Raw genomic sequence first — 57,671 nt, 5'->3', positions numbered from 1 at the left:
CGTTTCGACCTCCTCGGCCCCTTCAACGTCGTGCACGACGGACGTCCGGTCGTGTTGCGCGGGGCGACCCAGCGAGCCGTGCTCGCCTATCTGCTGTTGCGGCACAACGAGGTCATCGCCACCAGCACGTTGCTGCAGGCGATCTGGGCGGACGAGATCCCCGCCACCGCGCGCAAGATGGTGCAGAACGCCGTTTCGGGGCTGCGCTCGACGCTGGCCCAGCGCACCGGCGCCACCGAGCAGGCGATGCTGCTCACGCACGCGCCCGGTTACCTGCTGCGCGTCGACAGCGAGCAGGTCGACGCCGCCCGGTTCCGGCGGCTCGCCGCCGAAGGGCGGACGGCGCAGGCGGCCGGGAATGTCGAGCAGGCCGTGTCGGCTTATCGTGACGCGCTCTCGCTGTGGCGTGGCCCGGTGCTCGCCGACCTCACCGAGACCGGTGTGGTGTGGCCCGAGCTGGTCGCGCTGGAGGACCAGCGGATCGCCGTCCACGAGGACCTTTTCGGCTTGGAGCTGGACCGCGGACACCACCACGAGGTGCTCACCGATCTGCGCGGGCTGGCGGAGGCCAACCCGAACCGCGAGCGGCTCAACGCCCAGCTGATGACCGCGCTCTACCGCTGCGGCCGTCACGTGGACGCGCTCGAGGTCTACCGCGCGACGCGCGCCAGCCTCGCCGAAGGGCTCGGCCTGGAACCGGGCAAGGAGTTGCGCGAGCTGGAACGCGCGATCCTCCAGCACGACGAAACCCTGCTCACCCGGCGGCCGGATCCGGCGCCGCGTCCCGAACCCGAGCCCGCCCCGGTGGCCGAGCCACTGCCGTTCACGCCCGCACCGGTGATCGCCTTGCCCCGCACGGAGCCCGTCGAGAGCGAGCGGAAGCCGGTCGTCGCGGTCGGGGTCGCGCTCGCCACGCCGGACGACGATCCCGAAGAGGCCGTGGAGGCGCAGGCGCGGTTGCGGACCGTCGTCGAGGAGGAGGCCATCGTCGCGGGCGCGCATCTTCCCGGCGAGTCAGGGCCGGTGGTGCTGGCTCTGTTCGGTCTCCCCCGGACCGGTGACGACGACGCCGTCCACGCGACCCGGACGGCGTTGCGGATCCTCGACCGCCTGGCCACCGCCGGGATCGCGACCCAGATCGGTGTCGACAGCGGGGACGTTCTCGTCGAGTTCACCGCCGCCGGCCCCGGACAGGTGGCAGGCCCCGTCCTGGACCGCTGTGTCCGCTCGGCGCTACGCGCGCCCGAAGGCCGGATCCGCGTCTCGGACGCGGTCCGCGAAGCCTCCGAGCCCGCCGTGGTGCACGAAGCATCCGAAGACTCGCCTGGCTGGTGGCACGCCGTCTCGGCCCGTCAACATCCGATCGCCGAGCCCGCCGATCCCCGCGGCTTCGTCGGCCGTGACCACGACCGCGATCTGCTGAACCACCTTCTCGGTTTCGTCGAGCGCGGCGGGCGCCCGCATCGGGTGACCGTGTTCGGCGAGCCCGGGATCGGCAAGACACGGCTCCTCGCCGAGTTCGCCGAAACCCTCGCCGAGCAGCCCCGCATCCGCGTGCTGGACGCCGGGGCCGACGTCGCCGAGGCGTTCGCCGTCGTTCCCGGGCTGCTCCCCCAGACCGCGTCCCGGCTGCGCACCGAGGGCGGCGATGCCGCGCTTCGGGCCGCTGCCACCGAACTGACCTGCTACGGGCCGCTGGTGGTGCTGGCCGATGACCTGCACCGCGCCGACGCCGAGACCCGCGACTCCGTCGACCGGCTCGGTGAAGCGTGTGCGGGACTGCCGGTCCTGATCGTCGCCTCCGCACGGCCCGGGCTGCTGGAAGCCGAACACGGCGAGCGATGCGGCACGACGGTGACGCTGGCCCCGCTGGCCGACGACGCCGTCAGCCAGCTGCTCGACAAGCTCCTGCCCGGTACCGCCCGGCTCATCCGCGGCAGGCAGGAGCTGATCGCCAGGATCGGCGGCAACCCCAGGTTCGCGCACGCGTACGCCGAGGAGGTACACGGCCGCACCACCCCGTTTCCGGGACTCGGCCAGGCGATGACGCCGCCGTTGGTCCGCCGGACGCTCGCCGCGCAGCTCGACAACCTGCCCGCCGCCGAGAAGTCGCTGCTGAAGGCGGCCAGCCTCACCGGGGACGCCTTCACCGCCGAAGACGTCGCCGCGGTCTGCGGCCGCGACACCGCCGAGATCGAGGGGACGCTGTCCCGGCTCGCGAGCCTCGCGGTGTTGCGCCGGGAGGACGACGCCGGCTACACGTTCCGCCGTGCGACCCTGCGGGAGCTGGTCTACCAGCGGATCCCGCGCGCGACCCGTACCGCGCTGCTCCGGCGCCCGGTCCCGCGCCGCGTCGAAGCCCTCGCCTGACGGCTGGCCTGAACGTAGTGAAGGCCTCCTTGCCTACCCTGAAGGTAGGCAAGGAGGCCTTCACGGACCGGGGAATCAGCCGGTGGGGCGCTGCATGACGTCCGAGGTGTACTTGACCGAAGAAGGCTCGTGCCGCGAAGTGAACGGGCACTTCCAGTCCTCTTCGGTCATCCGTCCGGAGAAGTGCCGGGACGGCATCTGGTACTCGTAGGTGGTGAAGCTCGGGTTGACCGAGCCGTTGTTGGTCGTCTCTCGTTTGCGGATCGCGTCCTGCATCGAGAAGAACTTGTCGCCCAGCAACATGAACTGCATCAGCGAGTTGAACGCGATCGCAGGCCGGGAGAACCGGCGGCTCGCCCGTGACGAACCCGGGTGCATGCCGACGACGAAGAACGAGTGCCCGGCGACGTGGAACCCGAAGTTCGGTTCGTCGGGGTCCGAGGTGGCGCCTTCGTCGAGGCCGTAGGTGCGGCTGTCGATGTCATGGATGAGTTGGAGGTGGCGCCACAGCAGGCGTTCGTACTCCTCCTCGTCGAGGACACCGCCGGGAGCCTCGAAGGTGGCCACGAACGTGCGGAAGCTCTTGTCCGACAACGTGGGCCGGATGTCGCGGGCATAGCCGAGCATGTCGCGGTAGTGGGCACGCGCCGACTCCGGATCGCCCAGCGCCGGGTAGTGGCCGTGGACGATCGAGCCCTTCTTCAACGCCGCGCGAGCACCGAGACAGCTGAACTCCGTGGTCTGGATGAACGCTTCGAGCTCCGCTTTCGGGTCGCTCATTTCACTCCGCCTTTCCGGTGCTCCCCGGCCGTTCGCCGCCTGCCGGGAAACCAGTCGAAGGCACGCACGGTGACCGGGCGCGCCGGGACGGCCAGCGCGGCCGCGTTGCCGGCGCCGGCGTCCAGTTCCGTGATCGTCCATTCAGGACGGTCTTCGAGGGCGACGTCGCCGCCGGTGAGGGTGAAGGAAGGTCCCGGCAGTCCGGCCAGTCCGGTGCCGTCGACCTTGAGGTAGGCCTCCTTGCAGGTCCAGTACCGGAAGAAGGTCAGCGGCTCGCGGACGGCGGCGGCCTCTTCCGGGCGCAGTGTCCGCGCGGCCAGGCCGTCGTGGTCGACCTCCCGGACCTCCTCGACGTCCACGCCGACCCGGACCCCGGCCGCGACCGCGACCAGCGCCAGCGCGCCGGACCGGGACAGGCTGAACTCGATCCCCGTCACGCCCGCCAGCGCCGGGCGGTCGCCGTCGCGGGTGAACCGCAGCTCGGACGCCGGGATGCCCGTGTAGGACGCGAGGATGTCGCGCAGCGCGACATGCGCGGCCAGGAAACGGGCCCGTTCCTCGTCCACCGTGATGGCGGCGGCCCGGCGCAACTCGTCTTCGGAGAGCGCGCCGAGCAGACCGTAGGCCTCGGAAGAGCCCGGGGCGAGCACCCGCGCGAGGGCGATCCGCCACACGTGCGCGTCCCGGCCGGGGCGGAGCCGTTCACCCAGCGCGCCCGAGGGCTGCTTCCACGCCGAGAACCACTGCGTGGTCATCGGCCCAGCTTCCGGTGGATCACGTCCAGCAGTTCCGGCACGTGCTGCTCGAGGTAGAAGTGCCCGCCCGGGTAGGTCACCATCGTCGAGTCGGTGGCGAGTTCGAGCCACGCCGCCAGTTCGTCCAGATCGGCCCGCGGATCGCGATCGCCGCCGAACACGGTCAGCGGCACCGGCAACGGCTCCCCCGGGACATGGCGGTAGGTCTCGTTGACCGCCAGATCGGCCCGCATCAGCGGCAGGAACATCGCCAGCAGTTCGCGCTCGCGGCGCAGGACGTCCGGCAGGCCGCCGAGGGCGTGCAGTTCGGCGGCGAGCCGCTCGTCGGGCAAAGCCCGCAGCTGGAGCCGGGTGTCGGGCAGCTGCGGGGCCGCCCGCCCTGACACGAACAGATGCTTCGGCAGCGTGGCCCCGCGCTCCGCGAGCCTGCGGGTGAGCAGGTACGCGGTCAGGGCGCCGACACTGTGCCCGAAGAACGCGAAGTCACCGGTGAGCACATCCCCGAGCCCCTCGATCGCCGCCTCGACCAGGCTTTCGACGTCTTCGTGCGGTGTCTCGCGACCGCGTTCGGCACGGCCGGGCAGCTGGACCGGCAGGACGACCAGCCTTTCGCCCGCCGCGAGGACCCATTCCCGGTAGACCGCCGCGCTCGCTCCGGCGTGCGGGAAACAGAACAGCTTCGTCGCCTCGGCAGGCGGGATCCCGCCGGGCAGCCAGGGACATGCCGTGCTCGGAGCGGTCATCGCAGCTCCATCGTCAGATAGGGCGGCGGTGGCTGGATCGTGCTCAGATCGGACTCCAGGACGAGCCGGTCGCCGTCCCGCGAGATCTCGGTGAAGCCCGCGAACGCGTAGGTCACGTACATGACCCGGTTACGGCCGGTCTCGACGAAGTCCGCGCGCAGTTTCGCGCCGTCCTCCTTCGCCAGTCCCATGATGTGGTTGAGCAGCACGGTGCCGACCCCGCGCGACATCACGCGGCACGACATCAGCATCATCCGCAGATGCCAGGCCGGCGCGCCGCGTTCGGCCAGCGCCAGGCCGATCTTGCCGTAGCCGCCGTACTTGTCGGAAAGGGAGGCTACGAGCAGGACGTGGTCGGGCGAGGTGCGCAGCTCGTCCAGCTCGTCGTAGGAGTAGGTCCGGCCGGTGGAGTTGAGCTGGTTGGTGCGGACGGTCAGTTCCTCGGCCCGCTGCAGGTCCTCCCGCTGGGCACGCGCGATCGTGAACTTCATGTCCAAAGTGGACAAGAACTCCTCGCTGGTGCCCTCGTGATCCTGTTCGACCTGCTCCCGCACGGCGGCAGCGCGGTAGAGTTCGCGGCGCACCCGCGACTCGTCGGTGACGAACTTCGGCCGGAACTCCTCCGACGCCAGTGCCTCCCCCAGCTTCGCCACGTCGACGGTCTTGACCGAAGGCAGCGCGTGCGCGACCTCGGCCAATTCGAACGGCTGGTCGTCGACGAACGCGATCGCGTCGAGACCGATGTTCAGCGACTTCGCGATCCTTTCCACGGAACCGGATTTGGGGTTCCAGCTGATCTGCGGGTACAGGAAGTACTCGTCGAGCCCGGCCGCCTTCAGCCGCGTCATCGCCGCTTCGTGGTCGTTGCGGCTGGCCACCGAATGCAGGATGCCCAGTTCGTCGAGCCGCTTGATCTCCGCCACGACCTCCGGCCGTACGGTGACCTCGCCGTCTTCCAGCAGCGTGCCGTCCCACAGCGTGTTGTCGAGATCCCACACCACGCATTTGATCCGGCCCCGCTTGGGTTTCTCCAGCACTGTGCTGTCTCTGATCATCCCGGCACCTCCCGATACGCCTCGTCCGCGATGGTCAGCTCCTGGATCTGGGTGCTGCCCTCGATGATTTCCATGACCTTCGCGTCGCGGTACAGGCGCGCCACCGGGTAGTCGGGGCCGCAGCCGTTCGCGCCGTGGATCTGGACCGCGTCCGAAGCCGCCTTGGCCGCGGCCGTGGACGCGAAGTACTTGGCCACCCAGGTCGCCATGATGGTCGCCGGATCGCCCGCGTCCTTGAGCCGCCCGGCCTTCTCGCACAGCAGGCGCGCGGCGTCGCGCGCGGTGACCATCTCGCTGATCTTGGCGCGGATCTGCGGCAGCTCCCGCAGCAGCCCGCCGCCCGCTGAACGCGCCGACGTGTAGGCGGCCGACGCGGCGAGCGCCGCCCGCACGATCCCGACCGAACCGCACGCCACGCTGTAGCGCCCGAGGTCGAGCGCGCCGGTCATCACCGTGCCCGCGGCCCAGCCCGGCGGACCGACCAGCGCGGACGGGTCGAGCCGGACGTCGTCGAACTCGATGGTCGCCAGCATGCTCGCCGTGGTGCCGAGCATGTGCCGGACCGGGGTCACCCGGACCCCCGGATGATCCGAGGGCACCAGGAACGCGCTCATCCCGGTGGCCGTGCCGGCGAACACCAGCAACAGCCCGGCGACCTGGCCGCCGGTGATCCAGGTCTTGCGCCCCCGCAAAGTCCAGACGCCGTTCTCGGCGACGGCCACGGTGCCCGCGGCCGTCGAGTCGCTACCGCTGAAATCCGGCTCGGTCAGGCAGAACGCGCCCAGCGTCGCGCCGTCGGACAGGGCGGGCAGCCAGCGCTCGCGCTGCTCGTCGTCGCCCCAGCGTTGTACCGTCGCGGTCACCATCGTGTGCACGGTGAGCAGGCTCCGCAGCGAAGAACAGCCGCGGCCCGCCTCCTCGTGCAGCCGCCCGAGGGTGACCATGTCCAGCCCGGCGCCGCCGGCTTCGACGGGGAGGAACGGGGCCCACAGTCCCAGCTCCCCCACCCGCCTCAGCACCTCCGGGGGGATGTGCTCGGCCCGGTCCCACGCGTCCGCGTGCGGGCCGACCTCCTCGTCGACGAAACGCCCGATCACCTCGACCGCGGGCGTTTCGGGCCGTGTCCTCGCCCTCACGTCGTTCTCCCGTTCAGTGCGCGGCCGCGGCGGTACGCCGCTCGACCAGCTCGGTCATCCGCGTGACGGTGCGGAAGTTGTCCAGCTTCAGTTCCTCGTTGGGGATCCGGGTGGCGAACGCCTTTTCGATGAACATGACCAGCTCCATCGCGAACAGGGAGTTCACGAAACCCAGCGCGAAGATGTCCTGCTCGTCGGTGAACGACAGGCTGGGGAACTTCGCGCCGATGAAGCCGCGGATCTCGCCGCGGACGTCCTGCGACATGGTGGATGCCTTTCTCGCGTAGGTGGGTAAGGCGTGGGTGGCGTGATGACTCAAGGTGGTCGTGAGTGGCGATTCGGGTTCTAACCCGAATCGCCACTCACGACCAGCCGGGCCCACGTCAGCCGCCGCTCAGCCGCTGTAGTTGTAGAAACCCTTGCCGCTCTTGCGCCCGTGCAGCCCGGCCGCGGTCATCTGCTTGAGCAGCGGGCAGGGGCGGTACTTGCTGTCGTTGAACTCGTCGTAGAGGACCTCGACGCTGTAGAGGATCGTGTCGACGCCGATCAGGTCGGCGGTCTCCAGCGGGCCCATCGGGTGCCCGAAGCAGCCGCGGAACACCTCGTCGACCGTCTCCGCGTCCGCGACCCCTTCGTGCACCAGGAAAGCGGCCTCGTTGACGGTGAGCATCAGCACGCGGTTGGAGACGAACCCGGAGGCGTCGTTGACCGGGATCGGCTTCTTCCCCATCGACAGCAGCAGCTCGCGCACGATGTCCTTTGTGGACTCACTGGTGTGGTAGCCGGGGATGAACTCGCACGAAGGCTTCATCGGCACCGGGTTCATGAAGTGCACCCCCATCACCTTGTCCTGGCGCCGGGTGAGCGCCGCGACCTTGGTGATCGGGATGGCGGAGGTGTTGACGACGAACACGGTGTCGGCCTTGCAGGCCTCGTCGAGTTTCGGGTACAGGCGGGACTTGAGGTCCCAGTTCTCGGTGATGTTCTCGATCACCACTTCGGCCTCGGCGAGCAGGGTGAGCTCGGTGCCGAAGGTGATCCGGCCGAGTACGGCGGCCGCGTCGATCTCGGGGCCGCCGAGCATGCGGCTCATCCGGCATTCGAGTTCGATCCGGTCGCGGGCGTCGGCCAGTTTGCCCGGGTCGACGTCGATGAGCACGACCTCGTGCTCGCTGGTGGCGAGGTTCTGCGCGACCCCGGTGCCCATCACACCGGCGCCGACGACTCCGACGAGGGTCATCGTTCCTCCTTGGCTGCGTTGCTCGTGGTCAGGTCCAGCACGCCGTCGAGCCGGCCGTGGGCGGCCCGGACGGCGTCGGCGCCGCCGGGGTGCTGGTCGGCGAACACGACGGTCGCGCCCAGTTCGGCGCCCAGCCGGGTGGCCAGGTCGCGGGCGGTGACGTCCAGTTCGCCTTCGATCAGGTAGACCGGGGTCTCGGCGGACCGGGCGCCGAGCGCGACGTCGGTGGCGGCCCGGGTCGGCTCGATCCAGTAGCGGTCGCGCTGGAACGGATAACCCGGCAACGTGGTCTTCCGCGGGTCGCGGCCGTCGTGATAGGCCCGCCAGTCGATGTCCGCCCCGGAAAGCCAGGCGCGGCCGAGCGCTTCGGTGAGCACGGCCGTGTCCTGGCGGGGGTCGGCCTCGCCGGGCAGGGTCGGAACCAGCAGCGGCCACGAGGTCTGCGGGAAATCGGGGTGACCGCGGAACATCGAGCCGAGCGACTGCCCGGCTCCCAGTTCCAGCAACACGGTATCCGGGGAAACACTGGCAAGATGCTCGATCATCGCCGCGAACCGCACGGGACGGCACATGTGCTCGGCCCAGTAGCCGGGATCCTTCAGCTGTTTGAGCGTGATCGGCGCGCCGGTGACGTTCGACAGGTAGGGCACTTCCGGCTCGCGCGGCGTGAGGTTCTTCCGCGCCCACGCCGTCAGTTCGGCGGCGGCCGGGCGCAAGGCCCGCGAGTGGAAGGCGTGCGTGGTGCGCAGTGGCCGCGCCGGGACGCCGTGTCCGGCGAGCGCGGCGGCCAGCTTTTCGACGCCGTCGCCCGCGCCGGACACCACGATCATCCGCGGCCCGTTCACCGCGGCGACGTCGACGCCGAACGCCGTCACGTCGCCCACCAGCGCGGTGAGTTCGGCGACCCCCAGCGGGACCGCGGCCATCGCGCCTTCCGGCAGCTTCTCGATCAGCTTCGCGCGGGTGGCGACCAGCGCGGTGGCCTCTTCCAGGGTCAGCGCGCCCGCGAGGGTGGCGGCGGCGAACTCGCCGACGCTGTACCCGGCGAGCACGGACGGCTGGACTCCCCAGGCGCGCAGCAGGCGGCCGAGCGCGTAGCCGAGGGTGAACACTGCGGGCTGGGTGACCGACGGAACGGCGTCCTCGCTGTCGGTCGCGCGGCCCAGCAGACGGGCGAGGTCGCCGCCGTCGGAACCGCGAGAGCCGTGCAGGCTCGTCGTCGGGTCAGTGCCGAGATGCGCCTTGAACAACGCGGCGCATTCGTCGACAGCGGCTTTGAACTCCGGCTCGCTCTCGTAGAGCCCGCCCGCCATACCGCGGTACTGCTCGCCGACCCCGGCGAGCAGGAAGCCCGCCTTGCGCGGCTTCGAGTCCGCTTCGGCGACCACGCGGGTCTCGGACGCGAGTGCGCCAGTCGCCTCGTCCACAGAGGACACGACCGTCATCCGCCGGTGCTCGAAAGCCTTCCGTCCGTTGTGCAACGTGTAGGCGACGTCGGCCAAATCCGTCCACTCAGGACTGGAGGCGGCGAGCCTGCCGGTCATCGCGTCCGCCGCTTCGGAGGTCCGCGCGGACCACACGAGCAGCTGGTGCGGACGCGCGGGCGGACGCTCCGGGCAGTTCTCCGGCGCTTCCTCGATGACGACGTGGGCGTCGGTGCCGCCGAAGCCGTACGCACTGACGCCCGCCAGCCGGGGCCGCTCGCCGCGCGGCCAGTCGCCCAGTTCGTTCTGCACGACGAGTTTGTCACCGCTGCGGGCGAGCTGCGGGTTGGGCTTCTCGAAGTTGACCGCGGGCGGCAGCTTCTCGTGGTGCAACGCCAGCGCGGCCTTGATCAGCCGGGCGACACCGCCCGCCTGGTTGATGTGCCCGAGGTTCGCGTCGATCGAGCCGAGGGTGACCCGCTCGACGCCATCGACGTCGAAGATCTTCTGCAGTGCGGAGATCTCGGCGACGTCACCGAACGGGGTGCCCAAAGTGGACACTTCGATATGGTCGATCTCGTCGGGCTCGACGTCGGCGGCGGCCATCGCCTCCGCTACGACGGCGGCCTGGCCGGGAACGCCCGGCAGATTGAACCCCTGCCGCGCGCGGTTGCCCTCGTGGTGGATGGCCCAGCCCCGGATCACCGCGTAGACGCGGTCGCCGTCGGCCAGCGCGTCCTCCAGCCGCCGCAGCACGACGACGCCGAGACCGTTGCCGGGGACCTTGCCGTTGGCGCCCGCGTCGAGGATCCGGTTGATGCCGTCGGGCGCGAACCGGCTGCCCTCACGGTAGAGGTAGCCCGGTTCCTGAGGCACCACAACGGAAACCGAACCGGAGACGACCAGGTCGGATTCGCCGGTGAGCAGGCTGGAACAGCCCTGCGCGACGGCGGCGAGAGCGGTCGAACTACAGCTCTGCACGCTGACCGACGGGCCGGTCAGGTCGAGCGCGTACGACAGCCGGGACGCGAGCAGATCCTTCTCGTTCTGCAGGATCAGCTGATCCGGGCCGACGGTCAGCGCGGTGACGTCGTTGGACAACAGGTTCGACAGCAGGTACGTACTCGGGGCACCGCCGGCGAACACCCCGGCGAGGCCTTCGATCCGGTCCGGGTCGACACCCGCGTCCTCCAGCGCGTGCCACGCGCATTCGAGGAACAGCCGGTGCTGCGGGTCGAGGAGTTCGGCGTCGGCGCGGCTGTAGCCGAAGAAGTCGGCGTCGAAGCGGTCGATACCGGGCAGCAACCCGGCCGCGGGGACAAACGCGGGATCGTCGGCCACTTCGGCGGGAACACCCGCGGCCAGCAGCTCGGCGCGGGTCATCCGGGTGATGCCGTCGCGGCCGGCGCACAGATCGGCCCAGAACTTGCCGATGTCGGGCGCGCCGGGGAAGTTCCCGGCCATGCCGACGATCGCGATGTCGTCGCCGGTGTCCCGTTCTCGCGTGGTCATGGGGTGGTTCACCTTCCGGTCCGGCTCGGGCGCTTGCGGAGCTTCGCGGTGCGGGCGCGGCGGCGCTCACCGCGGGCGGAGACGTCTTCGGTGGGCTCGGCGGCCACCTGCGGCGCGCCGGGTTCGCCGAGGAGCGTGACGAACTCGGCGATGGTCGGTTTCTCGAACAGGCTCGCCGGGGCCAGTTCGACGCCGAACTCCTTGGCGACGCGGCCGATCAGCACCAGGCCGATCAGCGAAGTACCACCGAGGTCGAAGAAGGGGTCGTGCACGCCGACCTGTTCCAGGCCGAGGCAGTCGCACCAGGCGGCGGCGACCCGCTCTTCGGCCGGGGTGCGCGGGGCGACGTACGCGGTGCGCAGATCGGGCCGCGGATACCGCTCGCCGGTGGGGATCGCGGCGTCGGCGCCGACCATCGCGTCGACCGAACCCATACGGGCGAGCGCCGCCAGCACGTCGGCCAGCGGGAGCGGCAGCACGGTCACCAGCGGCTCGCCGGAGACGATGATCCGCGAGAGCAGTTCGGTGCCTTCTTCGGCGCCGATGCCGAACTCCTCTCGGAACTTGCGGGAGCCCTCCTGCGCTTCGGCGGAACCCGAGAGCCCGGACGCCGTCCAGGCGTCCAGCTGCCAGGGCCCCCACGCGACCGACACGACCTGCTTGGCCGGACCACGTCCTCCTGCCGAGGCCGAGGCGACCCCGTCGAGGAAGGCGTTGGCGGCGGAGTAGTCGATCTCCCCGACGCCGACGGTGAGCGTCACCGTCGAGGAGTACAGGACCAGCAGGTCGACCGGTTCGACGCGCAGCGCCTCGGTCAGGGCGAGGGTGCCGTCGACCTTCGGCGCCAGCACCGCGGCCGCCTGCTCACGCGTCTTGTTCTGCAGCAGGCCACCACCGGCGATCCCGGCCGCGTGCACCACACCGTCGAGGTACCCGAAGTAGCCGCGGACCTCCGCCAGCAACGCCGCGGCCTCGCCGGGGGCGCTGACGTCGGCGCGCAGGGTCAGGACGTCGGCGCCGAGGGCGCGCAGATCCCGGACCGCCAGCAGCACTTCGCTCGTGCGGTCGTCGACGCCGTGGTCGGAGATCCAGTCGTCCCAGGTCTCCTCCGGCGGCAGGTCGGACCGGCCGGCCAGCGCGAGGTTCACGCCCAGCGGCGCGAGCCGCCGCGCCAGCGCGAGGCCGAGGACACCGAGCCCGCCGGTGATCAGGTAGGTCCCACCGGGCTTCCAGGCCAGCGAGTCGTCGACCTCGGGCAGCTCGACGACGTCGAAGCCGCGCAGCCAGCGGCGCCCGCCGCGCCAGGCGGCGACCGCGACTCCGTCGACAGTGTCCACAGTGGACGCAGCCAGGAGGTCGAGCTCGTGGAGGGCCTGGGCGACCTTGTCCCCGGCGCGGTCGAAGTCCGCGTACTGCGCGTGGACCAGCGGGTACTCGGCGGCGATCGCGTCGGCCGTGGCGGCGATGGTCGGGGCGAAGGCGTCGGTGGCGTCGCCGCCGAGGACGTCGAACCCGTTGCGGCCCAGGGCGAGCAGGTCGACGCGGCGGCCCGCACATTCGGCACCGATCGCCTTGCCGAGCTCCAGGAGACTGTAGAAGCCGGACTCGAGATCGCTCGTGGTGAGGCCGTAGGCGTGCACGATCCGCAGCGGGCCGTCCCCGGCGAGCACCTGGCGGTCCATCTCGGAGGCGACCGTGACGCGGTGCCCGGCGGCTTCCGCGGCGGCCGCGAAGTCGTCGGCGAAGGCACCCGGCTCGGCGAACAGGACCAGGTCCCCCGGCGTCGCGGGGACTCGGCGAGTGGTGTCCCGGTGCCACGTCGGAGTGTGCGCGGCCAGACCGGCGCGAACGGGCGTCTCCGGCTCGGCGGCGGACATCTGGTTGAGCGACCAACCCGAGCCGCGCGAGGCGACCTCCGGCCAGTAGCGGGTGCGCTGGAAGCGGTAGCCGGGCAGCGAAACGAACCGGCGGTCCGGTCCCGCACCGTCCGCCCAGCCGATCTCGACGCCGTGCTCCCACAGCGCGCCGAGCGCGGTCAGCCAGGCACGCCGTCCGGCACCGGCCACCGGCTCCGGCAGCAGCGAGACCACCGGCGTCTGCGGCAGATAGCGTCCGGCCGCCTCGGCGCCGTCGTCGCCGAGACCCGCCTCGACGAGGACTCCGGCGTATTTCGCCAGTGCCAGCAGGCCGTCTTCGAAGCGGTCGTCCGCGATCCGCCAGTGGGCCGGGTCCGCGGCCTCGGCGGCGGTGAGCACCGTGCCGGTGCGGGGCGAGATCACCGGCGCCGTGGGCGTTCCCACTCGTGGGACCGGCCCGCCGAGCGCGAGTTCGAGGCCTTCGGCGAGCCCGAACAACCCGCCCGCGACGGCGGCGACGCATTCGCCGGTCCCGCGTCCGAGCACCACGGCCGGTTCGAGGCCCAATGCGGTCAGCAGCCGGCAGAAGGCGTACTCGACGGCGAAGACCACGGCTCGTTCGTCGGCCTCGGCCGTGCCGTAGAGCGCGCCGAGGAGGTCGGCCCGGCCGTCCAGCAGGGCGGCGCATTCGTCGATCGCGGCGCGGAACGCGAGTTCCGTGCGGTACAGCTCGTCGGTGGCGCCCTGCCAGGCGCGGCGGGTGCCGGGCAGCAGGAGACCGAAGCGCCGCTTGTCGGTGACGGCCGTGGCGCCGGTGACCGCGCGCAGTGCCGTGACGGCGTCGGCGTGGTCGCGCACCAGCACCGCCTTGCGGACCGGCAGTGCGCTACGCCCGGCCTGAGTCGTGAAGGCGACGTCGGCGAGTTCGAGGTCTTCGGTCAGGTGGTCGGCCAGAGCCTCGGCGTTCGCGCACAGCCCGGCTTCGCTCTGCCCGGACACCGTGAGCAGTTGCCATTCCGGGCCCGGCGCGGGCATCGGAGCGGGCGCCGCCTGATCGAGGACGAAGTGGACATTGGAGCCGGACCAGCCGAACGAGCTGACGCCCGCGCGCAGCACCCCGTCGGCGTTGGCCGGGAAGGGACGCGCCTCGGGAACCGGGCGGACCGTGCCGTCCACGGTGACCACCGAGTTCGGCGTGTTCAGGTGCAGGTTGCCCGGCAGGGTGCCGTGTTCCAGCGACAGCACGGTCTTGATCAGCCCGGCCATCCCCGCCGCGGCGAGCGTGTGGCCGACGTTCGTCTTGACGGCGCCGACGTAGAGCGGTTCGGGCGCGTTCCGCTCGCCGAAGATCTCACCGAGGGCGGTGAACTCGATCGCGTCGCCGAGTTGTGTGCCGGAGCCGTGTGCCTCGACGTAGCCGACCTCGTCGGGGGTGACCCCGGCGTCGGCGAGCGCCGCGCGGATGACCGCGTTCTGCGCCGCGCGGCTGGGCGCGGTGAGCCCGTTGCTGCGGCCGTCCTGGTTGGTCGCGGTGCCGCGGATGACCGCGCGGGTCCGCCTGCCCGGGCCGACCTCGCCCGCCCGGCGGAGCACCACGACGCCGCCGCCCTCACCGATGACGTAGCCGTCGGCGCTCTCGTCGAAGGTCTTGGTGCGGCCGTCGGCGGCCAGCATGCTCATCTTGCAGGACTGGATGAACACGTCCGGGTTGATCATCGCCGAGGCCGCGCCGACGATCGCGATGTCGCATTCGCCGCGGCGGAGGCTCTGCACGGCCAGGTGCGCCGCGCTCAGCGCCGACGAGCAGGCGGTGTCGACGGTCAGACAAGGCCCGCGAAGGTCGAGCAGATGCGCGATGCGGCCGGCGGCGGCGGAAAGCGAGCTGCCGAGCCCGAAGTAGGGGTCGTCGGCCGCGTCCATGCCGTCGGCTTCGAGCTGCCGCATGCTGTACTGCATGGTGTCGATCAGCCCGGCGAACACGCCGGTGCGGCTGCCGCGCAGTTCGTCGGCGGTGAGCCCGGCGTCTTCGATGCCTTCCCACACCAGTTCCATGAGCAGGCGGAAGGTCGGGTCGAGCCGCCGCGCTTCCTGCGGTGAGAGGCCGAAGAACGCCGCGTCCCAGCCAGCGATGTCGTCGACGAACGCACCCTGCTGCGTGTACGCCTTGCCCGGCGCGGTGCGGTCGGGGTCGTAGTAGTCGGCGGCATTCCAGCGATCCGGCGGCACCTCGCGGACCAGATCCTTGCCCTGGACGAGGTTCTCCCAGAACTTCTCCGGGGTGTCGCTGCCACCGGCGAAGCGGCAGGACAGACCGACGACGGCGACGTCCTGGCCTGCGGCGGCCGGTCCGGTCACGACGGTCCGCGACTCCTGGGCCACGGGGGTGAGCGCGGCCAGCAGATGCGCGGCGAGCGCGGCCGGGGTGGCGTGGTCGAACACCATCGTCGGCGGGAGCGCCAGCCCGGTCTCGGAGTTGATCCGGCCGCGCAACTCGATGGCGGTGAGCGAATCGATGCCCAGTTTCGTGAACTGCTGCCCGGCCGGGACACCGTCGGTGTGCCCGAGGACGGCGGCCGTGTGGGTCAGGACCAGTTCGGTGAGCGCGCGTTCGCGTTCGGCCTCGGGCAGTCCGGCGAGCCGGGCTCGCCACGCGTCGGCGGCTTCGGCGCCTTCCTCGGCGCGGGCGGCTTCGGCCTCGGCGATGGCGACGACCTCGGGCAGGTCGGCCAGCAGCGGGCTCGGCCGCAGCGCGGCGAACGGCGGGGCGAACTTCTCCCAGGTCAGTTCGGCGACGGTCAGCGCGGTCTCGTCCCGGTCCAATGCCTGCCCGAGCGCGACCAGGCCGATCTCCGGTGCCATGGCCGGGACGCCGAGACCACTGAGCAGTTCGTCGAGGTCCGCGCCGACACCCATGCCGACCTCGCCCCAGCGACCCCACGCGATCGACGTCGCGGGGAGCCCGTTCGCCCGGCGGCGCTGCGCGACCGCTTCGAGATACGCGTTCGCGGCACCGTAAGCACTTTGGACCGCGTTGCCGATGGAAGCGGCGATCGAAGAGAACAGCACGAAGGCGTCGAGATCGAGCCCGTCGGTGAGCTCTTCGAGGTTGCGCGTCCCGGCGACCTTCGGGCGGAGGACGTCGGCGTAGCGCGTGCGGTCCATCGACTCGATGAGGCCGAGTTCGAGCACGCCGGCGAGGTGGAAGACCGCGCGGAGATCGTCGCGGATCGGCTCGACGACGGCTGCGAGGGCGTCGCGGTCGGCGACGTCGCACGCGGCGATGGTGACGCGATCCCCGGCCAGTTCCGCCGCGCCGGGAGCGTCTTCTCCCTGGCGGGAAACGAGAACGACGCGGTCGGCACCGTGGTCGACCAGCCAGCGGGCGACGATGCCGCCGAGTCCGCCGGTTCCGCCCGTGACGAGCACGGTGCCGCGCGGCTGCCAGGACCGCTGGGGCTCGGCAGGCTCGGCGTGAGCGAGCCGCCTGCCGAAGGCGCCAGCGGCCCGGACGGCGACCTGGTCCTCACCGCGAGGGCCGCTGAGGACGCCGCGCAGGAGGGCTACGGTCCGCTCTCCCTGCTCGGCCGGGACGTCGACGAGACCGCCCCACGCCTGCGGGTTCTCCAGCGCGGCCGCCCGGCCGAAACCCCACAACTGGGCCTGGGCGGGCGAATCCGGCGCGTCGTGGGCGCCGGTCGAGACCGCGCCCCGGGTGAGCGTCCACAGTGGACCTTGCGGGTCGCGGGCGGTCAGCTCCCGCACCAGGGTCATCGTGGCCTCGGCGCCGAACGAGAGCCCGTCTGTCTCGGTCTCGTCGAAGGCCAGCAGGGACAGGATGCCGTCGAAGGTCTCGTCCGGCAGGTCCACGCGATCGGGCTGCTCGACGACGAGCCGCCGCACCTCGGCATCGGACAGGGCTTCGGCGGCGGTCTCGATCCACGGATGTTCCTGGGCCGAGGTGACGAGCAGCCAGCGGCCGGTGGCCGTGGTCGCCGCGGGGGTGAAGGGCTGCCAGCGGACGTGGTAGGCCAGCGAAGCCGCTTCGGCCGACAGCGACCGGGCGCGGCGGTAACGCGACAACGCGGGCAGGACCGTGCCGAGCGGCGCCTCGATGTCGGACAGCTTCAGCTCGGCGGCGAACTCGCCGACGTCGCCCGATTCGACGACCGACCAGAACCGGCCGTCCTCAGCGGCGGTGAGCAGCGTGCCCGGGTTCTCCAGCCAGAAACGCTTGCGCTGGAACGGATAAGTCGGCAGGGTGACGACCCGCGCGCCACTGCCGCCGAGGTAGGCGGCCCAGTCGACACGGGCGCCGTTGGCGTGGATCAGGCCCAGCGCGGTGACCAGCGTGGCGGCCTGGTCGCGGTCCTTGCGCTGGGCCGTGGCGAACACAACGCCTTCAGGGCGGACCGACCGGCCCATCGGGGTGAGCGCGGCGTCCGGGCCGAGTTCGAGAAAGGTCGTGACGCCTTCGCCGTGCAGGGTTTCCACCGCGTCGGCGAATCGGACGGTCCCGCGGACGTGCTCGGCCCAGTACGCCGGGTCCGTGAGCCGGTCGGCGAGGTCGCCGGTCAGTGTCGAGACGACCGGGATCGTGGGTTCGCGGAAGGTCAGGGTCCGTGCGACGGCGGCGAAGTCGGCGAGCATCGGCTCCATCAGCGCCGAGTGGAAGGCGTGGGACACCGAAAGCCGCGTCGTGCGGCGGCCGGGGAAGCGTTCCGCGACGGCGGTGGTCGCCGCCTCGGCGCCGGACAGGACGACCGCGCGCGGGCCGTTGACCGCCGCGAGGGCGACGTCGGCCGACAGGTACGGTCGGACCTCGTCCTCGGTCGCCTCCAGCGCGATCATCGCGCCGCCCTCGGGCAATGCCTGCATCAACCGGCCGCGAGCAGCGACCAGGCGAGCCGCGTCCTCCAGCGAGAACACGCCGGCGACATGGGCGGCCGCGATCTCCCCGACCGAGTGCCCGGCGAGGAAGTCGGGCGTGACACCCCAGGACGCGACGAGCCGGAAGAGTGCGACCTCGAACGCGAACAGGGCGGGCTGGGCGAATTCGGTGCGGTCCAGGCGCGCCGCGTCGGTGCCGAAAACGACGTCACGGACTCCGGGCAGGTGTGCGCAGGCCTCGTCGAAGGCCTCGGCGAACACCGGGAAACACTCGTGGAGACGGCGGCCCATGCCGAGCCGCTGTGAACCCTGGCCGGTGAACAGCACGGCCAGCCGTCCCGCGGTGTCGCTGCCGGTGACCGTGCCCGCTTCGCCGCCCGCGAGGGCGCGGAGACCGGCAGCCAGCTCGGCGCGGTCGGCACCGGTGACGACGGCGCGGTGCTCCATGGTGGCGCGGGTGGTGGCCAGCGAGAACGCGACGTCGACCGGTTCGGCGCCGGATTCGTCCACAGTGGACAACAGGGCGGCGGCCTGCGCACGGACGGCGGCGGGCGAGGCGCCGGACAGCACGTACGGAACCACCGGCGGCGCCACGATCTCGCGCTCCTCGGCGGCGTCTTCGGCCGGCTGCTCCAGGATGACGTGCGCGTTGGTGCCGCTGATGCCGAACGACGACACGCCCGCGCGGCGCGGCCGGTCCGTCGCGGTCCACGGCCGGGCCGTGTCGAGCAGTTCCACGGCACCGGCGGACCAGTCGACGTGCGGGGACGGCGCGTCGACGTGCAGGGTGGCGGGCAGCTTGGCGTGGCGCATCGCCTCGACCAGTTTGACGATGCCGGCGAGACCGGCGGCGGCCTGGGTGTGGCCGATGTTGGACTTCACCGAGCCCAGCCACAGCGGGGTTTCGCGGTCCTTGCCGTAGGTGGCCAGCAGCGCCTGTGCCTCGATCGGGTCACCCAGCGCGGTCCCGGTGCCGTGTGCCTCCACGACGTCCACAGTGGACGCTTCGATTCCGGCGTTCGCGAGCGCGGCGCGGATCACGCGTTGCTGCGACGGCCCGTTCGGAGCGGTCAGGCCGCTGGAGGCGCCGTCGGAGTTGACCGCGCTGCCGCGGACGAGCGCGAGGACCGGATGGCCGTTGCGGCGCGCGTCGGACAGCCGCTCCAGCACCAGCATCCCGGCGCCCTCGGCCCAGTTGGTGCCGTCGGCGGCGGCCGCGAACGGCTTGCAGCGGCCGTCCGGTGCGAGCCCCCGCTGCCGCGAGAACTCGACGAACGCCCCCGGCGTCGCCATCACCGTGACACCGCCGGCCAGCGCCAGCGTGCACTCCCCCGACCGCAGCGCGCGGGCCGCGAGGTGGACCGCGACCAGCGACGACGAGCATGCCGTGTCGATCGATACCGACGGCCCTTCGAGGCCGAGCGCGTAGGAGACGCGGCCCGACACGACGCTGCCGGAAGTGCCGATGCCGAGGTAGCCCTCGTGCTCTTCGGGTAACGCGGTCAGCCGTGACGCGTAGTCGGTGAACCCGACCCCGGCGAACACCCCGGTGGCGCTGCCCTTGAGCGAAAGCGGGTCGATCCCGGCCCGCTCGACGGCTTCCCACGCCGTCTCCAGCAGCAGACGCTGCTGCGGGTCGGTCGCCTCGGCCTCCCGCGGCGAGATGCCGAACAGCTCGTTGTCGAATTCCGCGGCGTCGTGCAGGAATCCGCCCTCACGGACGTAACTGGTGCCTGGCACGGACGGGTCGGGATCGTGGATCGCGTCGGTGTCCCAACCGCGGTCGGCCGGGAACGGCGAGATCGCGTCACCACCGCCGTCGACCAGCTCCCACAACTGTTCCGGGGTGCGGACACCGCCGGGGAACCGGCAGCTCATCGCGACGATCGCGATGGGCTCGGTCTCCTTCTCCCGCGCGTCCGCCAGCTCGCGGCGGCTCTCCCGCAGGTCGGCCGCCATCCGCTTGAGGTAGTCGACGTACTGCTCTTCCGAAGGCATGTCACGGCTCCTCAATGTCTGTAGTGAACTCGCTATCGCGGCGGCAGGGCGCCTTTCCCTCGCTCGTGACACGGACGACCGGACAGCGCCCTGCCGACGTCGATCGAGGTCGCGGGTTCACGCGTCTGGTCACCTTTCCGAGAGATGTGTCAGCTCCGCCGGCTGGCTCCTGAATGGATGGGGGCGGTCTCAGCGCGGGCCGAATTCGTCGTCGATCAGCGCGAGGAGGTCGTCCGGTGAAGCTGCGTCGAGGTCTGCGTGGGCGGGCTTCTTCGCCGCCCAGGCCGACAGCAGCCGCTTCAGCCGTCCGTCGATCTCCGTGTCGCCGGGGTCGGCGCCGTCGAGCAGGGCTTCGAGCCGGGTGATCTGTTCGGTCACCGCGGCGGCCGCGCCGGTCTCGGGGGCGAGTTCGGTCTGGAGGTACTTCGCCAGCGCGTCCGGCGCCGGGTAGTCGAAGACGACCGTCGTGGGCAGGGTGAGGCCGGTCGCGGCGGCCAGCGCGGTCCGGAACTCGACGGCGGTGAGCGAGTCGAACCCGAGGTCGAGGAAGCCGCGGCCGGGGGCGATCGCGGCCGCCCCGGCGTGCCCGAGCACGGCCGCGGCCTGCCCGCGCACCAGGTCGAGCAACGCGCGTTCCTGCTCCGCTTCGGCCAGCCCGGCGAGCTTGACCCGCAGGGCGCCGGCGTCGGCAGCCGCGGCGGTACGCCGGACCGCGGGCACCAGATCGCGCAGGACCGGCGGAAGCTGCCCGGCCGCGGCGGCGTCGGCGAGACCGGCCTTGTCGAGCTTCACCGGGACCGAGGCGACCACGTCCGCGGCCAGTGCGGCGTCGAACAACGCCAGCCCTTCCTCTGTGCCCAACGCGGGGAAACCGTTGCGGCTCAAGCGTTGCCCGGCCTGAGTGCCGAGGGCGCCGCCCATGCCGTCCGCCCAGCGGCCCCAGGCCAGCGAGCGGGCGGGCAGGCCGAGCGCCCGGCGGTGCACGGCGAGACCGTCGAGGAAGGCGTTGGCGGCGGCGTAGTTGCCCTGCCCCGCGTTCCCGAAGACCCCGGCGGCCGAGGAGAACAGGACGAACGCCGCGAGTTCGTGGCCCTTGGTCAGCTCGTGCAGGTGCCAAGCGGCGGCGGCCTTGGGACCGAGTACGCCGGCGAGCCGATCCGGGGTGAGCGCGCCGACGAGACCGTCGTCGAGGACGCCCGCCGCGTGCACGACCCCGTTCAGCCGGGGGATCCCGGCCAGGAGGCGTTCGACGGCGGCGCGGTCGGCGACGTCGCACGCTTCGACGCGGACCTCCGCGCCGAGAGCCGTCAACTCGCCGGACAACTCGGTCGCGCCCGGGGCGTCGGGACCGCGGCGGCTGGTGAGCACCAGTTCCGTGACGCCGTGCGCCCGCACCAGGTGCCGCGCGAGCTGGGCACCGAGCCCACCGGTGCCGCCGGTGACGAGCACCGCTCCCCCGGCCAACACCGGAGTCTCGGTGGTGTGAGCATGCACCAGCGAGAGCTTCGGCGCGTACAACTTGCCTTCTCGCACCAACAGTTGGTCTTCGCCGGTGGCAAGCGCCTTGCCGAGGAGCGTGGTGTCACCGTCGCCGTCGACGAGGACGAACCGGCCGGGGTTCTCCGACTGTGCCGCGCGCACCAGACCCCAGACCGCGGCGGCCGCCGGATCCGCACCGTCCTCTTCGGACAATGCGACGGCACCGGCGGTCAGGACGACCAGCCGGGTTCCGGTGTACGCCGGGTCCTGGAGCGCGGCGAGCACGGTCGCCGTGGCCGACCGTGCCGCGTCGGCCACATCACCCGCCGGTTCGGCGAGTTCCAGGACCACCGCGTCGGGCAGCTCGGCGCCGACGTCTTCGCGGCGGACCCAGGACACTTCGCCGTCGCCCGCCGGTACGGGCGACCAGACGATCCGGTGCAGCGACTCGCTCGGTGCGGTCACCACGGCCGGGCGCTCCCCGAAGGTCACCTCGGCGGACAGCACCGGGGCTCCCGCGAGGTCGAACACCGCCAGCTCCCCCGCCGGGCTCAGGTGCGCCCGGACGGTCGTGGCGCCGGTGGCGTGCAGGGTCACGTTCCGCCAGGCGATCGGCCAGCCGTGTCCGGCCAGGACCGGGTCGAGCAGGCTCGGGTGCAGGCCGTACAGCTGCGCGCCGTCGTCCGGCAGGGTCAGCTCGGTCGGCGGTCCGGCCGGGTCCGACGGGGCCGGAGCCGGTGTGGTGACCAGGAATCCGGTTCCGTGCCGCTGCCAGCCTTGCCCGGCGCGGGTGTGGATCGAGACCGGGCGGCGGCCGTCGCTCTCGGTACCGACGGCGACCTGGACCTCGCGGTCCCCGGTCAGCGGTGCCTCGACCGCGAACTCCGCCAGCGTGCCCGCGCCGGCCTCGTCACCGGCGCGGATCGCCAGTTCGACCAGCAGGGTGTCCGAGGCGTCGGCGGGGAGGAAGCCGGTGCACAGGACCGAGCCGTCGTCCGCCGACGTCACGGCGTTCGCCAGCACCGGGTGGCGCAGGCCGCCGGCGATGCGCGCCACGGCGGGTTCGCGCAGCCAGTACCGCTCGTGCTGGAAGGCGTAGGTCGGCAGGTCGACGACCCGCGGTTTCGCGGGGGCGAAGAACGTAGCCCAGTCGACGTCGATCCCCCGGACGTGCAGACTGGCCAGCGCGGTGACCGCCGTCGCCGGCTCGTCCTTGTCGTCGCGCAGGGCGGGGGTCGCCTCGCCGGATCCCGCGGCCAGTGCGGAAAGCACCGCCGCCGGACCGATTTCGAGGTAGGTGGTCACGTTCTCGGCCACGAGCGTGTTCAGCGCGTCGGCGAACCGGACCGGCTCCCGCACATGCCGCACCCAGTACGCGGGGTCGGTCAGCTCGGTGGCGACGGCGCCGGTGACCGCCGAGACGACCGGGATCGACGGCTCGGTATAGATCAGGCTCCGCGCGACTTCCGCGAAGTCGTCGAGCATCGGGTCCATGAGCGGCGAGTGGAACGCGTGGGAGACGTCGAGCCGCTTCACCTTGCGGCCGCGGGCCTCCAGCGCCGACGCGGCCGCCAGCACCGGCCCCTCCGCGCCCGAGAGCACGACGGCGTCCGGGCCGTTGACCGCCGCGACGGCCACGCCGAACTCGGCGACCTCGGCCTCGGTGGCCTGCACGGCGACCATCGCGCCGCCTTCGGGCAGCGCTTCCATCAGCCTGCCTCGCGCTTCGATCAGCTTCGCCGCGTCTTCCAGCGAGAACACGCCCGCGACGTGGGCGGCGGCGATCTCGCCGATCGAGTGCCCGGCGACGAAAGCCGGGCGCACGCCCCACGACTCGAAGAGCCGGTGGAGCGCGACCTCCAGGGCGAAGATCGCGGGCTGGGCGGTCCCGGTCCGGCTCAGATCACCGTCGAGCGGGAGCAACGCCGCGATCTCGTCGTAAGCCTCGGCGAAGGCGGGGAAGGCTTCGTAGAGTCCCTGCCCCATGCCCAGTCGCTGCGAGCCTTGACCGGTGAACAGGAAGGCCAGGCGGCCGGACGCGGGTTCGCCGGTGACGACGCCCTGAGCGGATCCGCCCGAAGCGAGCGCCCGCAGGCCCGCGCCCGGATCGCCGACGACGAACGCGCGGTACTGGTGATGGGTGCGAGTGGTGGCGAGCGAGTAGCCGACATCAACAGTAGCGTCCACTGTGGACAATCGGAAAGCCTGCGCCGCCAATGCCGCCGGAGTACGTCCGGAAAGCACCAACGGCAGAACGGGCAGCGTTCCCGAAGACTCGGGCTCGGGTTCGGCCGGGGCCTGTTCGAGGACGACGTGGGCGTTGGTGCCGCTGATGCCGAACGACGACACCCCGGCGCGACGCGGGCCGCCGGTCTCCGGCCACGGCGTCCGCTCGGTGAGCAGCGCGATGTCCCCGGCCGTCCAATCGACGTGCGGCGTCGGCTCGTCCACGTGCAGGCTCGCCGGGACGATCCCGTGGTTCATCGCCTCGACCATCTTGATGATCCCGGCGACCCCGGCGGCGGCCTGCGTGTGGCCGATGTTGGACTTGACCGAACCGAGCAGCAGCGGCCGCTCGCGGTCCCGGCCGTAGGTCGCCAGCAGCGCCTGCGCCTCGATCGGGTCGCCCAGCGGCGTACCGGTTCCGTGCGCTTCGACGACGTCCACAGTGGACGCTTCGATCCCGGCGTTCGCCAGCGCCGACCGGATCACGCGCTGCTGCGAAGGTCCGTTGGGGGCGGTGAGCCCGTTGGACGCGCCATCCTGGTTGACCGCGGAACCCTTGACGACCGCGAGGACGCGGTGCCCGTTGCGGCGGGCGTCGGAAAGGCGTTCCAGTACCAGGATCCCGACGCCTTCGGCCCAGTTGGTGCCGTCGGCGGCCCCGGCGAACGGCTTGCAGCGGCCGTCGGGCGCCAGCCCGCGCTGCCGCGAGAACTCGACGAACATGTCGGGCGAGGCCATCACGTTGACGCCGCCCGCCAGTGCCAGCGTGCACTCCCCCGACCGCAGCGACTGCGCGGCCAGGTGCACGGCGACCAGCGAAGACGAGCAAGCGGTGTCGACGGAGACGGCCGGGCCTTCCAGACCCAGCGAGTAGGCGACGCGTCCGGAGACGACACTGCTGAAGGAAGCGGTGCCCAGGAAACCCTCGACCTGCTCGGGAATCGCGCTCAGCCGCGAGATGTAGTCGTTGGACAGGGCACCCGCGAAGACACCGGTGCTGGTGCCGCGCAGGGAAGCCGGATCGATGCCCGCCCCCTCCAGCGCCTCCCACGCGGTCTCGAGTACCTGGCGCTGCTGCGGATCCATCGCCAGCGCTTCCCGCGGTGAGATCCCGAAGAACTCGGCGTCGAAATCGCCCGCGTTGTACAGAAAGGCGCCCTCGGACGCGTAGGTGGTGCCGCGGTGATCGGGGTCCGGATGGAACAGCGAGTCCAGCGGCCAGTCGCGGTCGGCCGGGAAGTCCCCGACACCGTCGCGGCCCTCGGCGACCAGCTGCCAGAGCTCGGCGGGTGAGGTGACCTCGCCCGGGTACCGGCAGCCCATGCCGACGATGACGACCGGATCGTCGTGGATACCGGCCCCGGTCGTGGCGGGGGTGACCACGACCCGGGCCGGCGTCTCGTCCCCGACGAGTTCGCCACGCAGGAAGATCTTCAGCGCGTCGGGCGTCGGGTGGTCGAAGACGAGCGTCGCGGGCAGCCGGAGACCGGTGGCGGCGCCGAGACGGTTGCGCAGTTCGACCGCGGTGAGCGAGTCGAAGCCGATTTCGTTGAACGCGCGGGTCGCGGCGATCCCGGCCGCGTCGGCGTGCCCGAGGACCAGCGCGACCTCACGGCGCACCAGGTCCAGCAGGAGTTCGTCCCGGTCCGGCGCGGACAGCCCGGCGAGCTTGCGCCGCAGTTCGCCCGCCTGCTCGGCGGTGGCGGTCTTCGCCTTGGCACGGCCGGAACCGCCGACGAGCGCGCGGATCAGCGGGGAGATCGGGGCGTCGCTGCCGCGGACGGTCGCTCGGTCGAACTTGAGGCCGAGCAGGACGGCGTGGTCGAGGCCGACCGCGCGGTCGAACATCGCCAAGCCCTCTTCGGGATCGATTGGCGGGAAACCGCTGCGGCGCATACGTTCTTCGCCCGCGTCGCCGAGTTCGCCTTTCATCCCGCCGGACCACAGGCCCCACGCGACGGACTGCGCGGCCAGGCCTTCGGCGCGACGGCGGGTGGCGAGGCCGTCGAGGAAGGCGTTGGCGGCGGCGTAGTTGCCCTGGCCGGGGTTGCCGAGCACACCGGCGGCGGAGGAGAACTGGACGAACCAGCGCAGCGGCAGATCCGCGGTCAGCTCGTGCAGATGCCAGGCCGCGTCGGCCTTCGGGGCGAGGACGCGGTCGAGGCGTTCGGGATTCAGCGCGTCGATCGGGGCGTCGTCGAGGACACCGGCCGCGTGGACGACGGCGGTCAGCGGGTGCTCCGCCGGGATCGAAGCGAGCAGCGCGGCGACGGCTTCGCGGTCCGCGCTGTCGCACGCGGCGATGGTGACGGTCGCGCCCAGCGCGGTCAGCTCTTCGGACAGCTCAGCCGCGCCTGGGGCGTCCGGGCCGCGGCGGCTGGTCAGGAGCAGATGCCGGACGCCGTACTCGGCGATCAGATGTTTGGCGAGCAGGGCGCCGAGACCGCCGGTGCCGCCGGTGATCAGGACAGTGCCGCCGGGCTCCGGCCCGCGCGGGATGGTCAGCACGACCTTGCCGATGTGCTTGGCCTGACTGAGCAGCCGGAACGCCTCCGGCGCCCGGCGGACGTCCCAAACGTGACACGGCAACGGCTTCAGCACACCACTCGCGAACAACTCCAGCACTTCGGCCCACATGCGGGAGAACTGCCCGGGGCCGGCTTCGATGAGGTCGTAGGGCCGGTAGTGCACACCGGGGTGCCGCGCGGCGACCTCGCCGGGGTCACGCAGTCCGGCCTTGCCCATCTCCAGGAACCGGCCGCCACGCGGCAGCAGCCGAAGGGAGGCGTCGACGAAGTCACCGGTGAGCGCGTCGAGGACGACGTCGACCCCGCGGCCTTCGCTGGTGGCGAGGAAGTGCTGTTCGAAGTCGAGGGTGCGGGAGTTCGCGATGTGGCCGTCGTCCAGCCCGGCTTCGCGCAGCACGTGCTGCTTAGCCGGGCTGGCGGTGCTGTAGACCTCGGCGCCGAGATGGCGGGCGATCTGGATCGCCGCCATACCGACGCCACCGGCGCCCGCGTGGACCAGGACGGACTCCCCCGCCTTCAGTCCGGCGAGTTCCTTGAGACCGAAGTAGGCGGTGAGGAACACCAGCGGCACGGACGCGGCTTCCTCGTCCGTCCAGTTCTCGGGAATGCGAGCGCACATCGAGCGCTGCGCGGTGGTGATGGAGCCGATGCCGCCGATCGCGACACCCATCACGCGGTCGCCGGGCACCAGATCGTCCACTTCGGACCCGACCTCGGTGACCACACCGGCGATCTCGTTGCCGAGCGGCCCGGGCTCGCCTTCGAACATGCCGAGGACGTTGAGCGCGTCGCGGAAGTTGAGACCCGCGGCGGCGACGGCGACCCGGATATGCCCGGGTTTCAGGGGTTCGAGGGCCTGAGGGCAGGGTTCGAGCCGCAGTTCCTCCAGCGTTCCGCGAGCCGCCATGCCGAGGCGCCAGGCGGGTTCGGCGGGCGGGCTGAGCTCGTCGGCGCCGGGGACCGAGCCGAGCCGAAGCGCGGCGAACACACCGTCGCGCAAGGTCAGCTGGGGTTCGCCGGTCGCCAGCGCGGCGGTGAGTTCGGTTTCGGTCAGATCGCCGGTCTCGGTGTCGACGAGGACGACCCGGCCGGGGAGTTCGCTCTGCGCCGAGCGGCCGAGGCCCCAGACCGCGGCGGCGGCCGGATCGACCCGGCCAGGGCCGATGGCGGCGCAGGTGATGAGGACGAGTTTCGCGTCGGCGAAGCGGTCTTCGGCGGAGAACTGCTGCAGGACGGCGAGGACCTCACGGGTGGCGATGCGGGCACCCGCCGGGTCGGTGAACACCGGGAGCACGACCACCGGCGGAACGGCGCCGCCGCCGACCCGCCCGTGATAGGCCCACTCGACCGGCGCCGGTTCGGCGGGGGTGGGCAGTGGCGTCCAGTCGAGGCGGAACAGCGAGTCGAGACCGGGGGCCGCCGAGGTGACGGGGGCGAGTTCGCGCAGAGTCAGGGAGCCGATGGTGACGACCGGTGTTCCCGTTCCGTCGGCGGCGCGCAGGGTGACGGCGCCGGACGGTCCCGGCGTGAGCTTCAGCCGCAGCGCGGACGCGCCGGTGGCGTGCAGGGTGACGTCCTGCCAGTGGAACGGCAGCTTGGCGCCGCCCGGTTCCCCGGCCAGCAGACCGATCGTGTGCAGACCGGCGTCCAGGAGCGCGGGGTGGAGACCGAAGCGCTCGACGTCGGCCTTCGCGGTGTCTTCCGGCAGCGCGGTCTCGGCGAAGATCTCCTCGTCCAGCCGCCAAGCGGCCTTGAGTCCCTGGAAGGCCGGGCCGTATTCCAGTCCGGCGGCGGCGAACACCGGGTAGACGTCGGCGACGTCGATCGAGACGGCGTCACGGGGCGGCCACTCGGCGAGGTCGAAACCGGCGGCCGGAGCCTGCGGCGCCAGGGTTCCCGAACCGTGCAACGTCCAAGCGCCTTCCCCGGCGCGCGAGTACACGGCGACGGCGCGACGGCCGCTTTCGTCCGGCCCGGCCAGGACGACCTGGACGTCCAGCGGACCCGCCAGGACCATCGGCTCGCGCAGGGTGAGTTCTTCCAGGTGCGCGCAGCCGGCTTCGTCCCCGGCTCGTAGCGCGAGCTCGACCAGGGCCGTACCCGGCACGATGACGGTGCCCGCGACCGCGTGATCGGAAAGCCAGGGATGGGTGGACGGCGAGATCCGGCCGGTCAGCACGACCCCGGCGCCGTCGGCGAGCGGAACGGCCGCGCCGAGCAGCGGGTGAGCGGCGTCGGCCAGGCCGAGCCCGCCCGGGTCGCCCGCGCCGCGGCCGCCGCGCAGCCAGTAGTTCTCGCGCTGGAACGGGTACGTGGGCAGATCGACCGTGCGGGCCCCGGTGCCCTCGTAGCACGCGGTCCAGTCGACGCGGGCGCCGCGGACGTGCAGTTCGGCGAGCACGGTCATCGCCGTCTGGGCTTCGGCGCGGTCCTTGCGCAGCACCGGGACGACGAGGGTGCCTTCGGGCGGCAACGTCCGAGCGGCCATCCCCGCCAGCACCGCGTCCGGGCCGATCTCGACGAACCGGGAAACCCCTTCGCCGCGCAGGAATCCGACGCCGTCGGCGAACCGCACCGGCTGCCGGACATGCCGCGGCCAGTAGCCGGGCACGGTGACCTCGCCGGGACCGGCGAGACGGCCGGTCACGTTGGACACCACCGGGATCGACGGCGTCCCGTGCGGGATCTCCGCGGCGATGGCGCCGAATTCGGCGAGCATGCCGTCCATCCGCGCCGAGTGCGACGCGTGAGAGATGTTGAGCCGCTTGATCTTCCGGCCGCGTTCGGCGAATTTCGCGGCGAGGGCCTCGGCGGCGGCTTCCTCCCCGGAGACGACGACCGAGTCGGGGGCGTTGAGCGCGCCGATGGCGAGACCGTCGGTCAGTTCGGCGGCGACCTCCTCCTCGGTGGCCTGGACGCCGATCATCGCGCCGCCCGGCGGCTGGGCCTCCATCAGGCGTCCGCGCGCGGTGATCATCCGCGCGGCACCGGCCAGGTCCCAGACCCCGGCGACATGGGCCGCGGCCAGCTCACCGGCGGAATGGCCGACGACGTAGTCCGGGTGCACGCCCCACGACTCCAGCAGCCGGAAGAGCGCGACCTGCACGGCGAACATCGCGGGCTGCGCGAAGGTCATCCGGTCGAGCAGCTTCTGGTCGTCGCCGAAGACGACGCCTGCCAGCGGGCGGTCGAGGTGCGGGTCGAGGGCGGCGCACGTCTCGTCGAAGGCGGCGCGGTAGGCGGGGAAGGTGTCGTACAGCTCGCGGCCCATGCCGCAACGCTGGGAACCCATGCCGGAGAACAGGAACGCGGTGCGCCCGAGCAGCGGCTCGCCGGTGACGACGCCGGGTGCGGGCTCGCCCTCGGCGAGCGCGGTCAGCCCCGCCGCGAGGTCTTGCCGGGTGCTGCCGACGATCGCGGCGCGCGACTCCAGCGCGGTGCGCGTGGTGGCCAGCGACCAGCCGAGATCGAGCGGATCGAAGGTGTCCACTGTAGACAGAAGTTGTGCGGCGGCGGCTTTCAGCGCGGCGGGGCCGCGCGCCGAAAGGGGCCACGTCTGGACGGCGGGCGGAGTCCGCTCCGGCTCGGCGTCCTCAGCCGAAGGGGCCTGCTCCAGGATGACGTGCGCGTTGGTGCCGCTCATGCCGAAGGACGACACCCCGGCGCGGCGCGGGCGGTCGCCGGTCTCCCATGGCCGGGGTTCGGTGAGCAGTTCGACGGCTCCGGCCGTCCAGTCGACGTGCGGGGAAGGCTCGTCGACGTGGAGGGTGCGGGGCAGCACGCCGTGCCGCATGGCCTCGACCATCTTGATGATCCCGGCGACCCCGGCGGCGGCCTGCGTGTGCCCGATGTTCGACTTGACCGAACCGAGCCACAGTGGGGTTTCCCGCTCACGGCCATAGGTGGCCAGCAGTGCCTGCGCCTCGATCGGGTCGCCGAGGGTGGTGCCGGTGCCGTGCGCCTCCACGGCGTCGACGTCGGCGGCGGTCAGCTTGGCGTTCTTCAGCGCGGCACGGATGACGCGTTGCTGGGCCGGCCCGTTGGGCGCGGTCAGGCCGTTGGACGCGCCGTCCTGGTTGACCGCCGTTCCCCTGAGGACGGCGAGGATCCGATGCCCGTTGCGGCGCGCGTCGGACAGCCGCTCCAGCAGGAGCATGCCCGCGCCCTCGCCCCAGCCGGTGCCGTCCGCGCCGGCGGCGAACGCCTTGCAGCGCCCGTCCGGCGCCATCCCGCGCTGGCGTGAGAACTCGACGAACGTCTCCGGCGTGGCCATCACCGTGACGCCGCCCGCCAGCGCGAGCGAGCACTCCTCCGACCGCAGCGCGTGCGCCGCGAGGTGGACCGCCACCAGCGAAGACGAGCACGCCGTGTCGATCGTGACCGCCGGGCCCTCCAGCCCGAGGGTGTACGACAGCCGGCCCGACAGCACACTGTTGGACGAGCCGGTGCCGAGAAACCCTTCGACCTCTTCGGATTCGCCGTCGAATCCGGAGACGTACTCGGTGCGCATGGCGCCGGCGAACACCCCGGTGGCGCTGCCCTTCAGCGCCGCCGTGTCCAGCCCGGCCCGTTCGAAGGTCTCCCAGGTGACCTCCAGCAGCAACCGCTGCTGCGGGTCCATCGCGAGCGCTTCCCGCGGCGAGATCCCGAAGAAGCCCGCGTCGAATTCCCCGGCGTCGTGCAGGAATCCGCCCTGGTCGCTGTAGCTGGTGCCCCGGTGTTCCGGGTCCGGGTGATAGAGCCCGTCGGTGTCCCAGCCCCGGTTCGCCGGGAATCCCGTCATCCCGTCCCCGCCGCCGTCGACGAGGTCCCACAGTCCTTCCGGCGAGGTGACCCCGCCCGGGAAGCGGCAGGCCATGCCGATCACGGCCAGCGGTTCCGAACCGCTTTCCTCGGCCTCTCGCAGCCGGCGCCGCGTCTCGCGCAGTTCGGCGGTCAGTCGCTTGAGGTAGTCGAGCGTCCGCTCGTCGGTCGTCATGACGGTGGTCCTCCTCGCGGCGGCGGGCCGGGGTCAGAGTTCGTTGTCCAGCAGGGCGAACATGTCGTCGATGGTGTCCACTTCCAGATCCGCGTCGCCGCCGGACGACGGCCGCGTCCGGTCCTGCCACAGGGACACCAGGTTCCGCAGCTTCGCCTCGACCTCGGCACCGTCCGCGCTCGCCAGGTCCGCAGTGGACAGTTCGGCGGCGAGCCGGTCGATTCCCGAGGCCAGCCCGGTTTCCGCGGCCGGGGCCGCGGCGTCTATCTCGGACTGCAGGAACTTGGCGAGGTCGTCCGGGGTCGGGTAGTCGAAGATCAGCGTCGCGGGTAGGCGCAGCCCGGTGGCCGCGTCGAGCCCGTTGCGCAGCTCGACCGCGGTCAGCGAGTCGAAGCCCAGTTCGGTGAACGCCCGGCCCGGCTCGATCGAGTCCGCGCCGTCGTGCCCGAGTGCGGCCGCGGCCTGGCCGCGCACCACCCCGAGCAGCACCAGTTCGGCGTCCGCCTGCGACAGCCCGGCGAGCCGCCGCTTGAGCCCGTCGGCCTGCGCCGCCGCGTCCACCGGTGCGGCACGCCGCACCGAGCCGCGCACGAGACCGCGCAGCAGCGGCGGCACCGGTCCGGTCATCGCGCGGAGCCCGGCGACGTCCAATTTCACCGGCACCGAGACCGGTTCCGCCAGGCCGGTGGCCAGGTCGAACAGCTCCAGTCCCTCGGCGGGAACGAAACTGCCGACCCCGTCGCGGCCCATGCGGTCCGCGTCGGCGGAGTCACCCATGCCGTCGGCCCAGAGACCGAAGGCGAGCGAGGTCGCGGGCAGGCCGAGACCACGCCGGTGCTGCGCGAGCCCGTCGAGGAAGGTGTTCGCCGCGGCGTAGTTCGCCTGCCCCGGCGCGCCGAGCACCCCGGCGGCCGAAGAGAACAGGACGAACATCGTCAGGTCGTGGCCGTGGGTCAGCTCGTGCAGGTTCCACGCCGCGTCCACCTTGGGCCGCAGCACCTTCTCCAGCCGCTCGGGGGTGAGCGCGGTGAGCAGGCCGTCGTCGAGGACACCGGCCGCGTGCACCACCCCGCTCAGCCCCGGGGTCCGGTCCAGGACCGCGGCGAGCGCGGCGCGGTCGGCGGCGTCGCACGCCTCGATCCGCACGGTCGCGCCCAGCCCGGTCAGTTCCGCCGCCAGGTCGGCCGCGCCAGGCGCGTCCGGGCCGCGGCGGCTGGTGAGCACCAGATCCTTGACGTCGTGCCGGATGACCAGATGCCTGGCCAGCACCGCGCCGAGACCTCCGGTGCCGCCGGTGACGAGCACGGTGCCACCGATCGGGCGGCGCGGAACGGTCAGCACGACCTTGCCGACGTGCTTGGCCTGCGACAGGAAGCGCAGCGCCTCCGGGGCCCGGCGCAGATCCCAGGTTCGGATCGGCAGCGGGGTGAGCGCGCCCTGGTCGAACAAGGCGATCAGCTCCTCCCATATCCGCGCGATCCGGCGGTTGCCCGCGTCGATCACGTCGAACGCCTGGTAAGTCACACCGGGATGGTGCCCCGCGGCGCCGCCGTCCGGACGGACGTCGGTCTTCCCCATTTCCACGAACCGCCCACCACGCGGTAACAGGCGCATCGACGCGTCGATGAAGTCGCCCGTCAGCGCGTTGAGGACGACGTCCACGCCCTTGCCGCCGGTGGTCTCGCGGAACCGCTCCTCGAAGTCGAGCGTCCGCGAAGACGCGATGTGGTCGTCGGCGAGCCCGGCGGCGCGCAGGACGTCCCATTTGCCCTCGCTGGCGGTGCCGAACACCTCGGCGCCGAGATGCCGGGCGAGTTGCGTGGCGGCCATCCCCACGCCACCGGCGGCGGCGTGGATGAGCACCGACTCGCCCTTCTTCAGCCCGCCGAGGTCGGTGAGCGCGTAGTAAGCGGTGAGGAACACCAGCGGGACCGACGCGGCCTCTTCGAACGTCCAGCCCTCGGGCATCTTGGCCAGCAGATCCCGGTCGGCGAAGGTGAGCGGGCCGAACCCGCCGTGCACCAGGCCCATCACGCGGTCGCCCGGGACGAGGTCGGTCACCTCGGAGCCGACGTCGGTGACGACACCGGCGGCCTCGTAACCGATCCGACCGGCGTCGCCCGGGTACATGCCGAGCACGTTGAGCACGTCGCGGAAGTTCGTCCCGGCCGCCCGGGTGGCGATCCGGACCTCGCGCGGCAGCAACGGTTCGAGCACATCGGGGTACGGCTCGAAGGAGAGCCTGTCGAGGGTGCCCTTGACGACGCTGTCGAGGCGCCAGGCCGGTTCGTGCCACGGCGGCACGAGATCCGGCGACGACGCGGCGGTCAGCAACCGGGCGGCGTGGACGACGCCGTCCCGCACGGCCAGCTGGGTTTCGTCGCCCAGCACGGCCAGCGCGGTGTCGACGTCGGCCTCGGCCGCGTCGAGCAGCACCAGCCTGCCGGGATTCTCGGACTGGGCGCTGCGGACCAGACCCCACACCGCGGCCGAAGCCGGGTCGACAGTGTCCGAAGTGGACACTGCGACCGCGTTCTCGGTGCGCACCACGAGGGTGGTGTCCTTCTCCTCGGCCAGCCATTCCTGCAGCTTCGCCAGCGTGCTCAGCAGAAGCGCGTGGGTGGCCGCCGGGGTCTCGCCCGCTCCCGGCACCGCCGAGAGCAGCTCCGTCGGCGCGACCGGGGACCCGGTCGTGACCTGCGACCAGGCGAGCCGGAACAGCGAGTCCGAAGTGGACGAAGTCGCCGGGCCGAGATCCGTGACCTCGCGCAGCAGCAACGATCCCACCGTCAGCACGGGTGCTCCGGCGCCGTCGATGAGCTCCAGCCGCACCGAGTCGGTCCCGGAGGCGGCGACCCGGACCCGGGCGGCGGTGGCGCCGGCCGCGTGCAGGACGACGTCACGCCAGAGGAACGGCAATCGGGTGGTCTCGGCGTTCCCCGGCAGCAGGCCGATGGCGTGCAGCGCGGCGTCGAGCAGGGCCGGGTGCAGGCCGAACTTCCCGGCGTCGGCATGCGCCACCGCGGGCAGTTCGAGGTCTGCGCAGACCTCGTCACCCACGAGCCAGGCGGCGGTGAGGCCCTGGAACACCGGCCCGTACTCCAGGCCCGCGTCGGCGAGCCCCGGGTAGAGCTCGGTGACGTCGAGGCTTTGCGCTCCGGCGGGCGGCCACGCGGTGTCCTTGGCCGCCGGATGAGCGTCGCCGGGGGCGAGCAGGCCGGTCGCGTGTTCGGTCCAGGGAGCCTCGTCGAGCCGGGAGTGGATAGACACCGGACGCCGTCCGTCGTCGTCCGCGGCCCCGACCACGACCTGCACGGCGAGCCCGCCGGTCTCGGGCAGCACCATCGGCGCGGCGATGGTCAGTTCGGCCACGCGAGCGCAGCCGAGTTCGTCGCCCGCCCGGACGGCGAGTTCGACCAGTGCCGCGCCGGGGACCAGCACGGTGCCGAGCACCGCGTGGTCGGCCAGCCACGGCTGTGCCGCGCGGGAAAGCCTGCCGTACCCGACCAGGCCGTCCTCACCCGCCGTCGGCACGGTCGCCCCCAGCAGCGGATGCCCGGCCGCGGCCAAGCCCAGCCCGGCGGCGTCACCGGCGATGGCGGGCGGGTCGAGCCAGAACCGCTCGCGCTGGAACGCGTACGTGGGCAGCGGGACGGCGTGGGCGCCGGTGCCGTCGAAGAACGCCGTCCAGTCGACCTCGGCACCCGTCGCAATCAGTCGGCTGAATGCGAGGGCGGCGGTCTGCCGTTCGTCGCGATCCTTGCGCAGCACCGGGACGAACATCGCGTCGGGGGCGCTGTCGAGACCCATCGCGGAGAGCACGCCGTCCGGGCCCAGCTCAGCGAACCGGGTGACCCCCGCCTCGGTGAGCGCGCGGACGCCGTCGGCGAACCGGACGGGCTCGCGGACGTGCCGGACCCAGTAACCCGGGTCGGTCCACTCCGCCGATTCGGTGACCGTGGAGACGACCGGGATCCGCGGTTCGTGGTAGTCCAGGGACGCGGCGACTTCGGCGAACTCCGCCAGCATCGGCTCCATCAGAGAGGAGTGGAACGCGTGCGAGACGACCAGTGCCTTGGTGCGGCGGCCTTCCGTCGCGAACGCCTCGGCCACCGCGCGCACCGGACCGTCCACACCGGACAGAACGATCGCCTGCGGCCCATTGACCGCGGCCAGGCAGACCTCGTCGGACAGGTACTCGCGCACCTCGTCCTCCGACGCCTGGACCGCGACCATCGCGCCGCCTTCCGGCAGCGCCTCCATCAACCGGCCGCGAGCCTCGACGAGTTTCGCCGCGTCCTCCAGCGAAAGCACTCCCGCCACGTGGGCGGCGGCGATCTCGCCGATCGAATGCCCGGCCAGGAAATCGGGCCGGATGCCCCACGACTCCACGAGCCGGAACAGCGCCACTTCGAGGGCGAAGATCGCGGGCTGCGCGGTACCGGTGCGGTCGATATCACCATCGAGCGGGAGCAGCGCGGCGACCTCGTCGTACGCTGCCGCGAACACCGGAAATGCCTCGTAGAGTCCTTGGCCCATGCCGAGCCGCTGGGAACCCTGACCGGTGAACAGCAGCGCGAGTTTGCCTTCGGTGGCACGGCCGGTGACGACCTCCGGCGTGGTCCGGCCGCCGGCGAGCGCGGCCAGCCCGGTGCGCAGCGCGTCGGCGTCGCCGGTGAGCACCGCGCGCCGCTCGAACACGGTCCGGGTGGTCGCCAGCGCGTAACCGATGTCGACCGGGTCGGCGAATCCGACGGTGCCGAGCAGCCGTCCGGCCTGCGCTCGCAGCGCGTCTTCGGTGCGGGCGCTGAGGACCCACGGCAGCAGCGACGGCGATGCCGGGGTCCGCGCGGGCACCGAAGGTTCGGGGACCTGCTCCAGGATCACGTGCGCGTTGGTGCCGCTGATCCCGAACGCCGAGACCGCCGCGCGCCGGGGACGGCCCGCCTCCGGCCACGGTCGTGCCTCGGTGAGCAGCCGGACGTCGCCCGCTTCCCAGTCGACGTGCGGGGACGGCTCGTCGACGTGCAGGGTGGCGGGCAGGACGCCGTGCCGCATCGCCTCGACCATCTTGATGATCCCGGCGAGACCGGCGGCGGCCTGCGTGTGCCCGATGTTGGACTTCACCGAACCCAGCCACAGCGGTTCTTCGCGGTCCTGGCCGTAGGTGGCCAGCAGCGCCTGCGCCTCGATCGGATCGCCCAGCGCCGTCCCGGTGCCGTGCGCCTCGACAGCGTCCACAGTGGACGACTCGACGCCCGCCGCGGCCAGCGCGCGGCGGATCACCCGCTGCTGCGAGGGTCCGTTGGGAGCGGTCATGCCGTTGGACGCGCCGTCCTGGTTGACCGCGCTGCCGCGCACGACCGCCAGCACGCGACGTCCGTTGCGGCGCGCGTCGGAAAGCCTTTCCAGGAGCAGGAAACCCGCGCCCTCGGCCCAGGCGGTGCCGTCGGCCGCGGCCGCGAAAGGCTTACAGCGGCCGTCCGCGGCCAGGCCGCGCTGACGCGAGAACTCGATGAACGGGTTAGGGCTGGCCATCACGGTCGCGCCGCCGACCAGCGCCAGGCCGCATTCACCCGAGCGCAGCGCCTGCGCCGCCCAGTGCAGGGCGACCAGCGAGGACGAGCACGCCGTGTCGACCGAGACCGCCGGGCCTTCGAGCCCGAAGGTGTAGGCGACCCGGCCGGTCAGCACGCTGCTCGCGCTGCCGGTCCCGAGCAGGCCTTCCATCCCGTCCGGGGTGGCGGCCAGCCGGGAGGCGTAGTCGTCGTACATGACGCCCGCGAACACACCGGTGGCGCTTCCGCGCAGCGAGACGGGGTCGATCCCGGCGCGCTCGAACGCTTCCTGCGCGGTCTCCAGCAGCAACCGCTGCTGCGGGTCGACGGTGACCGCCTCCCGTGGCGAGATACCGAAGAACTCGGCGTCGAAGTCGGCGGCGTCGTGCAGGAAGCCGCCCTCGCGGGCGTAGCTGGTGCCGGAGTGGTCGGGGTCCGGGTGGTAGAGCCGGTCGAGGTCCCAGCCGCGGTCGGACGGGAACGGCGTGATCGCGTCGGTCCCCTCGGCGACCAGGCGCCACAGGTCCTCCGGCGAGCTCACGCCGCCCGGGAACCGGCAGCTCATCGCGACGATCGCGATGGGCTCGCCGGGCTCGGCGACCCGGACCGCCTCGGCGTCCACAGCGGACTCTTCACCGGCCAGCTCGGTACGGATATGGGTGGCCAGCGCTGTCGGGTTCGGGTGGTCGAACACCAGCGTCGCGGGCAGCCGCAGACCGGTCGCCTCACCGAGCCGGTTGCGCAGTTCGACGGCGGTGAGCGAATCGAAGCCGAGTTCGGTGAACGCGCGACCGGCCTCGACCGACGTCGCGGTGCCGTGTCCGAGCACGTCGGCGACGTGGCCACGGACGAGGTCGACCAGATGCGAGAGCTGGTCGGCGGGGGCGAGGCGGCTCAGTGTGGCGGTCAGCCCGGCGGCGGCCGCGGCGTTGGCCGCGCCCCTCCGCTTCGGCACCCGGACCAGACCACGCAGCGCGGGGGCGGGCTCACTCGTGCGGGCCAGCGTGCGCAACGTCGCCAGGTCGAGCTTGACCGGAACCGGGACCGGCGTCGAGGCGGCCAGCGCGGCATCGAACAGCGCCAGGCCTTCTTCGTCGGTCAGCGCGCCGAAGCCGGCGCGGGCCAGACGGTCCACATCGGACTGACCGCCCATGCCGCCTGCCCACAGGCCGTACGCCAGCGAACGAGCGGGCAGGCCTTCCGCGTGACGGCGGCGCGCGAGGTCGTCGAGCAGGGCGTTGGCGGCGGCGTAGCTGGCCTGCCCCGGACCACCGAGGATCCCGGAAACCGAGGACACCAGGACGAACTGGGTCAACGGCCTGCCGAGGGTGAGGTCGTGGAGCGCGAGCGCCGCCTCGGCCTTGGGCCGCAGCACGGTGTCGAAGCGCTCCGGGGTCAGCTCGGTGACGACGCCGTCGTCGAGTACACCGGCGGCGTGCACGATGCCGGTGAGGTCGTCGATCCCGTCGAGCAGCGCGGCGAGCGCGTCGCGGTCGGTGACGTCGCAGGCGACGACGTCGGCGCCGAGTTCTTCCGCCAGTTCCGCGGCGCCGGGAGCGTCGAGGCCGCGGCGGCTGGTGAGCACCAGCCTGGTGACCTGTGGCGCCAGGTGCCGGGCGATCGCGGCGCCTACACCGCCGGTCCCGCCGGTGATGAGAACCGTGCCCTCGCCCCAGATCGCGGGTTCTCCCGCCGTGGCACGGGCGAGCCTCGGTACTTCCACGACGCCGTCGCGGACGCGGACCTGCGGTTCGCCTGTGGCCAGCGCCTTCGCGACGTCATCCCCTTCGAGGACGACGAACCGGTCCGGGTGCTCCGACGCGGCGGTGCGGACGAGACCGCGGACGGCGGCTCCCGCCGGGGTGTCGCCGGTGCACACCACGAGGCGTGTTCCACCGTCGGCGAGGAATTCCTGGATCGCGGCCAGGGTCGCGGCCAGCGCGGCACGCGGATCACCGTCCGGCGCGGTGAAGACCTGGACGTCTTCGCCGGTCTCGCCGTCGGCGGGGACCTCGACCCAGGTCAACTCGTACAGCGAGTCCGTGCCGCGCTGCCTCGGTGCCTCCGCGGCCCGGACCGCGACCGTGCCGATCGTGGCGACGGGCGCACCGGTGGTGTCGGTGGCCAGCAAGGAGAATCCGGAGCCGGCGGGCGTGACCCGGACGCGCAACGCGGTGGCGCCGGTGGCGTGCAGGGTGACGTCGCCGAACAGGAACGGCAGGCGGGTGCCCTCCCCCGGCGTGAGCCCCAGAGTGTGCAGCGCGGCGTCGAGCAGTGCCGGGTGCAGGCCGAAGCCGTCGACTTCGGTTCCCTCGGGCAGTTCGACCTCGGCGAACACGGTGTCACCGTCGCGCCAGGCGGCGGTCAGCCCGCGGAAGGGCGGGCCGTAGTCGAGCCCCGCCGCCGCCATGTCCGCGTAAAGCCCGTCGAGGGAGATCGGCTCGGCGGCGGGCGGCCACTCGGTGAGGCCGGACGGCGCGGCGGCCGCCCCGGGAGCGAGGGTGCCGGTGGCGTGCTCGGTCCACTCCCCTTGCGGGGCACGGGAGTGCACCGAAACCGGGCGGCGACCGCCCGTGCCCGCCGCACCGACGAGCACCTGGACGTCCAGCGCGCCATGCGGCGGCAGCACCAGCGGCGCGGCCAGGGTCAGTTCCTCCACGCCTCCGCAGCCGGCTTCGTCACCGGCGCGGACCGCGAGTTCGAGCAGCCCGGTACCGGGGACGAGCACTTCGCCGAACGCGGCGTGCCCGGCCAGCCACGGATGCGTGGCGACCGAAAGCCGTCCGGTGAGGACCCAGCCGTCGCCGTCGGCGAACGGCACGGCGGCACCCAGCAGTGGATGCCCGGCGGCCTGGAGCCCGGCCGTGGTGACGTCACCCGTGCCGCTTCCGGCGGCGAGCCAGAACCGGCGGCGGTCGAACACCGACGTCGGCAGGTCGACGGCACGGGCACCGGTCGGGCGGAACACCGCGGCCCAGTCGACGGGGACACCGCGGGTGTACGCGGCGGACACCGTGGTGAGCGCGGTCTCCGCCTCGTCACGGTCGGCGCGCAGGAACGAAGCCGCGAAGGTGTCCGGGCCGTCGTCCGCGAGCGCGGTCAGCACGGCGGCCGGGCCGACTTCGAGGAACCTGGTCACCCCGGCCTCCCGCAGCCACGCGAGACCGTCCGAGAACCGGACGGTGGCACGGACGTGTTCGACCCAGTACTCCGGCTCGGTGACCCGTGCCGCAGGTTCGCCGTCCACTGTGGACACGAAAGGGATCACCGGGGCGGAGAAGTCGAGTTCCCGCACCACGGCGGCGAACTCGTCGAGCATCGGCTCCATCAGTGCCGAGTGGAAGGCGTGCGAGACGTCCAGCCGCTTCGTGCGGCGGCCGAGCTTCTCGAACTTCTTGGCCAGTTTGAGTGTCGGCGACGCGGCACCCGAAAGCACGACCGCGTCGGGGCCGTTGACGGCGGCCAGCGACACCTTCGGCGTCAGGTGCTCGCGCACCTCGTTCTCACTCGCCTGGACCGCGACCATCGCGCCGCCCTCGGGCAGCGCCTCCATCAACCGTCCGCGCGCCTCGACGAGCTTGGCCGCGTCCTCCAGCGAAAGCACGCCCGCCACATGCGCGGCCGCGATCTCGCCGATCGAATGCCCGGCCACGAAGTCGGGCGTGATGCCCCAGGACTCGGCGAGCCGGTACAGCGCGACCTCCAGCGCGAAGATCGCGGGTTGCGCGGCACCGGTGCGGCTCAGGTCACCGCCGACCGGGAGCAACGCCGCGACCTCGTCGTAAGCGGCGGCGAACGTCGGGAAGGCGGCGTAAAGCCCTTCGCCCATACCGAGACGCTGCGATCCCTGACCGGTGAACAGGAACGCCGTCCGCCCAGGCAGTACGCGCCCGGCGACGACGGACGGTGTGGCCGCGCCTTCGGCCAGCGCTGCGAGGCCGGTGCGGAGATCCGCGTCCGTGGCGCCGAGCACGACCGCGCGGCGTTCGTGCGCGGTGCGGGTCGTGGCGAGCGCCAGGCCGACGTCGACCGGCTCGCCGTCACGGTCGAGCAGGCGCCCGGCCTGCTCGCGCAAGGTGTTCTCGGCGCGGCCGGAGAGCACCCACGGCACGAGCGCGGGAGCCACGACCTCGCGCGGGGCAGGCGTTTCGGCCGGAGGCTGTTCGAGGATGACGTGCGCGTTGGTCCCGCTGATCCCGAAGGACGACACGGCGGACCGCCGCGGCCGCCCGGTCTCCGGCCACTCCCGGCCTTCCGCGAGCAGCTCGACGTCACCGGCTTCCCAGTCGACATGCGGCGTCGCCTCGCCCAGGTGCAGCGTCGGCGGCAGGACACCGTGGCGCATCGCCTGGACCATCTTGATGATCCCGGCGACGCCCGCCGCGGCCTGCGTGTGGCCGAAGTTGGACTTCACCGAGCCGAGGTACAGCGGTTCACCGTCACGCTCGCGGCCGTACGTGGCCAAGAGCGCCTGAGCCTCGATCGGGTCGCCCAGCGTCGTGCCGGTGCCGTGTGCCTCGACGGCGTCCACAGTGGACGACGGGACACCGGCGGCGGCCAGCGCCTGGCGGATCACTCGCTGCTGCGAAGGACCGTTCGGGGCGGTGAGACCGTTGGACGCGCCATCGGAGTTGACCGCCGAGCCCTTGACGACCGCGAGCACGCGGTGTCCGTTGCGGCGCGCGTCGGAAAGCCGTTCCAGCACGAGCATCCCGGCGCCTTCGGCCCAGCCGGTGCCGTCGGCGTCGGCCGAGAAGGACTTGCAGCGGCCGTCGGCGGCGAGGCCGCGCTGACGCGAGAACCCGATGAAGGTCTCGGGCGTCGCCATCACCGTGACACCACCGGCGAGCGCCAGCGAGCATTCCCCCGACTTGAGCGCCTGGGTCGCCCAGTGCAGGGCGACCAGCGACGAGGAGCACGCGGTGTCGACCGAGACCGCCGGTCCTTCCAGGCCGAGGGTGTAGGCGACGCGGCCGGACAGCACGGAGCCCGAGGTACCGGTGCCGAGGAAGCCCTCGACGTCGTCGGGAACGTCGTCGCCGAGCCGGGTGCCGTAGTCGTGGTACATGACGCCGGCGAACACGCCGGTCGGGCTGCCCTTGAGCGACGTCGGATCGGTGCCGGAGCGTTCCAGCGCCTCCCACGCGACTTCGAGCAGCAGGCGCTGCTGCGGGTCCATCGCGAGCGCTTCCCGGGGCGAGATCCCGAAGAACTCCGGATCGAAGTCGCCCGCGTCGTGCAGGAATCCGCCCTCGCGGGTGTAGGTCTTGCCCGGCTGGTCGGGGTCGGGGTCGTAGATGCCGTCGACGTCCCAGCCGCGGTCCTCGGGGAACCGGGTCACGCCGTCACGGCCGCCGGCGACGAGGTCCCACAGTTCTTCGGGCGACGTCACCCCACCCGGGTAACGGCAGGCCATGCCGACGATGACGATCGGGTCGCCGTCGGCGCGGACGGCGGTGAAGACCGGGGTCGCCTCGGCGGGTTCGTCGAGCAGTTCGGCGAGCAGGAATTCGGCCAGCGCCACCGGGGTCGGGTGGTCGAAGGTCAGCGTCGCCGGGAGCCGCAGTCCGGTGACCGTGCCGAGCCGGTTGCGGAACTCGACCGCGGTGAGCGAGTCGAAGCCGAGGTCACCGAAGGCGCGGTCGGCTTCGACGGCGTCCGGGCCGGTGTGGCTGAGGACGTGCGCGGCTTCGGTGCGGACCAGCTCGGTCAGCAGCCGCGTGCGCTCGCCCGCGGGCACACCGGCGAGACGCTGGCGCAGCCCCGTGGCTTCCGCTTCCTCCGCCGCCCGGCGGCGTCGTGGCCGCACCAGGCTCCGGAGCACATGCGGTACCTCGGTCTCCGCCCGCAGCGCGGCCAGATCGAGCTTGGTCGCGACCGGGCGCGGGTTGTCGCCGAAGGCCAGCAGATCGAACAGCTCCAGCCCGGCTTCGACGGGCAGTGCCGCGCCACCGCGACCCTCGCCCATGCCGGTTTCCCAGAGGCCGTAGGCGATCGACGTGCCGGGAAGGCCCTGGGCGCGCCGGAGGGTGGCGAGCCCGTCGAGATAGCCGTTGGCGGCCGCGTAGTTCGCCTGGCCGGGAGCGCCGAGGGCGCCGGCGATCGAGGAGAACGTGACGAACAGCTTCAGGTCCGTGGTCAATTCGTGCAGATGCCGCGCGGCGTCGGCCTTCGGTCCCGCCACGGCGGCGAGCCGCTCGGGTGTCATCGCGGTGAGGACACCGTCGTCGAGGACGCCCGCCGCGTGCACCACACCGCTGAGCGGCGGCTCGGCGAGCGCGAGCACGGACTCCAGCTGAGACCGGTCGGCGACATCGCAGGCGGCGATCGTCACCTCAGCGCCGAGCGCGGTGAGGTCTTCCCGCAGGGTTTCGGCGCCGGGAGCGTCCGCGCCCCGGCGTCCGGCCAGCAGCAGATGCCGGACGCCGTGCCGCTCGACGAGCCGCCGGGCGACGTGCGCGCCGAGCCCACCGGTACCGCCGGTGACCAGCACGGTGCCCTCGAGGGTCCAGTCAGGATCGGCGGTGGCGCGGGCCCGTGTCAGGCGGGGCACGCGCGGGCCGTCGTCGGTGAACGCGACTTCGGGCTCACCGGTGGCGGCCGCGATCCGGGCATCGCCGGTGCCGTGGACCAGGACGAACCGGTCCGGGTACTCGGCCTGCGCGCTGCGTACCAGCCCGGCGACGGCGGCGTGCTCCGGGCTGTCACCGGTGAGGTGCACGACGAGCCGGCCTTCAGCGGTCTGCAACGCCTCGAGAGCGGCCTCGACCGATTCGGCTTCGTACACGGCGACGTCTTCTGCCTGCGAAGGCAGTGCGACGGGAATCCAGTCGATACCGAACAGCGCGTCGGAGGCGGCACTGGGCAGCGGCCCGTCGCCGACCGGGCGCAGGCTCAGTGACGCGACCGAGAGCACCGGAGCACCCGTGCCATCGGTGACCCGCAAGGAGACCGCGTCCTGACCGGCCGGGGCGAGCCGGGCCCGCAGGGTGCCGGCGCCGGTGGCGTGCAACGCCAGACCGGCCCAGGAGAACGGCAGCCGTGCCGGGCCGCCGGTCAGGCCGACGGCGTGCAGGACGGCGTCGAGCAGGGCCGGATGCAGCCCGAACCCGCGGACGTCGGTGCCCTCGGGCAGCGCGACCTCGGCGAAGACCTCGTCGCCCTGGCGCCAGGCGGCGCGCAGCCCGCGGAACGGGTCCCCGTAGGTGAGCCCGGCCTCGGCGAGCGTGGAATAGAAGCCTTCCAGGTCAACGGGTTCCGCGCCGGACGGTGGCCATTCCGTCGTCCCGGCGGGTTCGTCGGCGGCCGTGATCAGCGAGCCGGTGGCGTGCAACGTCCATTCGCCGTCCTCGATGCGGGAGTGCACCGCCAGTGTCCGGCGGTCCTCACCGTCCGAAAGGGACACTCGCAGCTGCACCGGGGCCGAGGTGAGCACGAGCGGTGCCTGCAGCGTCAGTTCTTCGACGGTGCCGCAGCCGACCTCGTCCCCCGCCCGCACGGCCAACTCGGCGAACGCGGTACCGGGCAACAGAACGGCGTCGCGGACGCGGTGCCCGGCCAGCCACGGCTGTTCGTCGAGCGACAGCCGTCCGGTGAGCACGAGCCCGCCGCGTTCGGGCAGCGCGACGGCGGCGCCGAGCAGCGGATGGTCGAGCGCGCCGAGGCCGAGCGCGGTGGCGTCGCCGGAGCCCGGCGGGGCCAGCAGCCAGAAGCGGCGGCGCTGGAACGGATACGTGGGCAGGTTCGACGGCCGCGCGCCGCTGCCGTCGAAGAAGCGGTCCCAGTCGACGGGAGCACCCGCGGCGTGCACGGCGCCCAGCGCGGTCATCGCGGTCCGGGCCTCGTCGGAGTCCTTGCGCAGGGCGGGCACCCCGCCGTCGACCAGCGCGCTGAGCACGGCGTCGGGGCCGAGTTCGAGGAACGTCGTGGCGCCCTCGGCGGTCAACGCCGCGAGAGCGTCGGCGAACCGCACGGTCTCTCGCACATGCCGGACCCAGTAGCCTGGGTCGGTCAGCTCCGCCGATGCGGTCACCGTGGACACGATCGGGATCCGCGGCTCGTGGTACTCCAGGGACTCGGCGACTTCGGCGAACTCCGCCAGCATCGGCTCCATGAGCGCCGAATGGAACGCGTGCGACACCACGAGATGCTTGGTACGGCGGCCTTCCTTCGCGAACCGGGCGGCGACCTCGCGGACCAGACCGTCCACACCGGACAGTACGATCGCCTGCGGCCCGTTCACCGCCGCCAGACAGACCTCGTCGGTCAGGTACTCGCGCACCTCGTCCTCGGACGCCTGCACCGCGACCATCGCGCCCCCCTCGGGCAGCGCCTCCATCAACCGGCCCCGCGCTTCGACGAGCTTCGCCGCGTCCTCCAGCGAGAACACCCCGGCGACGTGCGCCGCCGCGATCTCGCCGATCGAATGCCCGGCCAGCAAGTCCGGGGTGACGCCCCAGGACTCGAAGAGCCGGAACAGCGCCACTTCGAGCGCGAAGATCGCGGGCTGCGCGGTTCCGGTGCGGTCGATGTCGCCGTCGAGCGGGAGCAGCGCGGCGACCTCGTCGTAGGCCGCCGCGAACGCGGGGAAGGTCTCGTAAAGGCCTTGGCCCATACCGATGCGCTGGGAACCCTGGCCGGTGAACAGGACGGCGAGCCTGCCGGTGACCGCACGACCGGAAACGACGTTGGCGGCCCGGCCAGTGTCGGCGAACGCGGCCAGCCCGGCGCGCAGCACCGACGGGTCTGCCCCGACGACGACCGCGCGACGTTCGTGCGCGGTGCGGGCGGTGGCGAGCGTCCAGGCGACGTCGAGCGGGTCGGCGGTCAGATCCGCGAGCCGCGCGGCCTGCGCCCGCAGGGCTTCCTCGGAACGCCCGGAAAGGACCCAGGGCAGCATCGCGGGCCGGACGGCCGGCTCGTCGGTCTCCGGCGCGGGAACGTGTTCGAGCACGACGTGCGCGTTGGTCCCGCTGAACCCGAACGAGGACACCCCCGCCCGGCGCGGACGGCCGGTCTCCGGCCAGCCCGCGGACTCGGTCGCCACACGGATCGCGCCGGTGTCCCAGTCGACCTGGGCCGAGGGCGCGTCGACGTGCAGTGTCGCGGGGACGACGCCGTGCCGCATCGCCTCGACCATCTTGATCACCCCGGCCACGCCTGCCGCGGCCTGCGTGTGCCCGAAGTTCGACTTCACCGAGCCGAGCAGCAACGGCTCTTCGCGATCCTGGCCGTAGGTGGCGAGCAGCGCCTGGGCTTCGATCGGGTCACCCAGCCTGGTCCCGGTGCCGTGCGCCTCGACGACGTCGACGTCCGAAGTGGACAGTCCGGCGTTGGCGAGCGCCTGGCGGATCACACGTTGCTGCGAAGGCCCGTTCGGTGCGGTGAGACCGCTGGACGCGCCGTCCTGGTTGACCGCGGAGCCCTTGAGCAGCGCGAGAACCGGGTGGCCGTTGCGGCGCGCGTCGGACAGCTTCTCCAGCAAGACGAATCCGGCACCCTCACCCCAGCTGACGCCGTCGGCACCGTTGGCGAAGGCCTTGCAGCGGCCGTCGACCGCCATCGCGTTCTGCTTGCTGAAGTCGACGAACGGGTCGGGGTTGGCCATCACCGTGACCCCGCCCGCCAGCGCGAGCGAGCACTCCCCCGACCGCAGCGCCTGGCTCGCCAGATGCATCGCGACCAGCGACGACGAGCACGCCGTGTCCACCGACACGGCGGGCCCCTCGAACCCGAAGGTGTAGGAGACGCGGCCGGACATCATCGCGCCGGACGTCCCGGTGCCGAGGAAGCCTTCGACCTCCTCCGGGATCTTCGTCAGCCGGGAGGCGTATTCGTGGTAGATCGCGCCGGTGAAGACGCCGGTGTCGCTGCCGCGCAGCGTGCCCGGCGGGATGCCCGCGCGTTCGAAGGCCTCCCACGCGATCTCCAGCAGCAGCCGCTGCTGCGGGTCCATGGCGAGGGCTTCGCGGGGCGAGATGCCGAAGAACTCCGGGTCGAAGTCGCCCGCGTCGGGCAGGAATCCACCCGTGCGGGTGTTCGACACGCCCTGCTTGCCCGGCGTCGTGTCGAACAGCGCCGCCAGGTCCCAGCCGCGGTCGGTGGGGAACTCCGTGAGCCCTTCGCGGCCCTCGGCCACGAGACGCCACAGGTCTTCCGGCGTGTTCACGCCACCGGGGAACCGGCAGCTGGTCGCGACGATCGCGATCGGTTCGCCGTCGTCGGTGACACGGGCACGGGTGCGCGGTCCGGCGGCGAGGTCGCCGAGCAGTTCGGAACGCACGTAACCGGCGAGCGCGACCGGGGTCGGGTGGTCGAAGATCACCGTCGACGGCAGCCGCAGCCCGGTCACGGAGCCGAGCCGGTTGCGCAGCTCGACCGCGGTCAGCGAGTCGAAACCGAGGTCCATGAAGCCGCGGCCGGGTTCGACGGTGGCGGCGGTGACGTGCCCGAGCACCAGTGCGACCTGAGTGCGGACGAGGTCCAGCAGTTCGCGGTCCTGGTCGGCCTCGGTCAGCCCGGCGAGCCGCCTGGCCAGCGAGGAATCCTGTCCACCGCCCGATTTCGCGGTCCGGCGGCCGGGTTTGACCAGCGCGCCGAGCAGCGGCGGGAGCGGTCCGGACGCGGCGAGCACCGGCAGGTCCAGTTGGACCGGGATCGCCAGCGGCGCCCCGGCGGCGATGGCGGCGTCGAACAGCGCGAGGCCGTCCTCGACGGCGAGCGCGGGAGTTCCCCCGGCACGCAGTCGCGCCAGATGGGCCTCGCCGAGGGTCTCCGCCATGCCCGCGGCCCACGGTCCCCAGGCCAGTGACTGCCCGGCGAGACCGAGCGAACGGCGGTGGGCGGCGAGGCCGTCGAGGTAGCCGTTGGCCGCCGCGTAGTTGCCCTGTCCCGGCGCGCCGAGCACACCGGCCGCCGAAGAGAAGGTGACGAACAGCTCCGGATCGCCGGAGAGTTCGTGCAGATGCCGGGCCGCGTCGGCCTTCGGTCCGAGCACGAAGTCGAGCCGCTCCCGGGTGAGCGCGTCGATGGTGCCGTCGTCCAGGACACCGGCGGCGTGGACGACACCGGTCAGGTCGACGCCGTCCAGCAGCGCCACCACGGCCTCGCGATCGGAGACGTCACAAGCGACGACGTCGACTTCGGCGTCGAGTTCGCGGAGTTCGCCGACCAGTTCCCGCGCGCCCGGCGCGTCCAGGCCGCGCCGGCTGGTGAGCAGAAGCTTCCGGACGCCGTGCGCGGTCACGAGATGGCGGGCGATCAGGGCGCCGAGACCGCCCGTGCCGCCGGTGATCAGCACCGTCCGGCCCGGGTCGAGCGCCCGCGGCATGGTGAGCGCGACCTTGCCGATGTGCTTGGCCTGGCTGAGGAACCGGAACGCTTCCCTGGCCTCGCGGACGTCCCACGTCCGGGTCGGCAGCGGGACGAGCGCGCCCGAGTCGAACAGGGCGGTCAGCGCGTCCCACATCCGCGCGGTCCGCTCCGGTCCGGCGTCGATCAGGTCGAAAGCCTGGTAGTGAACACCTTCCGGCTCGCGGATGTCGGTCTTGCCCATCTCCAGGAACCGGCCGCCCGGCGCCATCGTGCGGATCGAGGCGTCGACGAAGTCCCCCGCGAGCGCGTTCAGCACCACGTCGATGCCGCTGAACCGCTGCTCGAAGTCGAGCGTGCGACTCGAAGCGATGTGCGCGTCGTCGAGTCCGGCGTCGCGCAGCACGTACTGCTTGCTCTCGCTGGCGGTGCCGTAGACCTCCGCGCCCAGGTGGCGCGCGAGCTGGGTCGCCGCCATTCCGACACCGCCGGCGGCGGCGTGGATCAGGATCGACTCGCCCGGCCGCAGATCGGCCAGGTCGACCAACGCGTAATAAGCGGTGAGGAACACCAGCGGTGTCGAAGCGGCCTGCTCGTAGGTCCAGTCCGCGGGTTTGCGGGTGATCATCGGCCGCTCGGCGACCGCGACCGGACCGGCGCCGCCGGAGACGAGGCCCATCACCTCGTCGCCGGGCCGCAGGTCGGTGACGTCGGCGCCGACCTCGATGACGGTCCCGGCGAACTCGCTGCCGAGCAGTCCGGCCTCGCCGGGGTACATGCCGAGCGCGTTGAGCACGTCACGGAAGTTGAGCCCGGCCGCGCGGACGGAGACCCGGACGCCCTGCGGCCCGAGCTGCTCGTCGGGCAGCGGTTCCAGCGTCAGATGGTCGAAGGTGCCCTTGCCGGACAGGCCGAGCCGCCAGTTACCGGGCGGCGGGAGCAGCCGTCCGGTGGATTCGGGCGTGACCAGACGCGGCACGCGCAGTTCGCCGTCGCGGACGGCGATCTGCGCTTCCCCGGCAGCCAGCACGGCTTCGGTCAGCTCGTCCGTGTCCGCCAGCAGGAACCGGTCCGGATGCTCGGACTGCGCGCTACGCACCAGACCCCATACCGCGGCGGCCACCGGGTCCACATCGGACCGTCCAGTGTGGACAAGGAGTTTCGAGGCGGCGAAGCGGTCTTCGGCGAGGAAGGTCCGGAGCACGTCCAGCGTGGCACCGGTGACGGCGTGCACGTCGTCACCCTCGGCGCGATACACGACGACCTCAGGAGCCTCGCCACCGACGTCGGCGAAGTGCGCCCAGCTCGGCGCTTCGGTTTCCGGTGTGGCGATCGGGCGCCAGGCCAGCTCGTACAGCCCGTCGCGAGTGGTCGCCGGGCGCAGCTGTCCCGCCGAAACCGGGCGGACGACCAGCGAACCGACGGTGGCGACCGGCGCACCGGTCCCGTCGGCCACGCGCAGGCTGACCGCGTCGGCGCCGGACGGGGTGAGCCGGACACGCAGCTCGGCCGCGCCGGAAGCGTGCAGGACGACGTCGCTCCACGCGAACGGCAGGCGAGCGGGGCCGTCACCCTCGGCGAGAGCGTGCAGCGCCGCGTCCAGCAGCGCCGGGTGCAGACCGAACCGGCCCGCCTGGTCCCGGGCGGCCTCGGGAAGCGAGACCTCGGCGTAGGTGTGCTCGCCGTCGCGCCACAGGGAACGCAGCCCCTGGAAGATCTCGCCGTACTCCAGTCCGGCAGCGGCCAGCTCGGCGTAACGGCCTTCGAGGGACACGGCTTCGGCGCCGGGCGGCGGCCACTCGGTCAGCTCCCAGTCCGGCGTGGAAGCGGCCGGGGCGAGCGCGCCCGTCGCGTGCAGGGTCCACTCCCCCGCGCCGTGCGGGCGCGAATGCACGGTGAGCGGGCGGTGCCCGGACTCCTCCGGCGTCCCCGCCCACAGCTGCACCTGGACCGCGCCGCTTTCCGGGAGCACCAACGGGGTTTGCAGTGTCAGTTCTTCCAGTACCGCCAAGCCGGTTTCGTCGGCGGCGCGTACGGCGAGCTCGACCAGCGCGGTGCCCGGCACGACGACCTGGCCGTGCACCACGTGGTCGGCCAGCCACGGATGCGTCCGCAGCGACAGGCTGCCGGTGAACAGGAACCCGCCCGCGTCGGCGACGGAAACGGCCGCGCCGAGCAGCGGGTGGTCGAGCGAGCCGAGGCCGAGACCGGCCGCGTCACCGGCGGTATGCGTCGCGGGAAGCCAGTAGAACTCGCGCTGGAACGGGTAGGTGGGGAGTTCGACCGGGCGCGCGCCGTCGAAAGCGGCGGCCCAGCGGACCTTTCCGCCATGGACGTGCACGGCGGCCAGCGCGGCGACGAAGGTCTCGGGTTCGGGCCGATCGCGGCGCAGCACGGGCACGAACAGGCCCTCGGCGCTTTCCTGACCCGCGGCCGAAAGGATGCCGTCCGGACCCAGTTCGAGGTAGCGGGTGACGCCCGCGTCGGCCAGCGCGCCGATCCCGTCCGCGAATCGGACGGCTTCGCGCACGTGCCGCACCCAGTAGGCCGGGTCGAGGATTTCCGCGGTGTCGGCGATGCGGCCGGTGACACCCGCGATCAGCGCGATTTTCGGTGTCTTGTAGGTGACTCGGCGGGCGACGGCGGCGAAGTCGTCGAGCATGCCGTCCATCTGCGCCGAGTGGAACGCGTGGGACACCGCGAGCTGCTTGGTCCGGCGGCCCTGCCCGGCGAACACCGCCGCGACGGTCCGCACGGCGTCCTCGGTACCGGAGACGACGATCGCGCGCGGTCCGTTGACGGCCGCGACATCCGCTCCCGCGACCAGTGCGGCACGGACCTCGTCCTCGGTCGCCTCGATCGCGCACATCGCGCCGCCACGCGGCAAGGCGCCCATCAAGCGGCCACGCGCGGCGATCAGCGCGGCCGCGTCCTCCAGCGACCAGACACCCGCGACGTGCGCGGCGGCGAAGTCGCCGACGGAATGCCCGATCAGGAAGTCCGGGACCACTCCCCAGGATTCGACCAGCCGGTAGAGCGCGACCTCCAGCGCGAACAGCGCGGGCTGGGCGTTCGCGGTGTCGTTCAGGGCGTCGGCGTCGTCACCGAAGACGATCTCGCGCACGCCCGGCAGCAGCTCGCAGACCTGGTCGAACGCGGCGGCGAACACCGGGTACGCCTCGTACAGCTCGCGGCCCATGCCGAGCCGCTGCGAACCCTGCCCGGTGAAGCAGACCGCGAGACCGCCGTCGGTCGCTTCACCGGCGCCCGGCTCTCCTTCGGCGATCGCCGTCAGACCGGCGCGCAACGTCTCCTCGTCCCGGCCGGTGACGACGGCGCGGTGTTCGAAGGTAGGCCGGGTCGCGGCCAGCGACCAGCCGATGTCCGCCGGGTCGCCCTCGACGTCCAGCAGCGCGCGGGCCTGGGCGCGCAGCGCCGCCGGAGTCCGGCCGGACAGCACCCACGGCACCACCGGCGGGACGACAGAGTCCACTGTGGACTCTTCGGCCTCGGGTGCCTGCTCCAGCAGGACGTGGGAGTTGGTGCCGCTGATCCCGAACGACGAGACACCCGCCCGGCGGGTCTCCCCCGCCGGCCAGGGCCGGGCGGAGGTCAGCAGCTCGATCGTTCCCGGCGACCAGTCGACCTGCGGGCTCGGCGCGTCGACGTGAAGGCTCGCGGGGAGGATTCCGTTGCGCAGGGCCAGGACCATCTTGATGATCCCGGCGACCCCCGCCGCGGCCTGGGTGTGCCCGATGTTCGTCTTCACCGAACCGAGCAGCAGCGGACCACGTTCACCGCGGTCGCGGCCGTAGGTGGCTTGCAGGGCCTGGACCTCGATCGGGTCGCCCAGCGTCGTACCGGTGCCATGCGCTTCGACGACGTCCACGTCCTTTGTGGACAGTCGAGCGTCGGCCAGCGCCTGACGGATGACACGCTGCTGTGACGGCCCGTTCGGCGCGGTGAGACCGTTGGACGCCCCGTCCTGGTTGACCGCCGAACCGCGCACGACGGCCAGGACCGGGTGGCCGTTGCGCCGGGCGTCGGAAAGTCTCTCCAGCACGATCATGCCGGCACCCTCACCCCACGCGGTGCCGTCGGCCCCGGCGGCGAACGCCTTGACCAGGCCATCGCGGGCGAGACCGCGCTGACGGGAGAACTCGATGAACGCGTCCGGGCTCGCCATCACGGTGGCACCGCCGGACAGCGCGAGGTCGCACTCCCCCGCGCGCAGCGCCCGGACGGCGAGGTGCAGCGTGACCAGCGACGCCGAGCACGCCGTGTCGACGGTGACCGACGGGCCTTCGAGCCCGAGCACGTAGGAGATCCGTCCGGAAAGGACGCTGCCCGAGATACCGGTGCCGAGGTAGCCCTCGACGCCTTCGACGCCCTTGGGCAGATCACGGCCGTAGTCCTGGCCGTTGGTGCCGACGAAGACGCCCGCGCGGCTGCCGGACAACGAGGTGGGGTCGATCCCGCCGCGTTCCAGCGCCTCCCACGACGTCTCCAGCAGGAGCCGCTGCTGCGGATCCATCGAGACGGCCTCACGCGGCGAGATCCCGAAGAACTCGGGATCGAATTCCCCGGCGCCCTCGACGAATCCGCCTCGGTCGACGTAGCTGGTGCCCAGGTGGTCCGGGTCCGGGTCGACGAGCGCGCCGACGTCCCAGCCGCGATCTTCGGGGAACCCGGTGATCCCGTGCTCCCCGGCGGTCAGCAGTTCCCAGAACCGCTCCGGCGTGCGGACGCCGCCGGGGAACCGGCAGCCCATGCCGACGATCGCGATCGGTTCGGCGGCGCGGTCCTCCAGCGCGGCCAGCCTGCCGCGCGTGCGCTGCAGTTCGCCGGTGACTCGCGTCAGGTAGTCGCGAAGCTTGTCGTTCTCACCCACGGTGTCCCCACTCATCGGTCGAGGTCGCGTGCACCCGGCTCAAGCGCCGAGTTGCCGGTCAATGAAGGCGAAGAGTTCGTCGTCCGAAGACGGCGTGAAGCCGGGGCCGTCGAGGCTCTCGGCGAGTTTCCGCAGGCGGGCGCCTGCTGTCGCGTGCTCGTCGCCGCCCGGGTCGAGGCGGCTCAACGCGGCTTCCAGTCCGTCGAGCAGGCCCTCCACGTCGTCGTCCGTCCCGGCGAGCTCCTGCCAGAGGTAGGCGGCGAGGGCCTGCGGGGTCGGATGGTCGAAGACGAGCGTCGCGGGCACGGCGAGGCCGGTCGCGGCGTCGAGCCGGTTGCGCAGTTCGACCGCGGTGAGCGAGTCGAAACCGAGTTCGGTGAACGCGCGGTCCGGGCCGATCGCCGACGTGTCCGGATGGCCGAGCACCTTGGCCACGGTCTCGCGGGCGACCTTCAGCAACAGCCGTCGCTGTTCGGGTTCGATCAGGCCGCTCAGCCGCGACCGCAGATCCGCCACCGGCGCTTCCGCGGCCGCGGTTTCCGGTCGCGGCAGCTCGGCGAGCATCGGCGCGGCGCGGAAGTCCTCGAAGAACGACGGCCAGTCGAAGTCGGCGACGGTGACACAGGTGTCGCCGGCGGCGATCGCCCGGACGAACTCCTCCGCCGCGGACTCGGGGGTCATCGGGCGCAACCCCTTGCGGCGGACGGCGTCGTCGACCGCCTCGGCCATACCACCCTCGGCCCACGGGCCCCAGGCGATCGACACCGCCTTGACGCCCTCGGCCCGCCATCGCGTCGCGAGCGCGTCGAGTTCCGCGTTCGCGGCGGCGTAGGCGGCCTGACCGCCGTTGCCGAGCACCCCGGCGACGGACGAGAACAGGACCAGCGCGTCGAGGTCCTTCGTCAGCTCCCGCAGATGCCGCGCGGCGGTCACCTTCGGCCGGGCGACGGCCTCGAACCGCTCCGCGGTGGCGTCGTCCAGCAGGGCGTCGTCGAGGACTCCGGCCGTGTGCACGACCACGCGGAGATCGGTCAGGCTCGTGACCACTGTGGACAGTGCGTCCCGGTCGGCGGCGTCGCAGGCGTGGATGCCGACGCGGGCGCCGAGACCTTCCAGCCGTTCGCGCAGTCCCGCCGCACCCGGCGCGTCCTCGCCACGACGTGAGAGAAGCACGACGTGTTCCGTCCCGGCGCGGATCAGGCGTTCGGCCACGAGCGCGCCCAAGGCCCCGGTGCCACCGGTGATCAGCGCGGTTCCGGAGGTGGTCCACGGCGCACCGGACGCGGGGGCGGCGGGGACGAACCGGCGGGCGAAGATCCCGTCGGCGCGGATCGCGACCTCGTCCTCGGGGCCACCGAGCACGTCGCGCAGCCGGGCGGCCTCGTCCGTCTGCTCGGGCAAGGTCACGCAACCACCCCAGCGGCGGGGCTGCTCGATCGCCGCGACCCGCGCGACCGCGGCGACGCCGGGATCGCTGGTGGCACACCACACCTTCGCCGGGGTTTCCCGCAGGAGAGCGGCGAGTGCGGCACCGTCCGCCGGGAACGCGAGGACCGGGCCGGTCTCCGGGACTTCAGTCACCAGTGGCGCATCGAGCGCCTGCGCCGCGGCTTCCGCCCATGCGGTGCGTTCTGGGGCGTAAACGGTCCAGGCTTCCCGCGTCGTCACCGGCTCCATCGGGCGCCAGACGACTTCGTACCGCCGGGCCGGAGGTGCGGTCCGCTCGGCGGCGAGCCAGAAGTGGTCCCGCCGGAAGGGATACGTCGGCAAGTCGACACGGGTGGCACCGGTACCGTCGAAGATCCGGGCCCAGTCGAGCCGCACCCCGGCGGTGAAGAGCTTTCCTCGCGCCAGGTCCGCGGCGGCGGCTTCGTCACGATCTTTCCGTTGCGTGGCGATGAAGACACCGTCGCTGACGCAGTCGGCGCCGAGCGCGGTCAGGGAGGCGTCCGGCCCGATCTCGACGAAGCGCCGGACACCTCGAGCGTGCAGGCTCGCGACGCCGTCGGCGAACCGGACGGGGTCGCGCACCTGCCGCACCCAGTACTCCGGGTCGCGGACGTCCCCGGCGATGATCGGGATCCGGGGCTCGGCGTACGTCACGCTCTCGGCGACCTCGCGGAAGTCGTCGAGCATCCCGTCCATCATCGCGGAGTGGAAGGCGTGGCTGACCGAGAGCCGCTTGGAGCGCCGGCCCGGGAAGGTCTCGATCACCGCGGTGACCGCCGCCTCTTCACCGGAGAGAACCAGGGACGCGGGACCGTTGATCGCGGCGATGCTCACGCCGTCGGGCAGGTCCAGTTCCGCTTCGGTGGCCTGCAGCGCGACCATCGCGCCGCCCTCGGGCTGCGCCTGCATCAGCCTGCCGCGGGCGGCGACCAGCCGGGCGGCGTCGTCGAGCGACCACACCCCGGCGAGGTACGCCGCGGCGAGCTCGCCGATCGAGTGGCCGAGCAGGAAGTCCGGCTCCACCCCCCAGGACCGGATGAGTTCGGCCATCGCGACCTCGAAAGCGAACAACGCGGGCTGCGCGACGTCGGTCCGGTCGATCCTGCTCTGGTCTTCGCAGGCGAGGACTTCGGCGAGCTTGAAGCCGGTGTGCGCGTCGAGCCGGTCCGCCACGCGTTCGAAGGTCTCGGCGAACACGGGGAAGGCCGCGGCGAGTCCGGCGCCCATCGCGAGCCGCTGCGAGCCCTGCCCGGTGCAGAGGAAGGCCAGCTTGCCGCTGCCCGCACGGCCGGTGACGACGCGGGGCGCGGACTCACCGCGCGCCAAGGCGCCGAGGCCGGCACGGAGTTCGTCTTCGTCGGCGCCGGTGACGACCGCGCGATACGGCAGCGGCGTCCGGCCGGTGGCCAGTGACCAGGCGATGTCCGCGGGGTCTCCGCCGGTCTGGAGCAACCGGTCCGCCAGTTCGGGCAGCGCGGCTTCGGTACGCGCGGACAGCACCCACGGGACCCGGGCTCGCCCCGCCGCGGTTTCGGCGGGGGCAGGCTCCGGCGCCTGGCGGAGGATGACGTGCGAGTTGGTGCCGCTGATCCCGAACGACGACACCGCCGCCGCGCGCGGGCGGCCGGTCTCGGGCCAGGGCCGGTGCTCGGTGAGCAGCTCGACCGCGCCGGAATCCCAGGCCACGTGCGGGGACGGCTCGTCGGCGTGCAGGGTGCGCGGCAGCTCGCCGCGGCGGAGCGCCTCGACCATCTTGATGATCCCGGCGACCCCGGCGGCGGCCTGCGTATGCCCGATGTTCGACTTGACCGACCCGAGCCACAGCGGGTTTTCCCGGTCCTGGCCGTACGTGGCGAGCAGGGTGTCCGCCTCGATCGGATCGCCGAGCCTCGTGCCCGTGCCGTGCGCCTCGATGACGTCGATGTCCGAAGTGGACAGCCGCGCGCTCGCCAGCGCGGCGCGGATCACGCGTTGCTGCGACGGTCCGTTGGGCGCGGTGAGCCCGTTCGACGCGCCGTCGGAGTTGACCGCGGAGCCCTGCACGACGGCCAGCACCCGGTGCCCGTTGCGGACGGCGTCCGACAGCTTCTCCAGCAGCAGGACTCCGGCGCCCTCGCCCCACCCGGTGCCGTCGGCGCCCGCACCGAACGACTTGCAGCGCCCGTCCGGGGCCAGCCCGCGCTGGCGGGAGAACTCGACGAACGTGTCCGGGACCGCCATCACCGTCGCCCCGCCCGCCAGCGCGAGCGAACACTCCCCCGCCCGCAGCGCCTGCGCGGCCAGGTGCACGGCCACGAGCGACGACGAGCAAGCCGTGTCGACCGACACGGCCGGACCCTCGAAGCCGAACGTGTAGGCGACGCGGCCGGAAAGCACACTGCCGGCGGTGCCGGTGCCGAGGAAGCCTTCGACTCCTTCGGGCAGCTCGGAAACGCCGGCTCCGTAGTCGTGGTACATGATCCCGGCGAACACGCCGGTCGCGCTGCCCTTCAACGCCGACGCGTCGAGCCCGGCGCGTTCGATCGCCTCCCAGCTGATCTGCAGCAGGAGCCGCTGCTGCGGATCCATCGCGAGCGCTTCGCGCGGCGAGATACCGAAGAACTCGGGGTCGAATTCGGCGGCCTCGTGGAGGAATCCGCCTTCACGCGCGTACGACGTGCCGGGGTGGTCGGGGTCGGGGTGGAACAGCTCGGCGAGATTCCAGCCGCGGTCGGCGGGGAACCCCGAAACCGCGTCGCGGCCGGCGGCCACCAGATCCCACAACGCCTCGGGCGAATCGACCCCGCCCGGGTAGCGGCATCCCATGCCGATGATCGCGACCGGTTCCCTCGCCGCGTCGGCGAGTTCACGGTTGCGCGCGGCCAGCCTGCTGTTCTCCTTGACCGACTCCCGCAGCGCGGTCACCAGTTCTTCGGGTGTCGCCATCAGATTCTCCGGACCGGACGAGACGGACGCAGCTCGGGCATGGCCTCATCCTGGGCGGGGGCACCGCTTGTCCCGGGCGCTGTTCGCCACCCCGGCCCCATTGCCCGGTAACCGGAGGCCCACTGCCGGCGCTCGTACTCGGGTGGCCTGACGGGCGGGGCGGGTTCGCGAAAGCCACAGTGACCCCGTCCGCGTCAGCCTCAGCGATCACCGCTGTGGTCCCTGGTACCTGACCGCAAAAGTCCGTGAAGGCCTCATTGAGGGACTCTGGGTCCCTCAATGAGGCCTTCACGGACTTGCGATCACCACAATCGCCACAGCAGCCTTAGCTGTCACAATGAGCGCGTGAAGGCGCCCTTCCCTCGGCTCAGCAAAGGAAACTCGCCCTTCGCCCCCCGTCGCGACCATGACAGCGGTCCGTGAGGGCCTCCTTCCCACCTCGAAGTCAGGGTCCCGGCAAAGTCGGATAGCTGCGGTGGTCGTGAGTGGCGATTCGGGTTCTAACCCGAATCGCCACTCACGACCACCCGGAGCCCCGCCGCCTCTGCAGCCGGGCGAGGTCGCTCCCCGA

At 72.4% G+C, this 57,671-nt stretch carries 13 protein-coding genes (1 of these 13 only partly in view); 1 reads left to right on the top strand and 12 read right to left on the bottom strand.

Annotated features, from left to right (window positions below; all coding sequences use genetic code 11):
* Window positions 1-2,370 carry the 3' portion of a BTAD domain-containing putative transcriptional regulator gene (locus tag AC069I_RS15690; RefSeq protein WP_478265696.1) on the top strand. Its footprint begins 3 nt before the window's first position, so only the last 2,370 of its 2,373 coding nucleotides appear in the window; the start codon falls outside the window, past its left edge; the stop codon is at window positions 2,368-2,370.
* Between the two features lie 75 nt (window positions 2,371-2,445).
* Here AC069I_RS15690 and gntA read toward each other — a convergent pair whose 3' ends face one another.
* The 12 genes from gntA to AC069I_RS15630 all read right to left on the bottom strand — a co-directional run bounded on the left by gntA (window position 2,446) and on the right by AC069I_RS15630 (window position 57,079).
* Complete coding sequence (gene gntA / locus AC069I_RS15685; protein WP_478229021.1) at window positions 2,446-3,150, bottom strand: guanitoxin biosynthesis heme-dependent pre-guanitoxin N-hydroxylase GntA; 705 nt, start codon at window positions 3,148-3,150, stop codon at window positions 2,446-2,448.
* The gene (locus tag AC069I_RS15680) at window positions 3,147-3,905 is read right to left on the bottom strand and encodes a 4'-phosphopantetheinyl transferase family protein (RefSeq protein WP_478265695.1); all 759 of its coding nucleotides are present in this window, start codon (window positions 3,903-3,905) and stop codon (window positions 3,147-3,149) included. Before AC069I_RS15680 ends, gntA begins: the two co-directional genes overlap by 4 nt.
* Window positions 3,902-4,648: a thioesterase II family protein gene (locus AC069I_RS15675; RefSeq protein WP_478229019.1), complete on the bottom strand. Its 747-nt coding sequence runs from the start codon at window positions 4,646-4,648 to the stop codon at window positions 3,902-3,904. Before AC069I_RS15675 ends, AC069I_RS15680 begins: the two co-directional genes overlap by 4 nt.
* Window positions 4,645-5,703, bottom strand: a complete 1,059-nt coding sequence (locus AC069I_RS15670; RefSeq protein ID WP_478232345.1) for an HAD-IIIC family phosphatase — start codon at window positions 5,701-5,703, stop codon at window positions 4,645-4,647. The genes AC069I_RS15675 and AC069I_RS15670 overlap by 4 nt, the downstream gene beginning before the upstream one ends.
* Window positions 5,700-6,839: an acyl-CoA dehydrogenase family protein gene (locus AC069I_RS15665; RefSeq protein ID WP_478229017.1), complete on the bottom strand. Its 1,140-nt coding sequence runs from the start codon at window positions 6,837-6,839 to the stop codon at window positions 5,700-5,702. The genes AC069I_RS15670 and AC069I_RS15665 overlap by 4 nt, the downstream gene beginning before the upstream one ends.
* A gap of 13 nt (window positions 6,840-6,852) precedes the next feature.
* Window positions 6,853-7,104, bottom strand: a complete 252-nt coding sequence (locus AC069I_RS15660; RefSeq protein ID WP_007029786.1) for an acyl carrier protein — start codon at window positions 7,102-7,104, stop codon at window positions 6,853-6,855.
* 129 nt (window positions 7,105-7,233) lie between these two features.
* Entirely contained in the window at window positions 7,234-8,079 is an 846-nt protein-coding gene (locus AC069I_RS15655) for a 3-hydroxyacyl-CoA dehydrogenase family protein (protein ID WP_478229016.1), read from the bottom strand.
* Window positions 8,076-11,015: a type I polyketide synthase gene (locus tag AC069I_RS15650; protein ID WP_478265694.1), complete on the bottom strand. Its 2,940-nt coding sequence runs from the start codon at window positions 11,013-11,015 to the stop codon at window positions 8,076-8,078. The genes AC069I_RS15655 and AC069I_RS15650 overlap by 4 nt, the downstream gene beginning before the upstream one ends.
* A gap of 8 nt (window positions 11,016-11,023) precedes the next feature.
* A complete protein-coding gene (locus AC069I_RS15645; RefSeq protein ID WP_478265693.1) occupies window positions 11,024-19,756 on the bottom strand; it encodes a type I polyketide synthase in 8,733 nt (2,910 codons plus the stop codon).
* A gap of 189 nt (window positions 19,757-19,945) precedes the next feature.
* Window positions 19,946-30,967, bottom strand: coding sequence for an SDR family NAD(P)-dependent oxidoreductase (locus tag AC069I_RS15640; RefSeq protein WP_478265692.1), 11,022 nt, complete (start codon window positions 30,965-30,967; stop codon window positions 19,946-19,948).
* A 33-nt stretch (window positions 30,968-31,000) separates the two neighbouring features.
* Window positions 31,001-52,726: an SDR family NAD(P)-dependent oxidoreductase gene (locus tag AC069I_RS15635; RefSeq protein ID WP_478265691.1), complete on the bottom strand. Its 21,726-nt coding sequence runs from the start codon at window positions 52,724-52,726 to the stop codon at window positions 31,001-31,003.
* 39 nt (window positions 52,727-52,765) lie between these two features.
* The gene (locus tag AC069I_RS15630) at window positions 52,766-57,079 is read right to left on the bottom strand and encodes a type I polyketide synthase (RefSeq protein ID WP_478265837.1); all 4,314 of its coding nucleotides are present in this window, start codon (window positions 57,077-57,079) and stop codon (window positions 52,766-52,768) included.
* Window positions 57,080-57,671 lie beyond the last annotated feature (592 nt).

This window comes from Amycolatopsis sp. NPDC043885 (assembly GCF_056435685.1).
This window is presented reverse-complemented; position numbering and strand designations above follow the sequence as displayed.

What these genes read in the sequence shown, in the direction of transcription:
- gntA (WP_478229021.1), bottom strand. Translation starts at nt 3,150, where the DNA reads ATGAGCGACCCGAAAGCGGAGCTCGAAGCGTTCATCCAGACCACGGAG.
- AC069I_RS15680 (WP_478265695.1), bottom strand. Translation starts at nt 3,905, where the DNA reads ATGACCACGCAGTGGTTCTCGGCGTGGAAGCAGCCCTCGGGCGCGCTG.
- AC069I_RS15675 (WP_478229019.1), bottom strand. Translation starts at nt 4,648, where the DNA reads ATGACCGCTCCGAGCACGGCATGTCCCTGGCTGCCCGGCGGGATCCCG.
- AC069I_RS15670 (WP_478232345.1), bottom strand. Translation starts at nt 5,703, where the DNA reads ATGATCAGAGACAGCACAGTGCTGGAGAAACCCAAGCGGGGCCGGATC.
- AC069I_RS15660 (WP_007029786.1), bottom strand. Translation starts at nt 7,104, where the DNA reads ATGTCGCAGGACGTCCGCGGCGAGATCCGCGGCTTCATCGGCGCGAAG.
- AC069I_RS15655 (WP_478229016.1), bottom strand. Translation starts at nt 8,079, where the DNA reads ATGACCCTCGTCGGAGTCGTCGGCGCCGGTGTGATGGGCACCGGGGTC.
- AC069I_RS15650 (WP_478265694.1), bottom strand. Translation starts at nt 11,015, where the DNA reads ATGACCACGCGAGAACGGGACACCGGCGACGACATCGCGATCGTCGGC.
- AC069I_RS15645 (WP_478265693.1), bottom strand. Translation starts at nt 19,756, where the DNA reads ATGCCTTCGGAAGAGCAGTACGTCGACTACCTCAAGCGGATGGCGGCC.
- AC069I_RS15640 (WP_478265692.1), bottom strand. Translation starts at nt 30,967, where the DNA reads ATGACGACCGACGAGCGGACGCTCGACTACCTCAAGCGACTGACCGCC.